Source organism: Capnocytophaga sp. HP1101 (genome assembly GCF_054772415.1).
The window spans coordinates 1-57671 of sequence record NZ_BPUU01000014.1; the positions used below are offsets into that span (position 1 = coordinate 1).

The window sequence follows — 57671 nt, forward strand, 5'->3', positions numbered from 1 at the left end:
ACCTATTTCAGGATATGACAATATTTTCTATCCTTATTTTTTTCACGTTTCACTTCTCATTTGCTCATTTGCTAATTAATCTGTATCTTTGCAGTTCTAACGAAACATTTATAACACATCAATACAATGAATAAAAACACAGTATTAGGGTGGGCAACCCTTATAATGATTGTCGTAGGCTTAGGACTTATCGCCTTAGGAGCCTTTAAATATAACGAAGTAGCAGGCTTTGGATTCGGTGCAGTAGGCATCGGCTTCTTCGCTATTGCTTGGGTGTTCAACGCCCTTAAAGGAAGAGTATAATACGCCCTAAACTTTGCAAAAGTTTCTTACTGCCTGTCGTGCTATGACCTTTGGCAAAGTTGATAGCTCTATTACTCTCTTATTGAAAAATTAACAAACGAATATGATACCAGAACAATTTCAAGTAAAACCCTTTCGCCAAGATACTTATCTCATCGATGGCGAACTGCGCCAGTGGAAAGGTGAGTTCACCGATATTTATTCCACTATTTCATCTACTGAAAAGTATGAACGTACGCTTTTGGGCAGTGTGCCTTCGTTAGGTGAAAGTGACGCCTTAGAAGCCCTCCATTCAGCTACCGATGCCTATAATAAAGGTAAAGGATTATGGCCTACAATGAAAGTAAAAGACCGTATCGCTGCGATGCTCAAGTTTGTAAAACAAATGGAAAAGCAACGCGATGAGGTGGTCAAACTGATGATGTGGGAAATCGGTAAAAACCTGGACGACTCGCATAAGGAATTTGACCGTACGGTAGAGTACATCTACGACACAATCAACGCGTATAAAGAGCTCGACAACCAGTCGTCTAAATTTGTACAGCGCGATGGGGTGTACGCCCTTATCCGTCGTGGACCTCTGGGCGTAGTGCTCTGTTTAGGTCCTTACAACTACCCACTGAACGAGACTTTCGCACTGATTATCCCTGCTCTTATTATGGGTAACACAGTGATTTTTAAGCCTGCTAAACACGGCGTATTGCTTTTTACTCCCCTTTTAGAAGCGTTCCAAAACTCTTTCCCTCGCGGAGTAATTAACATTCTTTACGGTCGCGGTCGCACCGTTGCACCACCCATTATGGAGAGTGGTAAGGTAGATGTATTGGCACTCATAGGCAACAGCAAGACAGCTATTGCACTGCAAGACCAGCACCCTAAGAAAAACCGCTTGCGCCTTGTCTTTGGGTTGGAAGCTAAAAACCCTGGGGTAATACTTCCTGACGCCAATCTTGATTTGGCAGTAAACGAATGCGTGAAAGGAGCTTTGTCTTTCAACGGACAGCGTTGTACAGCTCTAAAAATCCTCTACGTACACGCCAAGATTAAAGATGAGTTTCTCAAGCGTTTTGCCGAAAAGGTCGATGCGCTGAAGTTCGGTAATCCGTGGGACGAAAAAGTAGCTCTCACTCCCCTACCCGAGGTCGATAAACCTGCTTTCTTACAAGAACTCATAGACGATGCTCTTGCCAAAGGCGCTACTATTCAGAATAAAAAAGGTGGTCAGCGCACTGATAACTTCATTTTCCCTGCGGTACTTTATCCCATTACCAAGGAAATGCGAGTGTATAACGAAGAGCAGTTTGGTCCCCTTATTCCAGTAAAACCGTTCTCCAATATCAACGAGATTATAGATGAGATTTCCGATTCTAAATACGGACAGCAAATCAGTCTGTTTGGTGAAGACCCACACGAGCTCTCTCCTCTCATCGATATGTTGGTGAATATGCTCTGCCGGGTGAACCTCAACAGCTTATGTCAGCGAGGCCCCGATGTATTCCCTTTCACTGGTAGAAAAGACTCAGCTGTGGGTACCCTAAGCGTACACGATGCCTTACGCTCGTTCTCTATCCGCACCTTTGTATCGTTCCAAAACAACGACTACAACGACAGGATAGTAGAGAACCTCCTCCGCACTGGCGCTTCTAACTTCATCAACACCGATTTCATTTTATAATCGTTTTAAAATATCTCAACCAAAAAAGCAGGTTACTAAAAACCCAGCAACCTGCTTTTTTATATCCGCAAAACAGCTGATTTAGATAAATTAATTTAATAGGAATAGAAGATAACCGTAGAATCTTTAACACTAAAAATTTGTATAATGATATTAATATTCGTATCTTTGCCACACCAATTTAAGTAATGAAATAAATGAAGTATTCTGAATTACACAAAAAACTACGTGAAGCAGGTTGTTATATAGTAAGGCAAGGAAGTAATCACCCCATTTGGTTTAGTCCTCTCACTAATAAAGAATTCCCAACCAGTAAACACGAAAGTCAAGAAGTAAAAGCAGGTACTTTAAATAGCATTCTTAAATTAGCTGGTCTTAAAAAATAAACAGAAGATATGAAAGTAAAAGCAATTATAGAAAGAGGTAACGATGGCTCTTATGGCATATATTTAGATGATGATAATTTAAATTTTGGAATCATAGGAGAAGGTAATACAGTAGCCGAGGCTAAAGATGACTTTTTATTATGTCGTGATGAGATGAAAGAGTATTACGATGAAATAGGTAAAGAGTTCCCCGATTTAGAATTCATATATCAATATGACACCACATCTTTCTTAGAATATTACAGCAAAATTATTTCATTGGCAGGATTAGAACGTCTTACTGGAGTAAATCAAGGGCAACTAAGCCACTATCTCACAGGCAAACGTAAACCTAGCGCCAAAACTACTCAAAAAATACAACGCCATTTGCACGCTTTTGGTAAAGAATTACAGCATTTAGAGTTTGCTTAATATACTGTCTCACATTACACTCTCGTCACTCCACAGAGCACAACCAAAAAAGCAGGTTGCTAATTAGCAACCTGCTTTTTTCCCGTGACCGCAAGAGGAGTCGAACCTCCAACCTTCAGAACCGGAATCTGATATTCTATCCAGTTGAACTATGCGGCCTCTTTTAAACTATATATTACTAAGACAATAATCTCTTTACAATCTCCGAAATGAGCTTGCCATCAGCTTTACCTGCCAATTGTTTGGTGGCTACACCCATTACCTTGCCCATATCCTTAGGCGTAGTAGCGCCCACTTGGTTAATAATCCCTCTCAGAGCAGTTTCTACTTCTGCTTCACTGAGTTGAGCCGGTAAGAACTTCTCTATCACCGCCATTTGGGCTAATTCAGGCTCAGCTAAGTCATTCCTACCTTGTTGTGCGTACAAAGCCGCACTGTCCTTGCGCTGTTTTACTAATTTTTGTAACAGTTTAAGTTCATCAGCTTCCGAAAGTTCTTCGGCAACCCCTGCTTCTGTTTTGGCTAACAAAATAGCCGATTTAATAGCTCTCAACGATTCTAATGCCACTGTGTCCTTGGCTTTCATCGCTTCTTTAAGAGCCTCCATTACTTTAGTTTGTAAACTCATAATTTTTCAGTGTTTTGTGGGGCAAAAGTAATGCTATATTTATAAACTGCCAACTTTTACCTCTATTTTTTATTTCCAACGGAGGCTTTCCATTATCCTCCTCACATCTTTTTCTAAATAATTACTCGCAGGTTGTACCGAATCGTAATTAGGAACCACCCTAAAATACACCGAACCTGATATAAAATGACGCACACTATCGGTAGCGTAAAACTGTGCTTGCGAAGCCGCATTGCCATACACTTGGTAAAACATACCGTACACTTTGGTCGTATCGTTCATAAATACTGTCGAAGCAATATTATCTGCCTTAATCGTATGGTCATAAGTAAACTTCTGTGCATCACTCAGCAACTGACGAATATTGCCATTCACATTTTTATAAGTGAGATAAACCGTAGCCTTCATCGCAGGATATTCTATATTAACATCACACGAATGGGGCTTGTACTTCAATTCCGATAGCGTATTTACCTCAAAAGTAAAAGGACAATTGGGCAATTCGGTTACTTTCTGATACGATGCTTGCGGGTATTCCAATCGCAATACTCCCTTAGGCTTAGGCAATATATCAGTACCACAAGCTACTAACAATAGCACTACACTACTCAACAGACTATAAATAAGTTTTTTCATACATCACACTAATACCAAAAAACCTCAGCCACTTATGCTAAGGTTTTTCAGTGTAAAAAAGTTTTTATAATGGGTGAAAAATTATTCTACAGGTTTTTCTTCTGCTTTCACTTCTTTTTTCTCACCACCTTTTTCGTGGCAAGACTTTTTAGCATCTTTCTTACCGTCTTTTTTGCAGCAAGATTTCTTTTTGCCATCTTTGCTACATTCTTTTTTCTCGCCGTCTTTATCGCAAGATTTCTTCACTTTTACACCTCCGTTACCATCTTGGTCTACGATAAGGCTTTTAGTGATTTGATTTACATTAAGGGTCATAGCCCCTACATTAGTACTAAACGCAAACATTACAAATGCTGCAACCATCAGTTTTAAAGTGTTCTTCATATAATTCTATATTTAATTATTAATCTTCTATTTATCAATATCTTTCTCTCTTTATCCCAACATTGTATACCCCATTGTAGCAACACCTATCTCTACATTAGGCACAGTCTTCAGTAATTCATAACAGTTCGTGAGTGTCGCTCCTGTGGTTACCACATCATCTACCAAAAGCACCTTCTTGCCTTCTATTTTATCGGTATTCCGAAGAGAAAATATATGCTCACTCTCCTTCAAGCGTCGCCACATTACTTTTTTCGTTTGAGTAGTATTAGCTTCAATTTTCACCAACACATCTTCTATATAATCAATCTGTAACACCGAAGCCAGCGTCTTGCCAAACAAAGCAACTTGGTTATACCCTCGCTTGCGCTCTTTGCTTTTGTGCAAAGGCACAGGCAACACTACCTCAGCCTGCTGAAATAGGGGCGCATCCTTTATTCTCTCGCCAAGCCATTGCCCTAACCACTCCCCTATCTGTTCTTCTCCTTTGTATTTCAAAAGATGTATCAAATGTTGTGCCATATTGCCCTTCTTGAAATAAAATAATGCAGTAGCAGCAAACACTTCACACTCTTCTGTCAGTCGCTGAGTAAGCAAATTTTTCGCCTGTAAGTGAAAGTTCGTTTCTTCTAACTTTTCTCTACATTTTACACACAAAATTTGCTCATTTGTAGCCAATAGCCTCCCACAATCCCTACAATAAGAGGGTGATAACACCGAAAGTATATCCGATAAAATCATAATTCTTTTAGCTTATAGGTCGTTAATAGCTTCTTCTTAGCTTCGCACTAAAGCCACCGTAGAGCCACTCATTGTTCGTCTTTTGTTCGTCTTTTGTTCGTCTTTTGTCTATCTTTGCGTCGCTACCTTCCCCCTTTGAAGATAGCCAGCGAGGGCTCACAGCTGGGTATGTGCACAGCGCGAGAGCGGAGTAAGTGAATAGGGGGATGTATCTCCCACTTTTCCGTCACCACAGTTCCCCCTCGTAGAGGGGGCTAGGGGGAGGTTTCCGTCGCATCTCCGCCTAATACCTATGGCCTAATGCCTATTGCCTCTTCTTTTTCTTTCGCCTCGAAACCCTATTTTTGGCATTATTGGCATTATTGTATTACATTATTAATCAACCATTTATAAAGCCTTTGTATAACAATCGTCCAAGATTCGTATAAGCTTCCTATAAGCTTTGTATAAGCTAAGCCTATTTTCATTCCTCCTAAAAATTGAACCTGATAGTGGAAGAGGCTTTCGTAATTTTTTTCGGCAAAGATAGTCTTTTTTTCAAAAAATAATAGTACCTTTGTCCAATTATTTTGATTACAAACCTTAGGAAGTATCCTATCAATCTATATTACAAACTGAAAATCAATTGAATATATGGCAAATACAGACGATCAATTCAAAAAAGTTATTGCTCACGCCAAAGAATATGGCTTCATTTTCCCATCAAGTGAAATCTATGACGGTCTTGGGGCTGTGTACGATTACGGACAAAACGGTGTGGAACTCAAAAAGAACATCCGCGAATACTGGTGGCGCGCAATGGTACAGATGAACGAGAACATTGTGGGCATCGATGCGGCTATCTTTATGCACCCTACTACTTGGAAGGCATCAGGTCACGTAGACGCTTTCAACGACCCTCTGATCGACAATAAAGACTCTAAAAAACGCTATCGCGCCGATGTGCTCGTAGAGGATTACGTAGCAAAACTCGACGATAAGATTGAAAAAGAAATTGCTAAAGCTCAAAAACGCTTCGGCGAAGCCTTTGACCGCGAACAATTTGTAAGCACCAATCCACGTGTGCTCGAGTACAAAAAGCGCGGTGAAGAAATATTGCACCGCTTGGGTAAATCACTTGAAAAAGAAGACCTCGCCGATGTAAAAGCCCTTATTGAAGAACTCGAAATCGCCGATCCTGAAACTGGCTCTCGCAACTGGACGGAAGTAAAACAATTCAACCTAATGTTCGGCACCAAAATAGGCGCATCCGCCGATGCGGCTATGGATTTATACCTCCGTCCTGAAACGGCTCAAGGTATTTTCGTGAACTTCCTCAACGTACAGAAATCAGGACGTATGAAAATTCCTTTCGGGATTGCCCAAACGGGTAAAGCTTTCCGCAACGAGATTGTGGCACGCCAATTCATCTTCCGTATGCGCGAGTTCGAACAAATGGAAATGCAATTCTTCATCAAGCCAGGCACCCAACAACAGTGGTACGAGTATTGGAAAGAAACCCGCCTGAAATGGCACTTGTCTTTAGGAATGGGTGAAGACAATTACCGCTTCCATCCTCACGAAAAGCTCGCTCACTACGCCGATGCAGCTTGTGATATTGAGTTTCGTTTCCCATTCGGTTTCAAAGAATTAGAAGGTATCCACTCACGCACTAATTTTGACCTCGGCAACCACGAAAAATATTCAGGTAAAAAAATTCAATACTTCGACCCCGAAGAAAACAAGAGCTACACGCCTTACGTACTCGAAACCTCTATCGGGCTCGACCGTATGTTCCTCGCGGTGTTCTCTAACTCGTTGCAAGAAGAAGTGTTAGAAGGTGGCGACACCCGCACCGTACTGCGCTTGCCTTTTGTGCTCGCTCCTACTAAAGTAGCGATTTTACCACTCCTCAAAAAAGACGGACTTCCAGAAGTTGCCGAACAAATTGTAAACGAATTGAAGTATGATTTCAATGTGGCTTATGACGAGAAAGATGCGGTAGGTCGCCGTTATCGCCGCCAAGATGCGGTAGGTACACCTTTCTGTGTAACCGTCGATCACCAAACTTTGGAGGACAACACCGTAACTTTGCGTCACCGTGACACTATGGAGCAAGTGCGCATCGCGATTCCCGAATTGCGTGCCAATATTGCTAAAGAAGTAGATATGCGCAACTGGCTACACAAACTCTCATAAACTTTGCCAAAGTCTAAAACTTTGCCAAAGTTGAAAATCTTATAATTAAACAATAAATGACTGAAAACCCAACAATCAAATGCCCTGAGCCTATAGATGAGGAAGTGTTATGGGACAAAACCACTACCCTAATGAGTCGCACCAATAAGCACGGGCACATAATGGAAACCAATAAAGCATTTCAGGAAGTATCAGGGTATAGTGAGGCTGAGTTGTACGACCAGCCTCATAGCCTTATCCGCCACCCCGATATGCCTAAAGTGGTGTTCAAAATACTGTGGGAGAACCTCAAAGGACACAACAACTTCCACGCTATCATCAAGAATCTCGCTAAGAGTGGACGTTACTATTGGGTAATTACCAATTTTGAAATTGTGCGCAATGAACAGGACGAGATTACTGCCTTTGTATCGCACCGCAAGGCCTTGCCCAAAACACTCATTACCGAACACATCGCACCACTGTACGAACGCCTTTTGAAGATAGAAAAAGCCAATGGCTTAGAGGTAAGCGAACGCTATTTCAACGGCTTTTTGGAAGACCGCAAAACTACCTATGATGCTTTCATTCGCCAATTGCTCAAAGAAAATGCCGAAGAAATCAAAGCTTTTTACAACAACAACAAAAATACTGATAGCTTTTTGAATGATTTGATACAATGAAATACCTTTTATTACTCTGCTTTTTTATTCCCCTCTCCCCTGCCCTTGCGCAGGAAAACGATTCTATTCCGCAAACTTTATTAGATAGTGTCGCCAGCGCTTTACAAGGCACTCACCCTTCGGATATAGCACTATCGGGTAGGGAATACAAAATCAATGATAAACTTACTTATATATACCAAAAACCGCGCTTTGTGGATATCTTCAACAAAATCCCACGCAATATAGGTAAATCGGCGGTGGAGATGGTCTCTAAACCTAATTATCCTTACGGATTGGCAGCTATTGGTGCTACTGCGGCGCTCATACCAGCCGACCCTTGGTTGATACGCGAAAGTAGAAATTTAGGAGAGAATTTAGGACTAAATGAAGCGCATACCTATAAGAAATTAGGTTTTTTGAAGATTATCCCCGCTGATGTAAACTCAGCAATGTACTTTATTGGCAATGGTACGACTTTTATTATCATTAGTGGGGGAATGGCTACTTATGGTCTTATCACAGGCGATTACCGCGCCAAAAGTACCGCAATGCAAATCTTGGAGAGCATCATCGTATCAGGAGCATTTGTGCAACCCCTCAAACGACTCACAGGGCGCGAGAGCCCGTTTATTACGGCTGACGATGGGCGTTGGCACAGCCAATGGACGTTTGCTCCCAGTTTTAAAGCTTACCAAGAAGATACTCCTATGTATGATGCAATGCCCTCTGGACACCTCACCACGGCAATGTCAGCACTCACGGTGATTGCTGAAAACTACCCCGACTACAAGTGGATAAAACCTGTAGGCTACACCGCCTTAGGACTGATGTGCTACGAGATGATGCAGAGCAAAGTGCACTGGGCTTCCGATTACCCAATAGCATTATTCGTGGGTTATATCACGGGTAAAACTATTGCCAATCGCCGTATTACTAAAGTAAAAACAGCGGAAGCCAACGCGCTCGCTACTAAGAAATACCACTGGGAATTGAGTACCTCGAATACTTTGGCTGGGTACCAGTTATTGGGAGTAAATATTAAATTTAAGTAAAGAAGATTAGTCACTTACATCTTCTAAATGAACCACTTCAACGCCAGCTTTTTCAAGGAAAGCTAAGCCCTCGTTGTCGCGGTAGCCTTCCTTATAGACTACGCGCTTAACTCCTGATTGATAGATGAGTTTGCTACACTCTTTACAAGGCGACATCGTAATGTAAAGCGTGGCACCTTCGGACGACTGGGTGGATGAGGCGACTTTCATTATAGCATTGGCTTCGGCGTGAAGCACGTACCAGTGAGTGTTACCCTCCTCGTCTTCACAACAATTGTCAAAACCTGTGGGCGTACCATTATAGCCGTCGGAAATAATCATACGGTCTTTTACCATTATAGCGCCTACCTGCTTGCGTTGGGAATAGGAGAGTTTAGCCCACTCCATCGCCATACGCATATAGGCTTTGTCATACCGCAATTGCTTTGCGCGCTGCTGTTTCGTCATCTTGTATTTGTTTTTTAAGGAGATCTATATTGGCAAATTTGCGTTCCTCACGCAAGTATTGCACGAATGTAATAGTGAGCTGTTGGTTGTAAAGGTCGCCATCAAAATCAAAGAAATACACCTCAATAGAAGTCCCTTTGCCTTCAATGGTAGGGTTTTGCCCGATACTCATCATTCCGTACACTTTTCGTCCGCTGATATAACTATACACGGCATATACACCGTCCTTAGGAATGAGTTTATAATCCTCAGCTACTTTTATGTTAGCCGTAGGGTAGCCGAGTGTACGCCCCAATTTGAGTCCGTGTACCACTGTGCCCGTGAGAGTATAGGGAGAACTGAGGTAATGCTCGGCCGTTACCACATCGCCACAATTTAAGGCTTCTCGTATCTTGGTGGAGCTCACCGAGACCTCATCAACTTCTTGCACCGATATTTCTTCTACCTCAAAACCATACTTTTTACCAAACTGTCGCATATCATCAATATTAGCCGTACGATTGCGCCCAAAACGATGGTCGTAACCAATGATCACCTTTTTCACCTTGAGACGTTCCACCAAGATTGTAGTTACAAACTCCTCAGCTGTGAGGTGAGCAAAGGCTTCGTTGAAAGGCTGTACCACCAACAGGTCAACGCCCAATTGTTTCAGTACTTGTTTCTTCTCTTCCAAAGTGTGGATGAGTTTCAAATCTTTGTCCTGTTGTACCACCATTCGCGGATGCGGAAAGAAAGTAAATACTGTAGCCAAAATCCCTTCCTGTCGCGCTGTGGTTACCACCCTTTCGACAATTTTTTGGTGTCCCAGATGCACCCCATCAAAAGTACCAATGGTGAGCACTGTAGGCGTTGAGGCTGTAAAAGTAGTAATATCGGTTATTTCTGTCACTTATTGTAGAACTTATTGTAAATATCTATGTATTTTTCTTTGATAACGCGTCGTTTGAGTTTAAGAGTTGGAGTGAGGTGACCGCCGTCTATTGTCCATTCATCAGGTGTAAAGTCAAATAGTTTTACCTGTTCCCACTTTCCTAAATGACTGTTTACCTTTTCTACCTCTTTAGCAATACGGTCGTGAACGGCTTGATTCTGTATAATCTCTTCGCTGGTCTTTCCTAATTTCACTTTATGACGGCGTGCCCATTCTTTTACAAATGGAAAGTTGAGCTGAATAATAGCGGCTGGCATCTTTTCACCTTCGCCTACTACCATTACATTCTCAATAAAACGAGAGAGTTTCAATTGATTTTCTATCAGCTGAGGCGATACGTACTTACCGCCTGAAGTTTTGAAGATTTCCTTCTTGCGGTCGGTGATTTTGAGGAAGCCCTCGGCATCGAGTTCCCCTATATCACCTGTGTGGAAAAAACCATTGGTGATGCTTTCGACCGTTTGTTCAGGCGCTTTGTAGTAGCCCAACATCACGTTTTCACCTTTCACAAGTATCTCACCGTCTTCAGCGATTTTTACTTCTATATTAACAATAGGCTTCCCTACAGTTCCTATCTTCCAATATCTACCCGATTCGCGGTTTACAGCAATTACAGGTGAAGTTTCAGTAAGTCCATATCCTTCCATTACGGTAAGTCCGGCAGCTGAGAAAACTTTTGCCAAGCGTGGAGATAGTGCCGCACTACCTGAGACGATAAGTTTGATACGTCCACCTAAAGCTTCATACCATTTATTAAAGATGAGCTTACGTGCTATTTTTAACTTGAACTCATACCAAGCACCATTGGCTCCATAAGGCTTGTAAGCAAAGCCTAAATCAAGAGCCCAGAAGAAGAGCTTGCGTTTCAGTCCTTTGAGTTCAGTCCCTTTTGCAAAGATTTTATCATAAATCTTCTCCATCAAACGGGGAACAACCGTAACGATGTGTGGTTTCACCTCACGGAAGTTATCGCTAATTTTATCGAGTGATTCAGCAAAATAAATATTGAGACAGTCGTACTGATATAAATAGGTGAGCATACGCTCAAACACGTGACATACAGGCAAAAAACTAAGTGCAGTATAGCCTTCAGAAATGGGTAGACGGTCTTGACAGTTGATAATATTCGAGATGACATTCCAGTGAGAGAGCATTACCCCTTTGGGTTTACTGGTAGTGCCTGAAGTATAGATAATAGTTGCCAAATCGTCTTTCTGAATGCTGTCTTTGCGTGCCTCTACTTCGTTTTGATTGCTTTCATCAGCGCCCAAATCAAGAATCTCCTGCCAATGATGTGCGTAAGGCACTTCATCAAAAGTAAAAATTGTTTTAAGGTGAGGTAATTTATCTTGTATAGACGAGATTTTCTCCCAAAGTTCCTTATCCGAAACTATGCAGTACTTACATTCGGAATGATTGAAGATATACTCAAAATCCTCTAAGTTAATAGTGGGGTAAATAGGTACGTTTTGTGCTCCCACTTGCAAAATTCCGATATCCAGCACGTGCCATTCGGTACGGTTAGTACTGGAGATGACGGCTATTTTATCATTTTTTTCAATCCCTAATCGCAATAAGCCTCGACTTACAGCGTTTGCTTTTTTAATATACTCAGCAGTAGAAGTTTTTACCCATTCGCCGTTGTATTTAGTGACAAAAGCGCTTCCTAATGGGTGTTTAGATAATTGATAATAAGGTATATCGAATAAACGATTTACGGTATTCATTGGTTTTTAATTTTTGTTACAAGGGGCAAAAGTAATAATAATTTATCAATTAGCAAATAATTAGGGGGTAGGAATTAGGAGATAGGGGTTAGTTTTCAGAAATATTTTGTGTTTTGCAATTATTTTGTATCTTTGCGACAAATTTTAAACACTGTAGAATATAAGAAATATCAGCATCAATAATTACATATAAGATTTAAAGAGAAAATTGTTAATATTCCCTTTTTAAAAGAATCTGGTAAATTCAATAAAAAAGCAGAGGTAATTTAACAAATGGTTTCTCGCCCCATAAGGGCGTGAACTGTTTTTGTTACATACCTGTTTTTGGGCATACCAGAGCCTTTTTAAAAGTGTGAACAAAACATTCACGCTTTTTTTATGCTCTAAAGGTTACCCTTATTCATTTTGTAACATTAAAATTAAAATCAATAACTAATGAGAAAAATCATTTTATTCAGTGCTTTAGCACTACTGTTAGCGAGTTGTGGGGTAACAAGAGAGCTATCACACAATGTAAACAACCACACTACTCAAGTGGTATTGGCTAAAAATAACTTTAAAGTAGTAGAACACGTGAAAGGAGAAGCCTCTAATCAATATTTCTTATTGTTTATAGGAGGTGGAAAACGTGCTTTAGTAGAAAAAGCAAGAGCTAAAATGTTGAAAAACGCTAATTTAGAAGGCTCTTCAAAGGCAATTATCAATGAGACGGTTGAGGTACATTGGATTTTTATATGGGTAGGCATCCAATACACTGTAACAGTTTCAGCTGATGTAATTGAATTTACAGAATAGGAACTAAAAAGAAAGAGTCAATTTGCAAGTATACAAAATTGACTCTTTTTTATTATTCTACCGTAACAGATTTAGCTAAATTTCGAGGTTGATCAACATTGCAACCGCGCTTGATCGCAATGTAGTAGGACAGCAATTGCAAAGGTATGGAGGCTAAAATAGGAGTCAGTGCCTCACTGATTTCAGGTATTTCAATCACGTGATTTGCTAAGCCCGCCATTTGGGTATCACCTTCGGTAACTACGGCTATGATTTTGCCTTTGCGCGCTTTGATCTCTTGAGCGTTAGACACTACCTTATCATAATGCCCCTTAGACGGAGCGATCAATATTACTGGCATATTCTCATCGATGAGCGCAATAGGCCCGTGTTTCATCTCGGCAGCAGGATAGCCCTCGGCGTGAATGTAGGATATCTCTTTGAGTTTGAGTGCCCCTTCTAAAGCTGTTGGGAAGTTAAAGCCACGACCTAAATAGAGACAATTGGTCGCATTTTTATAATTTTTGGCAATCTCGGCAATTTTGTAATCTACTTTATCAATTGTGGTTTCGAGAAGAGCAGGCACGCGTTCTAATTCTTTACAGAGGTGGTGATAGGTATCAGCACTTAACGTTCCTTTCTTATAGCCCAAGTGCAAGGCAATGAGCGTAAGCACCGTAAGTTGCGTAGTAAAGGCTTTGGTGGAAGCCACCCCTATTTCAGGACCAGCGTGAGTATAAGTACCTGAATGAGTGATACGCGCGATAGAAGAGCCCACCACATTGCAAATACCGTAGATAAAAGCTCCTTTTTCTTTCGCTAACTTCAAGGCTGCCAAGGTATCGGCAGTTTCACCCGACTGAGAAATGGCTATGACAATATCGCCTTTCTCAATAATAGGGTTGCGGTAGCGGAACTCCGAAGCGTACTCGACTTCCACAGGAATGCGGGCGTACTCTTCCAGTAGGTACTCACCTACCAAGCCCGCGTGCCACGAAGTACCACAAGCTACGATTACAATGCGTTTGGCGTTGAGAAAAGTCTCCAAATGATTGTCGATACCCGATAGTTTAGTAGTATAGTCGGATAGAAGGCGACCGCGCATTGTATCCTGAATAGACTTAGGCTGCTCGTGAATTTCTTTGAGCATAAAATGGTCGAAGCCTCCTTTTTCAATGGCTTCGAGGTTGAGTTTGAGTTGTTGTACAAACGGACTCACTTGCTCGTTACTGTAGATTTTGAGCACTTTCAAAGGTTGGTCGAGGTGAATAGTAGCCATCTCGCCATCTTCTAAATACACCGCGTTTTGAGTGTATTCAATAAAAGGAGAGGCATCGGAAGCAATAAAAAACTCACCATCGCCTACCCCTATTACCAGCGGACTGCCAAGACGAGCAACCACTATTTCGTCTGGTTTGCCCTCTTCCATTACGGCAATAGCAAAAGCCCCTACCACCTCGTTGAGCGCATAGCGCACAGCAGTTTCCAAGTCCACTTGTTCTTTTTCTTTGAAGTATTCGATGAAATTCACCAACACCTCGGTATCAGTATCTGAATGGAATACAAAGCCCTCTTTGAGGAGATTCTGCTTGATGCTCTCGTAATTCTCGATAATCCCGTTGTGCACAATGGCTAACTTGCCAGAGTTAGAACGGTGCGGGTGCGAATTGACATCATTAGGCACGCCGTGAGTAGCCCAGCGGGTATGCCCCATACCGCAACCGTAAGCGGGAACACCGTCGCCTGCTTTAGCCTCCAAGTCGGACACTTTGCCTTTGGTTTTTTCACCGTAGAAACTCTCAGCGTTTAGTATAAAACCTGCACTGTCATATCCACGGTATTCTAAACGTTTCAACCCATCAATCACAATGGGGAAAGCGGCACGCTGGCCTACATAACCTACAATTCCACACATATTTTTAATTTTTAGTCGTTAGTCGTTACCCTTACACTCTCTGGTACTAACACCGTGTAATCACCCTGGTTGCGAATCACATCGCGCACAATAGACGATGAGATGAACGAAGTACGCGCGGCAGTGAGCAAGAAAACCGTCTCTATCTGAGAAAGTTTACGGTTCGTATGCGCAATAGCTTTCTCAAACTCAAAGTCGGCTGGGTTGCGCAGACCGCGGAGGATAAACTGCGCATCGATTTCCTTGCAGAAATCGACGGTAAGGCCTTGGTAAGTAGTAACTTTCACTTTGGGCTCGTGAGTGAAAGCCTTTTCAATAAACTCTTTGCGCTGTCCAACGGTGAACATATAGTTTTTATCGCCATTGACCCCAATAGCGACTACAATTTCATCGAATAGGTCTAAAGCACGCGTAATAATATCGTAATGACCTAAAGTAATAGGGTCAAATGACCCAGGGAATAAAGCTCTTTTCAATGCTATAAGATTAACGTTTTAGTACTCTTTCAATTTCACTTTCGAACAGTTCAGCTAAGCTGATGCCTGCTACTTTGGCTTGTTGTGGTAACAAACTCGCTTCGGTAAGTCCGGGTGTGGTGTTCATCTCCAATAAGTAAGGCGTATCGCCCACGATGATGAACTCACTGCGGCTGTAGCCTTCCATCTTGAGCAAGCGATACACACGTTCAGCTAAAGCGTTCACTTTAGATGTCATTTCAGGAGAAAGGCGTGCAGGCGTAATTTCTTGCGACTTGCCGAGGTACTTCGCTTCATAGTCGAAGAACTCATTTTCAGGGACGATTTCGGTCATTGGCAATACCTTAATTTCACCTTTGTAAGTAATCACCCCGATAGAGACTTCAGTACCTTTCAAGAAGCTTTCGATGAGGATTTCATCGTCTACTGCAAAAGTATTTTCGATCGCCTCAGAGAGTTTAGTTTCCTCATTTACTTTGTAGACCCCAATACTGCTCCCCGATTTATTCGCTTTTACAAAGCAAGGCAAGCCTACTTTGGCCACAATATCGGCGGTGCGGTAGCTTTCACCTTTATTTAGATAATAAGAAGGGGCAGAAAGGATGCCAAAAGGTTTCAATACCGATAGCATATCGCGCTTGTTGAAGGTAAGAGCAGCGGCATACATACTGCAACCTGTGAGCGGCAAGCCGGTGAGCTGGAAGTAAGCTTGGAGGTAGCCATCTTCGCCAGGAGTGCCGTGAATAGCGTTGAAGACAGCCTCAAAAGTAATTTTTTGCCCCGCAATGGTTACAGAAAAGTCGTTGCGGTCAATGAGGTGTTCGTTATTTTGTTCATCTACATACACCCATTTATCGCGGTCGATGCGCACGCAATAAGGGTTGTATTTATCTTTGTTGAGGTGTTTGGCAACTACGGCCGCACTTTTTAGGGAAACTTCGGCTTCACCCGAATAGCCTCCCATCAAGATTGCTATATTTTTTTTCATTTTTCTATTTTTGACGGAAATACACATCAATTGGCACGCCGTTAAAATCAAAGTTTTCACGGAGTTTGTTCTCAATAAAGCGTCTGTACGGGTCTTTTACGTACTGAGGCAGGTTCGCAAAGAAAGCAAACTGTGGCATAGGAGTAGGTAACTGGGTGCAAAACTTTATCTTGATGTACTTGCCTTTGATAGCAGGGGGCGGATAGTTCTCAATAATAGGCAACATCACCTCGTTAAGTTTGCGTGTAGGAATCCGCTTAGTCCGGTTGTTGTAGACTGCCACAGCTGTTTCTATCGCCTTGTAAATGCGCTGTTTGTTCAAGGCTGATACAAACAAGATTGGCACATCAGTAAAAGGTTCAATCTCTTTACGGATAGCTGCTTCGTACTCCTTGGCAGTATTGTTCTCCTTCTCTACCAAATCCCATTTGTTCACCAAAATCACAATGCCCTTGCGGTTGCGTTGTGCCAACCAAAAGATATTCGCATCTTGACTCTCAAAACCACGTGTAGCATCGAGCATCAAGATACATACATCAGAGTGTTCAATAGCTCGAATAGAACGCATTACCGAGTAAAACTCCAAATCCTCTTTTACCTTAGCTTTGCGACGGATACCAGCCGTATCTACCAAGTTGAACTCAAATCCAAAGCGGTTGTATTTGGTATCAATGGAATCTCGCGTAGTGCCCGCAATATCCGTTACGATGTAGCGGTCTTCGCCTATAAGGGCGTTGATAAACGACGATTTACCCGCATTAGGGCGACCTACTACTGCAAAGCGTGGCAATTCGTTTTCCTCTTTTTCTTCTTTTTCAGGTAATAAGGCTACCAAATCATCAAGCAACTCGCCTGTACCACTGCCATTCACACTCGATAGAGCGTACAGATGTTCAAAGCCCATAGCATAAAACTCGTGCATATCGTTACGGCGGTTGTTGCTATCCACTTTGTTTACTGCTACTAATATAGGCTTGTGGCATTTGCGCAACAATTCAGCTACCGATTCGTCCATACCAGTAAGACCGTCTTCTACGTTTACCATAAAGATAATCGCGTCAGCTTCGTCTATAGCTAAAGCTACTTGCTTGTTGATTTCCTTCTCGAAAGAATCGTCGCTACCTGCTAAGTAGCCACCTGTATCAATGACAGAAAAAGTTACCCCATTCCAATCGGTTTTGCCATAATGGCGGTCGCGTGTAACGCCACTCACGGCGTCCACGATTGCCTCACGGCGCTTGATCAAACGGTTGAAAAAAGTGGATTTGCCTACATTCGGGCGTCCCACAATGGCTACTATAGCACTCATAATATGCTTGTTTATTTTTTGCAAAGATAGAAAATAATTAGCAAATAGCAATTATCTTCTTACAATCCTTGTTCTCTTTTGTACGGATTTGGACGGTAACCTTCCATAAGTTGGTCGTTTTCCATTATAAACGGAATAGCGGTAGGTTGGTTCCATTCCACATCGTATCGGTTCATCAGATAGTCGTTTAGTTCCCTGCGATTAGCAAACTTAATCGTCTGATAAGGCTCTTGAAAAGCGAGTTTTTCAATAAATAGCAACTTCCCTTCTGCGGTGGGGACAAGCACGCCCACGTGTCCTACGAAAAGGTAATTCTCCTGTTCACTGAAGTAATTATGAAAAAGTACAGCTATCATCGAAGCTTTCGTAAAATCGTCTCTATAAAGAAATTGCACTCCTTGCGCTTCCCACGCTTGTTGTACAGTGGCTAAATGCTCTTTTATATCCTTGGTGTTTTGAGTAGGAATCGCACTGAAGAAAGCTAAAAAACTACGCGTTTGCTTAGGGCTAAATACTCGTCGTGGACTTTGTACCAACACATCTTTATCAACAAATAGCACTTCATTAACATTTTGCTCATTGAGCACAGGGTGCTGTACTGCAATCAAGTCACGCAACAAACCAAAAGAGGTAATCCGGCAGTTGTAGCCCTGAAAGAGTGGATATTGTTTCGTCCATTGCGTTTGTATAGCCACCTCGTCGTACTTAGGTAACAGGCTATCAATCGTTACAAAGCCTTTGGGCACTAAGCCTACTTTGCTACCTACGGTTTGGTTGAAGAGATTAACACTCTCCAAAAAAGCATTCACATTCGCACGTGATATACCCGCATTTACGAGCTCTTTTTGCACTTCGTTTTGGGTAGCGGTATCTACCAAATTGGAATAGGTAAGCTGGGGGCTTGTTTTTTCAGTGGTTGTTTTCTTTTGCTGACAAGCTATCGTTGCCAAAGAGAGTGTTATCAGTAAAAGTTTTTTCATTGTATTAGTCATTAGTCTCATAATAATATGATTGCTCTATCCCCTTAAATATCACTTCGCGGTCAGTTACTTTATCAGTAAGAGCAGGTTGCAACAAAAAGCGCAATTCTAAATCGTTGATAGCACTGCGTTCCATTGCTTGAAGATAAGGAGCTTTCTCTATCTGTTGCCAATTCACTACCTTACCCAATCGTTTTTTGAGAATTAAGTCTAACCATATACGAGTAGCGCGCCCATTGCCTTCCATAAAAGGGTGGACTATATTCATCTCCACGTATTTAGCTACAATTTCTTCAAAAATATCCTCAGGCATTTTATCTATTACGGGCAGTATAGCGTGCAAGAACATCGCATTAGCAAACCTAAAACCTCCCTTGCTGATGTTTAAGTTGCGTATCTCCCCTGCAAACTCATAAAGCCCCTGAAAAAGATAACGATGCATCTCGCATAATCCTTTAGTGGTTCCTACTTCTATCTGCTCTATAGCACCACTCTCAAAAAGGCGATAGGCGTTTTGCAAACTTTGTGCATCAATTTCTTGGGTATTCATCTTCAATTTTCTTTGTTTAGTGTATATACCAGCGCAGTATGTCTTTCTCCTGTGAGAGGAAATAATAAATCTTCAATAGTGTGATGGTGCTTAAAACCACACTTTTCAACCACTCGTTGTGAAGCTATATTTTCTTTGAACACGCCTGCCCATAGCTTGGTAAGGTGTAATTTCTCAAAGGCATATTCTATGAGTCGTAATGAGGCTTCAGTAGTATACCCCTTGCCCCAAAAGTCTTCTCCTAACCAATAACCTATTTCGGCTTCGTTTTCGCCTACCTCGAGATTACTTTGTCCTTGAAAAAGGAGTCCTATACTTCCTATGGGAATGTTGTTTGCTAAACAAATAGCAAACGAATGAGATCTGCGAAGTACCATCTCAATGATTTCTTGGCTTTCTGCCACGCTTTTATGAGGGTTCCAACCACACATTTTCCCTATAATGGGGTTGTGTGCTTGTGTGTATAAGGCTTCCGCATCAGTAACTTCCCAAGGACGAAGCAATAGATGTTTTGTATAGAGTGTTTCCATAAACTTAAATTTATAATATGAAGCAATAGTTAAAAACATTTACCGTTAATTAACTGCCCATTGTCACTTTTGCGTCACATCTCTCCCTTTTTAGATAGCCAGCGAGAGCAGAGTTTGTGAATTAGCCAAAATTTTCTGCCCGTGAGGCTCATACCTTCGGCAAAGCTTGTCCTCTTTTTGTCTTGCTCCCCCTCCCTTGGAGAGGGGGAACGGGGGTGAGGAACTATGCTTTAATCATTAACCATTAACCGCTAACCATTAATCATTACTTAAACAGTGTCTTTAACTCCTCTAATATCCTGATTTGTTTCTTTACCGATTCTGTTTGGTTCAAACTGCGTTTGATAGTGATTCCTTCGTCTATCACTCCAGCAAGCAACTGTTTGGCAACGGGGTTTTCCATCTCTTTGGCAATATCTTTCAACGGTTTTGCCAATAGTTCTACATACGAGGTATTGTCGATACTCATCGCCCATTCATATCCTTTTTTGAAGTTAGCTCCTGTTTCAGGAGAGTCTCTTTCAAAAAAAGGATAATACACAAAGTAAGGAAGGATTACCGGCAGGTATTGCTCCATTTTGTTGTCTACAATCACACCAGAGAGTCCCGCCAACTGGTCGGCATCAAAGTCTTTTACATTACCTTTCTCAAGCAGACTCTTAGCGCGTTCGGGCTCGGTGCGGGCAATGCCGTTGATAGCAGCATTCTTCACCGCACGCGAAGGTGTATCGAGGTTCTTCTCGAATAAAGCAGTGTACTTAGCCTTGTCTTTCGAGGTTGCTAACACCCACATCGCTGCCGATTTAGCTAAGTTCTGAGGGTCAGAATTAGCAATCTTTTCAACCATAGCCATTTCCTTGGCATTGAGTTCATAATCGGCAAGCTTTTGCAAAGCAGCGATGCGCACTTGAAAGAACGGGTCTCTAAGAGCTACAAGCAAAATCTCCTTGCCCTCAGGAGCCATTGGCGCACTTACCGCTTGCATTCTGCTCTTAAGTGATTTAGCACGTTGTATTTGGTACAAATACTCCGCCCACGTTTTTTGATATTGCTCATTCATCAGTATCACACCTTCAGGGTTGATATCTATCAGCTCTGGGGCTTTTTTCATCTGGAAAGTAAAAGTGTTCTCTTTACGAGCATCTACCCAAACACTATGACGCACTGCCTTACCTTCTCTGTAAATATCTATATCAAGCGGAAACTGAAATAAGAGGTCTTCACCTTGTGTCTGAATGATTTTTACAGTCAATATACCATTGCTAAATGTCTTTTCTACGTTCACCATTGGGTTGCCACTGCCAAAGTACCATTGGTTGAAGAACCAGTTCAAGTCTTTACCGCTTATTTTTTCTAACGAAAGACGTGATTGGTGAGCTTCCCCTGTGCCGTATGCATTCGTTTTGAGGTAATCGGTAAGCCCTGCAAAAAAAGCCTCATCACCCAAATAGTGGCGCAACATATGCAAGATAGCTCCTCCCTTATTGTACGACACCAAATCGAACATATCCTCACGAGAGTCATAGCCAAAGCGCACTAAATCTTTTGTAAAGTCATTGGGGCGGTGCTGATATTGCAAAGTGTTATTGCTCAAATGATAGTCAGCTACATCTTTACCGTACTTATGCATCAACCACAAATATTCACTATAGTTCGCAAACGACTCATTTACGGTGAGGTTTGCCCAGCTTTCGGTAGTAACCAAATCGCCAAACCAGTGGTGTGCCAATTCGTGTGCAATAATAGGCTCCCAGTAGTTCTGGTCTGCCAAAGCCTCTGCACTCTGATAAGCACTCTCGGCGTGGCTCACAGCCGTAGTGTTCTCCATCGCTCCGCTCACAAACTCGCGCACTACCATTTGGGCGTATTTAGCCCACGGATAGTCATAACCAAAACGCTCAGAGAAGAATGTTATCATCTCGGAAGTATTTCCAAATATCTGCTTAGCAACAGGCTCATATTCCTTTTCCACATAATATTCCACAGGCACCTTACCGCGCCAAGGCGTATCTTTTACTACGGTAAACTCTCCAGCCCCCATAAAGAAAAGATAAGGTGCGTGAGGCTTGTCCATCACCCAATAGTCGGTGCGCATATTGCCTTTCTTATCACTGCTTTTTAGCACCCCGTTAGAGAGGGTAACAAAGCTATCGGGCACTGTCATCTCTATTTCTTGAGTAGTCTTTTGGTTAGGCTTGTCGATGGTAGGAAACCAGCACGATGAACCTTCCGTTTCACCCTGCGTCCATACTTGGCGCATAGGCTTGTTAGCTTCTCCGTTAGGGTTGATAAAGTAAAGCCCTTTGGCATCGCTAATCGCACGACTGCCCTTATCGGTTACCTTTTCAGGCTGTGCCGTATACCGAATGAACACGGTATAGCTCTCCCCTTTTTGGTAAGTTTTGTTGAGTTTTATCCTCAACATATCGTTCTTATAGCTATAAGAAAGAGGCTGTTGCTTGCCGTTCTGTTCCAAAGCCACCTTGTGGATAAGCATAGCCTTTGCATCAAGGATAAGGCTATCGGTAGCATAGAAAAAAGGAGAAGCAGTAAGCCATTCTTCGCCGTTGAGTGTTTGGTTAGTGAAGTTAAAATCTACCTTCAATTTCGTGTGTTTCAAGGCAGTTTTCTTCTCAGGAGTAGCACGATAGAGGCTTCGCCCCGAAGTATCCGTCTGTGCAAAAATATAACCCGAAACTAACAGGGCAATCATAGTAAAAAGTGTTTTTTTCATTAGCTTATTTTATTGCCTTGAAAAATATATTTCCAAGGGATAATTTCAAATGCAAAGATATGGCTTTTTGCCATTATAGCGAAATAAAACACCAAAAAATCACAACCGTTGTACTTCTTCCAGTTCATTTACGTGTGCCTCTTTAGCTTTTCCAAATTGGTAAGTGAGGTTCAGTTTGAGCTGTCGGCTTTCGCTATTGCCGTAAGCATAAAGGTCTAAGTTAGGCAAATGGCTCTCGCTGTCCCAACGCTGGGTGTGAAAAATATCGGTAAAACTAAAGGTAGCCGTAAAACGATTGTTTAAGAAAAGGCGTTGCAAACCGAGGTCTATACCTCCTGACGATTTGGCTATCTCGTTGATGCCTGCTAATCTGCGCGAATTGTAAACCGCCGTGAGTTCGCCTTTCAGTTGCCAAGGCAAGCGAAAGTAATTTTGCATCGTTAGGCTGTACTGCCAACGATTGAGATGTAACTCACTACCTTCCAATACAGTGCCTTTGTTCTCTATATAACTGAGGTTAGGAGTAATAGTCGTCTGACAGCCATTGCCCCAGTTGAGTTCTTGATAAAGCGAAAAAAGTAAATGGTGCTGGCTACCTATGTTCTGAGGGATAGAAATAATCTTATTTTGCTGAAAAGGTTCACTAATACTGCTAAAAAAATCAGTAGAATAGCTGTAAGCCATTGTAAAAGATGTCTTTTTATACGAAGCCGAAAGAGTGAGTTTTTGTATCTTCTCAGGGGCTAAAAACGGATTCCCTTTCCAATATGATAATTCGTCTAAGAGGTATTCAAACGGATTGAGATTCTGGTATTCAGGTCGGTTGATACGCGTGCTATAGCCTGCAAATAGTTGTAGGTCATCGTTGCATTGGTATTGCAAACTCAAGGTAGGAAAGAAATTGGTATAGTGCTTTTTGTGTTCTTGTTGGCTATTCGCACTACCGGCAACGGGCAATAGTATTCCCTTAGAAAAAGTAGTCTCGTTGCGTACACCCACCTCAGCACTCAAGCGTTCGCTAATAGGGTAGTGATACTGGGCATATACGGCAAAAATACGCTCTTTGAAGTCGAAAGCATTGGAGCGGTTTACATCTATGATATTGTGAGTAGGCAAGTGCTTGAAGAAATGAAAACTATTATCCGAAAATACTTGTGAATATTTAGCACCTGCTGTAAGACTGCCTCCCCATAACGGTAGCTCCGAACGAAAAGAAGTAGCGAAGATATGTATCTTACGGTCGTTTTCGGAGAGGTACATCTCGTGAGAAAGTATAGTACCCTCAGGCGAACGATAAGTGTTGGGTTGCCAATTGCCAGAGCCCCCATCGAAAAAAGCGTAATCTATGTCCAACTGATAGCGTTCGTTATCCGAAGGAGTAAATGTGTAGTAAGCATTGGCACTGTATCGATTGGCTTTTTGCATAAAGTAATCGTTATAGCCCGATAGTGTCTTTTCCAATACATTAGCAGCATTGAAAAAGCGGGTAGTCGTACTAGTAGTTCCTTTGCCAAATAGCGTGTTAGCAGAGAGTTGCACCCCTAAAGTATGTTGTTCATCGGGCAAATAGTCATAGCCAATATGCCCTGCAATCGTTTTGCGTTTTTCGGTATCATCGGTAGGACTTTCATAGCGTAAGCCATTTTGTAGGCGCTCACTGCCGTAATCCATTGCGTAATGCCCTAACTGATGATTGTAAGCCAAACGCAAGATACCCTTCTTCACGCTGTGTTGCAATTGGAGTTCTGTGTTCTGTCGCAGATTCCACCAATACGACACCCCGTTATTTAAAGAGAAGAACGTACCTTCCACCGTCTTTTTGTCTAATACTATATTCACCGCTCCTGCTCCTCCTTGTGCCTCATATTCGGCAGGCGGATTAAGCAATAATTCTGTTTTCTTGATTTGCGCCATTGGAATAGATTTTAGGTAGTTCGCCAAATCGTCGGGTTGCATATAAGTAGGCTTTCCATTGATGAGTACCAACACATTGCTTTTCCCGCCAATACTCAGGTGATTTTGATTGTCTACCACCACATTGGGTGTACTTTTCAGTGCATCAAGTGCCGTACCCGAAGAGTGCGTTAGGCTGTTTTTAGGTGAAAACACTATCTTGCCTTGCTCCATATACACAGCAGCTTTCTTCTGAGTAGCTGTAAGTACTACTTCTTCCAAATCTACCGCAGTGCTCAGGGCAATAGCGAGCATATCAATATTCTTGTCTAACAGAAAAGGCTCTCCCGTATACGACAAATAATCACCCGTACTTTCAATATAAATGCGCAACTTACGAGGGGAAGAAGTAAAACTAAAGAGTCCGTTAGCTCCCGTAAGAGGTTCGCTTACAATAAGGTTCGTATCAGCATCTAATACTTTTATAGCTACTTTGGGAATTCCCTCAAGCGAAGCGTTATGAACGAAGCCTTTTACAGTGTATTGAGCTTGAGCTGATAGGGTAAGCTCACAAAAAAGAGCAAGAAAGAAAATAAAACTTTTCATTAAAATATTGTTTATGGTGAATGATGGTGCAAATGTAAAAAAAAAACACACTTCACAAAAAGAATTAACTTATTTTATTGTTTTACGTTAACAAAGTTTCATATTCGTCCTTCGTCCCTCATCATTTGTCATTTCTCCTCTTTTCTCTCGCTACACTCTCCCTTTTTCCGTCACTACATTCCCCCTCTCCTTGGGAGAGGGCAGGGGTGAGGATTCCTCTTTCTTTCGCCTCGAAATCCCTTTTTTACTGTTTTTAGCCTTGTTGTATTATATTATAAACCAACTATTTACATACCCTTTCTATACCAATCGTCCAAGATTCGTATAAGCTTCCTATAAGCTCTCTATAAGCTAACCCCACCCATCTAATAGCCTTTTTTCATCAAAATTCCTCTTAACCTTCTTCCGAATATCTCCGATATCTTCCGAACCCTCCTAGCACTCTCAACACATCGCTTTTGCGGTACACACTTTGCCAAAGTTTAAAACTTTGGCAAAGTTAAATAAACAGACAATCCTCATTCCCTAATTTTCTAATTCTCTAATTTTCTAATTCTCTAATTTTCTCATTTCTAACATTATTTGGTATTAAAGAATTATTTACTATCTTTGCCCCAATCTATACAAAAGAAAAAATGATGAAAAGAACGATACAATATTTGCTCATAGGTGGAGGAGTAGTTTTGCTCTCTGGTTTTTTGGTCAATGCAATGTCAGTTAAAAAAGAAGAAAACAATATCTACGAACAAGCAGAAGCCGAAGTAGCCCAGAACCCTCTTTCAGCTCAAGAAACTCATCATAAAAGCGATTTCTCTAATGATTACAGAGTTTTTGCCATCGATTTACCCGAAAAATTAGACTTTGCTGGCGAAAGAGTTCCTTTGGAAGACCCCGATGTACACGAGCGCTTAGACCGAGAGCTTATCGTAAATACCTATTGGCAATCCAATACTTTGTTGGTACTCAAGCGTGCTAATAAGTATTTCCCTATCATCGAACCTATCCTCAAACGCAATAATATCCCCGATGATTTCAAATATTTAGCCATCATAGAAAGCGGACTCACCAATGCGGTATCACCCTCTGGCGCAAGTGGCTTTTGGCAACTTATGAAACCCGCCGCTCAAGAATACGGCTTAGAAGTAACCGACCAAGTAGATGAGCGTTATCACATAGAAAAAGCTACCCAAGCTGCCTGCGATTATTTAAACAAAGCCAAGCGCAGTACAGGTTCGTGGACAATGGCTGCCGCTGCTTATAATGCCGGTATCTCAGGAATGAATAAGCAAACTTCTTTTCAAGAAACTAATAATTATTATGATTTATGGCTAAGCTCCGAAACTTCACGCTATGTATTTCGTATTTTAGCCCTAAAAGAGATAATGAAGCACCCTAAGAAGTACGGCTTCATCTTCGAGAAGAAACATCTGTATAACGAACTGCCCACTTACAATGTAATGGTAGATTCTACTATTGAGAATCTCACCCAATTCGCCAAGAGTCAGAATATTACTTATAAAGACCTAAAACTATACAACCCTTGGCTACGCGATAAAAAGCTGGATAATAAAGACGGTAAAGCGTATTATATTAGGATTCCCAAGAAATAATTTTCAGAAGTAGATATTAAAAAGTAGAAATTTTCAAGTGTTTGATATCTTTGGGAGCAAACTGTTGTAACACATCTATATTGCCATTGGCAAGCCAAAGGTGTTGTGCCTCTGCTCTACTATCATCATTCAATAAATGATGTTGAGAAAGTATATTGCGGGTTTGTTTAGCTACCGCATACCCCGAATCTATTACCCTTATATGCGAAGGAATGATAGCTCGTATTTGTACCAACAAATAAGGGTAATGAGTGCAACCTAACACCAAATAATCAATTCCTTCAGCAACCATAGGTAAGAGGTATTTGTGCAATAATTGAGTCATCTCAGGGCTATTTATACGTCCCGCTTCTATGAGGTCTACCAGCCCCTCCCCCACTTGCTCTATAATTTCCACTTGTTCTTCTTGTTTGAGGTGTTCGCTGGTCTTATCAAAAAGATCGCTAGCAAGTGTGCTACGGGTGGCTAATACGCCTATCTTCTTAGTGACGCTCTGTAAGCTTGCTGGTTTTATAGCAGGTTCTATCCCTATAAAAGGTACTTCTTTATATGTCTTTCTCAAATACGATATAGCATTAGTAGTAGCCGTGTTGCACGCCACTACTATAATTTTTACACTATTCTCTAACAGAAAACGCGTATTAGCATCGCATAATGCAATGATTTCTTCTTTAGTCTTCTCACCGTAAGGAGCGTTCTTGTTATCGGCTATAAACAAGGTATTCTCATTAGGCATAAGTGTATTTACTTCTTTCCAGATAGTCGTCCCCCCTACTCCTGAGTCAAATAAACCAATAGGTGCTGTACGTGATGTTAAACGAGTCATTTTTAATAAGTTTTTTTTCAATTGCAAAAATAAAAAAAAGTGTTCACTTAGCGAACACTTTTAAAACAAAAAAATATTTATTAACTTTAAAATCCTAAGTCTTTTTTAACAGTACTGTAAAGATCTTCGCCTGAGGCTACAATCACACTTGAGCCTGCACTTGAATCTAATACGTATTGAAGACCCTTTTGTTTAGCAATTTTCTCAATAGAACTTTTCACTTTTTTAAGCAGTGGTTCTACTAATTCTTGTTGCTTTTTCTGTAAATTCTCAGCAGCAGTTTGTTGTGTTTTACGGATATTTTCTTCCATAGTTTTAATTTCCTCAGACTTTTTAAGGAATTCTGCTTCACGAGCTTTAAGTTGAGCTTCAGTAAGAGCTGCAGCTTCGTTCTGATACTTTTGAGCTTTAGCTTGTAATTCTTTAATAGCTGCTTGAATATCGTTCATATATCCTTGCTCCATTTTCTTTAACTGTGACTCTATTGATTTTCTTTCAGGCATTTCTTCTAAAAGTTTTTGCACATCAATATGAGCGATTTTCACTTGTGCAGTAAGCATTGTAGTAGCTCCTAAGAATAGAGCCAATGCAATCATCAACGTTCTAATGTTTCTCATCATCTGTTTGTAATATTAGTTATTTAAAAATTTTTACTGATTTGTTGTAGGCGTTTGTGTTCTTGCCTCTTGTTGTTTTTTAAGGCGGTCAGCTTGTTCTTTCTCGCGTTGCACCCTTTGTTCTTCGAGTTTCTTTTGGCGTTCGGCTATTTCCTTCTCACGATGTTCTTTCTGTTCTTGTAACTTCTGCTGGCGTTCAGCTTGCTCTTTATCCCGTTGCGCCTTTATAGAATCGCGCTGTTGTTGCATTTTCTGCTGACGCTCAGCTTGCTCTTTCTCGCGTTGTGCTTTAAGAGCATCGCGCTCTTGTTGGAATTTCTGTACACGTTCAGCTTGTTCTTTTTCGCGTTGCGCTTTAAGAGCTTCGCGTTCTTGTTGAAACTTCTGTGTGCGTTCGGCTTGTTCTTTTTCCCGTTGTGCTTTGAGCTGTTCACGCTGTTGTTTCATTTCCTCAGTCTTGCGCAAACGCTCTTGTTCGTATTGTACTCGGCGTTGCTCACGTGCTTTTTCAGCTTCTTTACGCTTCCTAACACGTTCTTCTACAAATTCAAAATCGTAGCTCTCTTTTAAAAGCTCAGCCATATCTTTGTTTCTATCTTCGGCATTGTCTTTTTTCTTCAATGCACGGAGTACCACTTTACTCAAGTTGTGTTGCTCGTTAGAAAAAAGCATCGTAGCATCACTCTTTTCAAAAATAAAGTCATATTTGCGCATCTTGCCTATCTCTTGCACTATATTAAAGACTTGGTCTTGGATAGGCTTGGCAAGCATAAACTTTTGGGTGATATACTCTCCTTCTTTAGCATCAAACTTCTGCTGTTTATAGGCATTCAAGTTGTATTCTAATAGAGCTATTTCTTCTTCTTTATCTTTGATAAGCTCAGGAGTAAGCAAAGCTTTTTCGGCTTCTAACTTCTCTTTTTCAGCTTTTATCTTCTCTTGGCGTTTAGCTATTTCAGCTTCCCATTGCTCTACTTGTAAGGCAAACTGCTGGCTTGCTACTTTATAATCTTCGAGGTGTGATAGTATGTAATCCATATCCACATAGCCAATACGAGATGGCTTTTGTGCATAAGCAAAACAAGCACTACACAATAGTACTATAAATAACGCTTGTAGTTTGTTCATAACATTCATCAAATGTATACTACTTTTCAGCCTTCTTTTTTCGTAAGAGAAAATATCGTGCCAAAAATTAGAATTGTTGTCCAAAAATAAAGTGTGTTTGCCAACCACTGCGGTTATTGCTATTAGCAGGATTATCAAAACCATACCCAAAATCAATACCCAGCATACCAAACTGTGGCATAAAGAGCCGCAATCCTAAACCTGCTGAACGCTTAATCTGGAAAGGATTGAAATTCTCTAACCCATTGTGTACATTACCTCCTTCAGCAAATACTAAACCATAAATAGATGCCATTGGTTTAAGAGTAATAGGATAACGCAATTCCAAAGAGAACTTGTTAAACACAGTCTCACCATCATCAGCAGAGAGGGCATAGTTCTCATATCCACGCATTTGTATGTTTTCGCGTCCGTCCATTGAGTAATAGCCTAAACCATCACCTCCCATAAAGAAGCGTTCAAAAGGCACTATACCGCGTTTGCTGTTATAAGCACCAAGATAACCAAAGTCAGCTCCAAACTTTAATACAAACTTGCTATAGATATTAGTATACCAAGCCGATGTAAATTTCAGTTTATAGAACTCTAACCAGTGAAAACGCTCTTGGTCTATTTGTGCTATTCTGTCAGAATCACCATTAGCTGATGCTGTTTCACGCTCCTCAAGCAGTTTGCCATAATCTACTTTATTAAACAATGAGTAAGGAGGGGTGAGCTTAGCACTAATAGTAAAACTACTTCCTGACATTGGGTAAATTGGGTTAGGTCCACTTGAATTACGAGATAGTGATATGGTATAAGCTAATGAATTAGAGTTACCGTCTTTAAAGGTAAAAAGTCCTAAGTTAGGATAGTTCTTCAAGTCGTAATGCTGATAGCTCAAAGTATGAGCTATTTGGAAATAGTCATCAGGAACTCTCAAGCGCTTGGCTAAACCTACGTTTATCCCTGTGATATACACACGCCGACTTCTATCTACATCATAACTCCTATAGCTATACCCAAATTGTTCAGTTCTACTGAATGATACCGAAAATTGTACAGGCTGTTTACCTCCCATCCAAGGTTCAGTAAATGAGAATCCATAAGTGCGATAGTATCTACTCACTTGGAAACTGAGCGATAACGCTTGACCGTCACCCATAGGTACTGGGCGATAGGCTTTAGGATTAAACAAGTTGCGGATAGAAAAGTTATTGAATGAAAGAGCAAGTGTACCGATGAATGACCCTCCACCATAACCACCTTGCAATTGCACTTGGCTTGAACCTGTTTCGGTGAGTTTATATTCTATATCTACGGTTCCTGCATTAGGGTCGGCATTTTTAAACTCAGGGTTGATGTTTTGAGCATCGAAGAGCTGCAACTGTCCTAACTCACGCACGGTACGCACGACGGCATCTTTACTATATAAGTATCCTGGGCGCGTACGCAACTCGCGATAAATCACATAGTCGTTCGTTTTTTCGTTACCTGTTACTGATATTTTGTTAAAGTAAGCAGGTTTACCTTCTATCACACGTATTTCGAAATTAATAGTATCATTTACTACCGAGGTTTCTACAGGGTGTATTTGTGAAAAGAGATAACCACTGTTTTGATATAAGTTGGTAATGTCTTCGGCATCGGGTTTGGTACTGTCTTGTATGCGTTTCTTGAGTAACACTCCATTGTACACATCGCCTTTTTTGATACCGAGTACTTGATTGAGTACACGGTCGTTATAGACTGAGTTTCCTAAGAAGCGGATATCACCAAAATAATAGCGTTTTCCTTCTTCTACTGCTATGTTAAGGCTCACATTGCCGTCTTTATTTTTAATAAGGGTATCGTTTACCACACGAGCATCGCGGTACCCTTTTTCTTTATAGAAATCTACAAGATTAGTTAAATCTTCGTCGTAATCTTTCTTAACATATTTGGAGCGTTTCCAGAAACGACCAAAACGCACTTGTTTTGTTTTTTTGAGTTTCTTGCGCAGTTTGGCTGAGGTGAATTGCTGATTACCTTCAAAAGTAATTTTATCGACTTTTACCTTATTACCTCTATCGATGTGAATGAGCATATCTACCCCATTGGCATCGGTAGTATCTATTTTGGTATCAATAGTTACTTTGGTGTTGAGATAACCATCTTTTCGGTATTTATTAGTGATATAATTTTTAGTATTAGCAATAAGGCTTTCGTTTACCTTTACTCCTTTTTTAATTTCGGCATCTTTAAGGAGGGTTTCTGCTTTTTTCTGTCCGATACCTGTTACTTTAACATCGACTAAAGAAGGTGTTTCTTTGATTGCTAACTCTAAAAATACGGTATCGCCTTCCACGCGTTTGATATAGATATTGATATCGCTAAACAACTTATAGCCCCATAGCTTATGAATGATGGAGCTGAATTTTTCACTGGGTATTTCGATTACATCACCTACTTTCAAACCTGAAGTAGTGAGGATTGTTTGTTCGTTATAGCGTTTTGCTCCAGTAACTTCAATACCGCCAATTGTATATTTTCTTCCTTGTCCTAATGATATTCTTTCTTCTTCTTGTGCACTTACTAAGCTCACAAAAGCCAAAAAGGCGAGCAATAAAATTTTTTTCAGCATAGTTTTACGTAAGTTGTTCGCTTGTTTTTCCAAATCGTCTTTCTCTGTTTTGATAGTTTAATAGGGCTTCTTCCAAGTGTTGTTTGGTAAAGTCAGGCCACAATACTTCAGCAAAATAGAGTTCGGCATAGGCTATTTGCCATAATAAAAAATTGCTGATGCGCTCCTCACCGCTGGTGCGGATAAGTAAGTCTACATCGGGTAAGTCGTAGGTGTATAGGTGTTTTTGTAGTGTTGCTTCGGTAATTGTATCAACAATAAGTGTGCCTTTTTTTACTTCGGCTACAATTTCTTTTACAGCAGTTAAGATTTCTTCGCGTGCGCCATAGTTAAGAGCTAAGGTAAGAGTAAGACCTGTATTGTTTTTAAGTTTATCGATAGCCTTGAGTAAGGCTTCACGTGCTTTAGGAGGAAAACGGTCTAAATTACCAATGGTTTTGAGTCTTACATTATTCTCGTGCAAATTATCGACTTCCTTTTTTAGGAACTTTACCAATAGCTCCATTAGGGCTTTTACTTCTAAGGCGGGACGCTTCCAATTTTCGGTAGAAAAGGCAAAAAGGGTGAGGTATGGAATACGGTGTTCCACACAATATTCCACAACTTGTCGCACAGTTTGCACTCCTTTTTCGTGACCGAAAGCCCTGAGCAATCCTTGTTTTTTTGCCCAACGCCCATTACCGTCCATTATAATAGCCAGATGCTTTGGATAGTTCGTAATCTCCATTCGTTTTTAACTCTATTATCTACAATAGCAAGGCCATTCGCCGAAGGTGTAGGTAAGGGTAACACCTGAAAAAGAATACCAGTCGTAACTTCTACCGATGTTACCGAAGGTAAACGATTTTCTTTCAGGAGCGCTACCATCGACGTTGTTAGTAAGGGCAAAACGGAAAGCTACTTCTCCTCCTAAAACAAGTCTTCGGGTGATTTTGGCTTTAAAACCAAAAGCTACGGGAACAGACACATCGAAGTCGCGACGAGTGGTGTCGGTAGCTTCAACGGGTTTGGGAGAGGAAGGGTCGAAGTACAAATCGTCGTGCCAAAGTCCTGCTATCCCTACAAATACATAAGGGGTCATAGGCATATCGAGCAAGTTGCCGATTTTGTAGCTAAAAAAGTTGAACTCGGTACCTACTGCCATTTCAGTAATATCACTTGAGTAAGCGAACCCGCGGTTGCGTTTACCAGGGATATCGGACTGGACGTCATTAGCTCTAAGTTCGGACTTAGTGACCTGCACACGAACTGCCATACGTTCGTGGAAATTCCATTTATATATCCCACCAAAAGCGATTTTGTTAGGATATAGATAATAGGTTCTACCAACATCTGAAATAGGGTTGCTTCCTCCTAAGAAAACACCGATTTCGTGTTGCTGTGCCGATGCCATATGCATCGCCAATAGTATTAATGTAATGTGTATAAATCTGTACATACGCTATTCTATGCAAGGCGCAAATATACGTGTTTTATATGAAATAACATTTATTATTTGCTATTTTTTTTATTTCAGATTTTTTAATTAGTTGCTGAAACTCTTTATATATTACTGATTATTAATACGATAGAGGTATATTTATTTTTATAAAGAATTGCAAGTTATCAAGGGTAATTTGAGAAAAATGAGTAAATAAGATGAGATTGTGGAGGGAATGAGGGGCTCACTAAGTTTTGTAATGCCAATCAAGGGTTGAATTAACTATTTGATTATAAACATCCCCCCTGCCCCCCCCTCAAGGGGGAGATGTGATGCAAAAGCGACAATAGGTGTTAATCAATGATAATTATTTTTCAACTCTTGATTCATACTTGTAATAAAAGTAAATAAAAAGTTTATTTTTTTGCTTATTAGTTTATTTTTTATACTTTTGTTTTCAGAAATTAAAAAAATGAGGGCTCGAAACCCCAGTAAAAATGGGGGTAGCTTATACAAAGCTTATACGAACCTTATACGAATCTTGGACGATTGCTATACAAAAGATACTTTTTAATGGGCGATTATTTATATACTAAAAGTTAAAATGACGAAGCAACGATATACCGAAAAACACTTCATTCTTTGGAAAGATGACACTTGGGTTACTTGTCCTGAGTGCCAAAAGGTAGCTGTGGTTACTCACAACGGTGGTAGCCAAGTACATTGTGCACATTGCGGTTTTGAGAAAAGAGACGAGGATTTAGAGTTGTTTGCGTGTGTTGTGAAACTGAACTGCCCGAATTGTGGGACGCCTATTGAGGAAAAACAAGGCGGACTGAAAGAAAAGAAAGACCTCTGCCAAGTGAAGTGTCCTGAATGTGGTGAAGAATACCTTATAAAACCTCAGTATCAAACCTACCGCAAGCCTAATCCTATAGCTCCTAACGGGCTGAAATGTGATAGTACTTTTGGGTTACCGTACTTTTTTCAAGAGAATGTACGAGGCAATTTGTTTTGGGCGAGAAATATGAGTCATTTGCAAGTAATGGAAGACTATATTGCCTCTGACCTAAGGGAACGCAACGGGATGACGATGGTAGCCAAACTGCCTACTTTTGTAAAAAGTAAGAAGAACCGTGAGCTGATACTAAAAATTTTGCGCAAATGGCAGGAAAAAGTAGCACAACCTGATTTTATATTGCCTCCTTCGGTAGCTACAGAGCAAGTTTATTTGTTTTTCGCGAGCGATAAAGTAATTATTACCGATTATTTAAAAGATATTCCTTATAAAGTAATGGGTTCGGTAAATTATACGCAAGTATATTCGAACAAATACGGTTATCAATGGGTGTGTTTTTCTAAACACAACCGTTTAAAGAGGACTTTTGCTAAAGAGTGGTTGTCACAAATCCCCTTTGAGGTGAAAACTATATGCATATACCAATACGACACTTCTTTTAGTGATACCAAAAATATACTCAGCTACTTTCTGAAACAATACTTAGATAAAAATGTAGATAACAGTTTGTACATCAGTATTGGAGATAGGTTATTTTCTGCTGAGAGTTTTTATAAAGGAGCACTCGTAGAAGCATTGCCACATTAAGAAATTGACAAATTGGCAGGTTTGTAGATTGGTATTATTTTTGTAGTTTTGCACCCTAATTTAAAGAAAGAACAAATCACTATGGCAAACATTGAAAAAATAAAATGCCTAATTATAGGCTCAGGACCTGCAGGCTATACTGCCGCTATTTACGCCTCTCGCGCGAACCTTAACCCTGTGCTTTACCAAGGGGAACAACCCGGTGGACAGCTTACTACTACCAATGAGGTGGAGAACTTCCCTGGTTATCCCGAAGGCGTTATGGGTACCGAAATGATGATGCAACTCGAACAACAAGCCAAACGCTTTGGGGCAGATATTCGCAACGGCTGGGTGACCAAAGTAGATTTTTCGGCTCACCCACACAAAGTATGGGTTGATGATAAAGAGCTCCACGCCGATGCTGTAATTATCGCTACAGGGGCTTCGGCTAAATACTTAGGCTTGCCCTCTGAACAACACTATTTGCAAACAGGAGGAGGCGTATCGGCTTGTGCTGTGTGCGACGGATTCTTCTACCGCAATCAACACGTGGCTATTGTAGGAGCAGGTGACTCGGCTTGTGAGGAGGCACTTTACTTGGCAAACCTCTGCTCGAAAGTAACAATGCTTGTACGCCGCGATGAGTTCCGTGCTTCACAAATTATGAAAGAACGCGTGCTCAACTCACCAAAAATAGAAGTGCTCTTCAATACTGAAACTGAGGAAATCCTAGGCGACGGACAAGTAGTTACGGGTATGAAAGTACGCAACAACAAAACCGGAGAAATTAGCGAAATAGCAATTACAGGCTTCTTTGTAGCCATCGGTCACAAACCTAATACTGATGTGTTCAAACCTTATATCGATACCGATGAGGTGGGCTATATTAAGAACGTAGCGGGCACTTCGCTGACGAATGTAGCTGGGGTGTTTGTAGCAGGTGATGCTGCCGACACGCGCTACCGACAAGCCATTACCGCAGCAGGTTCGGGCTGTATGGCAGCGTTGGACGCAGAGAAATACCTGATGAACCTCGAGTAGAAGTTAGGAATTAGAAAATAGGAAATAGAAAAGGGCTGTCCTTATTATAGGACTGCCCTTTATTTATAGACAAATGGGCAAATTGGCTCATTTGTTAATTATTCAATTTATGATTGATAATTCTATCCATATAGTCCTGCATAAAGGCTTTCAGGTCTTTGATGCCTTTTTGTATTTCGGCATTGTCTTCTTTGCCCAAGAGATTGTTTTTGAGAGCACCGTCTTCTTTCTTATACACTCCGTTTACCTTGCCGGTTTCGTCGATGATATAAATGTAATTACCTTGCATCATTTGGTACATAAGGGCATCGGAGATAAAAGCACGAGGTGCTTCATCAGGAAGATTAGCAAACACACTGCGCCCCCAAGAGCGGAAAGGTTTCTTATAGCCCATCAAGTCTACTAACGAAGGATAGATATCTATTTGCTGAGCAATGTCTGAATCTACACCCTTTGGCACTAAATTAGGATTAGGACTATAGAACATAATTGCCGCTCCTCTGCCTGTAATAGGCTCTTTGTAGAGGTCGTAATAAATTTGGTTAGGGTGGTCATTGACAAAAGCAAAGATAGTATTGTTATACCAAGGTTGTTTTTTAGCACACTCAAAGAATTTCTTGAGGGCATAATCGGTATAGCCAATACACTGATGAATTTCTAAGTTACCTTTAGGAAATTTGCCTTCATATTGCTTAGGAATTTGAAAAGGATGGTGTGAGGAGAGTGTAAAAATAGTACCTAAGAAAGGTTGTTGTTTTTCAGAATAAGTTCTGCACATATATTGGAAAAAAGGTTCGTCCCAAATTCCCCAGTGCCCATCGTCATCAGCATCGTTATTATACTCATTCTTACCATAGTAATGGTCAAAACCTAAGATATTAGAAAAACCTAAGAATCCCATAGAACCATTAGGTGCTGAATGGAAGAAAGAGGTATCGTAGCCCATTTCTTTGGCAATAGACACCAAAGATTGTGTGGATTGTTTCGCATAAGGTGATGAGGTGTAAGCGACTTGAAAAGAGGGGATTCCTGCCAGCATTGACGACATTCCGTGTATAGACTGACGACCTGTGCAGTAAGCATTGTCAAGCACAAAAGAATGGACGGAAAGCGAGTCTAAGAAGGGCGTATACGATTTAAAGTTAGGAATATGTGTTTTAGTATTCATACAGCCCCAGTACTCTTTACCAAAGCTTTCTAAAATAAAGAGGACAACATTAGGTTTTGTAGTTACTTCGCGGTTGTACTGCTTAATAGGTTTTAAGCTCTGATTGATGTAGGCTTCATCTACAAAGTGGTATTCTTTAAATCCTTTGTTCTTACCCATACTGCGAATGAGACAGAAAGGGGTATTGAGAATTGCATCAGCCTGTGCAGTAATATTTACGTGTCGGCTTGCATCAAGCATATTGATAGGGCGGGTATCAGAGGTAAAACCACCGCCACGTATAGCCATCATTATCAGAGTACCAAAACCTAAGAAAAATACAGTAGACCAACCAAAGTAAGATTTCTTTTGAGTAATAGGCGTTTCGATAATCTTCACGCGTTTATAGAGGAAAACCCAAAGAGCAATTACTAAAAAGAAGCCTAAAAACATATACCAATAGCCTCCTAAAAAGCTAGTGAATATCTTCATTTTGTTAGTTTCGTGTTCTATCACAGCAAACGATGCTGAAGTAAGACGAGACTTACTAAAAGGATAGTAAGCCATATCAATAAAGTTGGTGGCGTAAGCAATGGTATTAGGTATAAAATACGACCAAAAAACTACTTTCTGAAACTTCTTATGGGTATTTACCCACAAAGGTAGTAAGCTCAACAGTATAAACAACAAATTAGTGTACATTATAGCACAGTTATCGAACGCCAAACCATAATAGAAAAGGTCTGATAAGTTATAATCGCCCATCACACCGTGATTCAAATAGATAAATAAACCACGTGCTATGGCATAGAAGAAATATACCAAGAAGATACGGTATAAGAAAACTATATATTCTCTAATTCTCATTGTATTTAATTTTAAGTGAATTGTAATAACAGAATTATAAAAGCTAATACGCACGAAGCGATGATTACACCACGTGCGCGTTCGTTCTCATAGCGGTTGATAAAAAAGAAGAAAATAGCGAGGTCTAACAGGGCTCCTAACATAATAAGCTTACCAAGATAGCCTTTATAATAAGCATCCTGCAAGGTAGTGCTTATACTAAACTTAGAAAAGATAAGCACGTAGGCTATTACCCCTATTATATTTACAATAATACCGGCTATAAAACCAATAATTTGATTCTTGCGATCCTGATTTATATTTAAAAATCCCATTGTTTTAACTCTTGAAGATTTTGGTGAGCAGTAAGGTCAAATTGAATAGGCACTACCGATATATAACCGTTTTCAAGTGCCCATTGGTCGGTGTCAGTACCTTGATCTTCATTTACAAAAGTACCTGTCATCCAGTAATACACTCTCCCTTGAGGGTTCACGCGCTTGTCAAAACTCTCTATCCAGCGCGAGCGCGCTTGGCGACATACTTTTACTCCCTTGAGTTCTTCTTTCGGAAGATTAGGGATATTCACATTCAGTACAGTCCCTTTCGGCAATCCATTAGCGAGTACCTTTTCGGCAATGCTTTTAATATAAGCCCTTGCCTGTGAGAAATCAGCATTCCAAGAAGAGTCTAATAGTGAGAAACCAATAGCAGGGATACCTTCAGTACCTGCCTCAATAGCCGCACTCATCGTTCCTGAATATATCACGTTGATTGAGGCATTAGAACCGTGATTGATACCGCTCACGCACAAATCGGGCATACGACCGTTAAGCACTTCGTGTTTGGCGATTTTCACACAGTCGGCAGGGGTTCCGCTACAAGCGTACTCTTTAGGAGCTCCATTAGCCGTTGGCACGGGGTCGCAGTACATAGTAGCATCAAGTGTAACAGCGTGCCCTTTGCCACTTTGTGGCGAATCAGGAGCTACTACCACTACTTCGCCTAATTCTTTCATTATGTCTATCAAATAACGGATACCAGGAGCAGTAATACCGTCGTCGTTTGTTACTAATATTAAAGGTTTTTGCATACTAAAAAGTAAAGACGCGTTTTGTAGTCGCGTCTTTACGATGTGCAAAAGTACACAAATTTTAAATAAAAGCAATATTACATATGAAAAATATATCTTTTTACATCAGTTGTATTTCATCTACAAACAGTAAAGCAGGTGTGCCTTTACCTTCGTGCCATTCAGGAATTACGGTACCTTTAAGCACTACTTTTACATAGCGAGTTTTGGTTTTAGCAAAGTTGAGACTGATAGGCACACGCTTGATAGGATCACTCTTTTCAGCTATCTTTAAAGGCTGCTGTGCGATGAGCTGAAAGTCTTTACCATTAGTGGAACTGTAAATAGCCACTTCTGAGGCTGGGAATATCCAGTTAGGTGTATCGGACAAACTGCCTGCTTTGAGGTTGCTTATTTCTTCTTCTTTGCCTAAATCAATCACTGCTTCTACTCCCACGCGTCCCGGGAAGCCTACCCAATGTCCGTCGATATAAGAATCTTCACCTATTTGAGCATCTACTAAAGCGTTAGCACCTCCAAAAGTATATTTAGGATTGGTCTCGGTGAGTAGCTGTATCTTTTTGTAGGTTGCCTTGTTAAACAACGACTGATAGCTAAATACACCACTTATAGTGTCTTTTTGCACAGCTACTGCTTTGAGGAGTACCTCGTTGCTAAGCTTAATAGGCTTTGTATAAAGCGTTTTACTCGCATCGGGAGTAGAGCCATCAGTAGTGTAATACACCTTGCCATCACCTGCCGTGAGGAGTTCTACTTGAATACCGTCTTTCTCTGGTGCGGGTTGGATTACAGGGGTTACGCCTAACACGTGTTTAGCATAGTGATAGCCTTCTTTTTGGTAAAAATTCAACAGGTTGCCCAATCGCTTTAAGAAATTAGCGTAATTTTTCTTCTCTGGAGCTGTCCACTGCACCTCGGATAAAGCAGCCAAACGCGGCAAGAGCATATACTCGGCGTGGGCAGGACTTTCGATGTATTCCGTCCACAAATTAGCTTGAGCCCCCAAGATATATTTACCCTGTTCTTCAGTGAGCTTAGGGTCAATAGGCTCATAGTCATACACCTTCTTTACGGGAAGGTATTCGCCTATAGAAAGCGGTTCCTTGGTAGGGTCTTCCCCTTGATTATAGTCGAAATACAGACTGTAATGCGGGGTCATAATTGCGCGGTTGTGGCGTTGGGCAGCAGCGATACCTCCTTCGGTGCCTCGCCACGACATTACAATCGCGTCTTGTGAGATGTTGTTACCCTCTAAAATTTCGTCCCAGCCTATCACTTCTCTGCCTTTCTTTTTGAGAAACTGCTCTATGCGCGATACCACATACCCTTGCAATTGCTGCTCGGCAGTGTGCTCACCGTCGCCTTTTAAGCCCAATGCTTTGATTTTAGCCTGACATTTAGGGCATTCTTTCCAACGCGTTTTAGGACACTCGTCCCCCCCGATGTGAATGTATTTAGAGGGGAAGAGCTCGGTAAGTTCGTCAAATACGTCCTCTAAAAACTTGTACGAGTCCTCATTACCTGCACAAAGTACATCGTCAAACACACCCCATTTGGTACCTACCGCATAGTCTTTACCAGTACAGCCCAACTCAGGATAAGCGGTGAGGACAGCAAGTGTGTGCCCTGGTATATCTATTTCTGGAATAATCGTAATATAGCGGTCTTGCGCGTATTTTACAATCTCTTTTATCTGTTCTTGAGTATAGAAACCTCCATAAGGTTTACCGTCGAATTGGTGCGGTTTATCTTTGAGCAAATGCCCAATAAGCGTTTCTTTACGTGTTGAACCTACTTCGGTAAGGCGAGGGTATTTTTTGATTTCTATACGCCACCCTTGGTCGTCAGTGAGGTGCCAATGAAACTTGTTGAGGTTATGCAAGGCGAGTATATCAATATAGCGCTTGATAAAATCTATTGAAAAGAAATGTCGGCTCACATCAAAATGCATTCCGCGATAGCCAAAGCGAGGCGCATCATCAATCACCACAGTAGGAAATACCAAATTTTTAGGCTCAGTTACATCCATCGACTTGCGCAACGTTTGTATGCCGTAGAACACACCCGCAGCACTTGCTCCGTTAATGGTGATTTGTTCATCGGTTACGGTAAGTTGGTAAGCCTCTGGGTTTGCGTTTTGCAAATCAGTTTTTAGCACAATGCGTTTACCCTGAGTTGCATCAGCTTGTATTTTGAGTGCCATCTCTGTTAGCTCTTTCACATAAGCCACGAGGAAAGTAGCGTTTTTCTCTTGCAAACTATCCGTTTTAGGATAGGTAATCACCGTTTTGTCATCTAATACAAAAGGTTTTTGATGGGTGTAATTAATAGATTGTGGTAGCGGAATTACCTCGTAATTCACTACAGGTTGTGTCTCTTTACCGCAACCCATAAGACATAGTGTAAACACACTAAATATCAGTTTTTTCATTGGTAAGTTACATTTAATAATGAATTGTTGGTATATATTCTACGCGATAGAAAGGCGTCTGTAAAGTGAGATATCGCTTTATTTCGGCATTTTCTTTGCGATTTGTGATAAGTATTTCTTTTCGGGTACTCAAAGCAAAAAGGGTAAGGTCGTTACCGATAAACTGTGCATTGCTCCTATTGGCTGAATTAGTTCCCTTAGGAAGTGCTATACTTTGTGGAACGGTCACTGTTTTATTTTGTTCGTTTACTTTATACAAAATAGCTCTCGACCCCGTATCAGCATCTGAACGCGCATTGTCAATCACCAACACCTCATTGGGAGCTTGCGGATTGGCACTGTGCATTCCGTGAGCAAAATATTTAGCCTCAGGCTTGAGCGTACCATTTCTACCTACTCGATATAGCAACTCCCCTGTTTTGCCGTGAATCTTCCAAAGCTCTCCATAACGGTTGAAAGTCATATAGTAGTTGCCTTCACTATCGTAGTTAAACGAATTAGCGTGTAACCAATCTTCTTTTACTCCTTGACTCATTATGTTAGGGTCATCAGTCGGACTTACGTAATCAAAGCAACTCCATTGCTTAGTAACATTACCGTTTAAGTCTATAATCACAAAACCGTCTCCTTTTACCGTTTCAGTAGCAGTTCCTCCTTTAGCACTAAGGTCAAAAGTTTTGTCGATATAGGTCACTAACCCTATACTGCCGTCAGGCATCGGGCGGCATTCGTGGTGCGCCATTCTGCCTGCAAACGCAGGGATAGTACTCAGTTCTTTTTGAAAAATGACATTGCCATAGAGGTCTATTACTTTCACGGCTTTAGAGTTAAGCATAAAGTTAGACGCCTCTGTTTGGGTGATACTATACACAGGGTTTGTAAGCATATAGAAGCGTTGTGTGCGAGCGTCGTAATTCACTACCACAGGCACTTCAGGTACTTGCTCATACCACACTACTACCCCTTGAGTGTCCATTAAATAGATATATTTAGCAGGGCGATTATTTGTCAAAAAATAACCTCCTAAATCCTCAGTAAGCTCATCTTTTGTAATGGTAGCATTAGGCAAAAATGCTTGTACTTCTTTCGTCTTAAAGTGCTTCACCTCAGTTTCTAAACCATTGCCATAAAGCAGTTTGCAAGCATACTCGGTATTAGGTTTGAGAAACAACAGCGTTTTATGCTCTGTTCCTTTCCCTTCATAACTGTTAGTCTGCTGTACTTTCGCCGGATTACTCGCTTCCCAATAAGCTATGCGGAAAGGCGTTTCACCGCTGAAAGTAGCCGTTACTTCTGCACGAAGATGGTTCGTCTTGCTCAAAGCTACCTCAAAAGCAGTAAGAGTGCCTTGATACGGAGGGTTAATTGGGTCGTCTTTCTTACAAGAAACTAACAATCCTCCTATGGTTAGAAACAAAATAATAATTGACTTTCTCATATCTATTCGTTTTTTGAAAAGGTTTATTTTATCGCTGGCAGTGTTTGTAACGCATTACTATTTCTTCAATAACCAATTTTTAGAAAATATTTCTTCTTATATCAGTAATCGTTACAAACTTCCACCAGCACTATTTGTTATTTCATTATATCGGTTCTTCTGAATATTCAAAAGGCTCGTATTTCACGTAATCCCATATACCGTAATTCTCCACGGTAGGCGTGCGTTCCCCTAAAAAGTCTAAGTTTTCTACACTACAATAGATGTGAAACTTCACTTCTTGACCGTAGTTCAGTTTTGCTGTATGGCGTGGTTTTCCGTCTATACTCCAAGTGATGATATAGTTTTTACCGTTAACAGCCTCATCTATCTTCAATTCTATCTCAAATGTATGCCAATCCCCTGCCGTTATCAGTTCTGTATTGTGGTGTACTTCAATGCTATCCTGACTTGTGATATACGGTATCAGCTGGTCGTTAGAAGTAGCTCCCGCTAACTTGCGGTCTCTCACTGTGCCCGAGCCCACCTCAAAATCTACCTCGTGATGGTCATCGCTGTAAAGCCAAGACCCCACACTAGCTCGTTCGCCTATGATCATATTAGGAATATACACCTTCCAAGTGTACGTGCCAGCTCCATATCGCTTCACAGTCTTTTGTTTTTTGCGCTGTTTAGAGTCTTTATCTGTCCATATTCTCAAACCCTTACCGTCATCACAACCACTGTTGCTCACTATCTCACAGTTGTTAGGAGGTCCCGATGGCAATTGATTATCGGCTATCCAGCCCTCTAAGCTGGTAAAATTAGTCTTATAACTGTAATCTTTGGCGGTAGGCGCAGGGAAATTAGGATCGTCTATCACGTGTAAAACCACCTTCTTCTCAAAGAATAACCCTCCCGAATCAGTTGCTGTAATGCTTAAAGGGATATGCTTTTCATCGGCAAAAAATACTTTTTGGGTAGGCTTCAGTTTCAAAATATTGCCCACTACCTCAAAACGTGCATCGCTAAGTCGGTAAGTGTGTGTATCGTTCACATCTTTATCAATAACCGTCAAAACACCCACTTGCGCACCTGCCACATTCTCCATTAGGTTAATACTGCTCAATGTGATATTCGTTGGGGCAGTATTATCTTGTTTAGGAGCTGGGTAGTTAGGGTCGTCCTGTACCGTAATGATAAACTTCTTGCTAAAGCTCAGTTTCTTTGTGTTAGTAGTGGTAATATCCAGTATAATCTGTGTGGTTTCAGCAAAGAACACTTTCTGATTGGCTTTCAGCTTGAGCACACCATTCACTACCTCAAAACGCTCATCATTCACCGTGTAAGTGTGTTTCTCTTTAGAATCTTTGTCGATAGTAGTAAGCGTTCCCACTGTAGCTCCCACCACATTTTCCATCAAATTCGCCGCACTGATTTTTATATCAGTAGGTGTGTCAGCATTCACAACCGTTTCTTTGGGTTTAGCCGAATAAGTGTAAGGCGTATAGCTGATATAATCCCACCAACCGTAAGTCCTTGTATTAGGAATAAAATTGCCCGCACTCTCCACGTTTTCTACACTGCAAAACAAGTGAAACAAGTAGTCTTCACCATAAGGAAGCGTTTTGCTAAAGTAGGCAGTATTATCCACGTAAAAAGTAGCTTGGTACTTTTGGTCTACCATCTTCAAATCTATTTTGAAGGTATGCCACGCATTGCCGGTAATTTTCACCTTCTGTTCTTGCAAAGGCTCGCCTTGTATAACAAAGGTAGCTATCACCTCGTCATCTGTGAGTCCCATCGCTTGGCGGTCGGATTCAGTGCCCGAAGCTATCTTAATGTCAAGCTCGTGACTGTCGTTATTGTACAGCAAAACGTTCACACTGCCTCTCGACGCCTTTTCAAATACAGGAACAAACATCTGCCATTGGTAGATTCCTGAACCAAATTGTTTAGTCGTCTTCAGCTTTTTGCGCTCGTGAGAGTTAGCATTCGTGTATATTTGTAGTGCTTTCCCGTCAGTAGTTCCGTCTTTTTCAACAATCGAAGAGTGGTCACTCTTGTCCTCTCCTTGGTTTGCTAACACCCAGTCATTGGGGCGAGTAGCAAAATCCCAGCGAATCGTGTTCGCCTCATCTATATCGTCAGTAGTAGGTTTCGGAGTTGGTTCTTCAGGGTTTTCAGGAGTAGATTCTTCCGAATCTTTCTTACAACCCAAGTAGATGCACAGCGACATCATTAGTAAAAAAACAGCGTTTTTTCTCATCGTATTCATATCTAATCTTTCTTGTTTCTCTTGTGCTAATTGTTTTAATAAGGAAAAGTGCTACTCTTTATCAGGGTCTACTGGTTCAACCGCATTCGTGAAAGGCTCATACATCACATAATCCCACAGCGCATAATGGTCTCTAGTAGGGATACGGTCGCCTATAAAATCAATATTCTCCACACTGCAAAAGATGCGGAAAGGATACTGTTGCCCATAGTTGAGCTCCGTATGAAGGTGTTGCTCCCCGTCAATAAGCCACGTAGCAACATAGTGATTATTCTCAGGGTTGATAGATAATATAATCTGAAAAGTATGCCATTGGTCACTGTCTATAAGCTCCTCAGCATTTCGCGCCCAAGGGTTATTCTGACTGGTCATAAACACCACCACCTGACCCTCTTTTGCGCCCAATTTCTTCCTGCGTTTGGCATCACCCGAACCCACTTCAAAATCTATTTCGTGCCCTTCACTGTTATACAAAAAAGAGCCAATACTCGCCCACGCCCCCGTTTCCATCGGCGGAATGTAAGCACGCCAAGTGTAAATACCCGCCCCGTAACGGTGCTGTGTTTTTTGTTTTTTGCGTTGTTCGGTATGGGCTTTTGTCCATATTTTCAATGCCCAGCCATCTTCAGCATAAGAGTCTTCCACCGCTTTGGCATAAGTCTCTTTGTCTTTCCCTTGCGGGTAATCCTCATCCTGATTACCTAATAGCCAACCGTTAAGCGTTTTAAAATCCCATCGCATTACTTTGGCTTTATCAATAGTCACCTCAGGAACATCACTCGATTGTTTACTACAGCCCATACAAAGGCTCAATCCCACTGCTACTAAAAATAAGTTTACTCGTTTCATATGCTTTTATTTATTCGTTTTTGCTTTATTTAAAATTCACTTTTGCTTTATCTATCCTTTCTCACTCATTTGTCTTTGTGTCCCTACAGTTCCCCCTCAACGAGGGGGCTAGGGGGAGGTTTCTTTCGTCATTCGTCTCTCGTTATTATTTGCCCCTGTGGTTCGCACCGTTATTGCGTCGCCACACTCCCCCTTTGAAGGGGGTTAGGGGGATGTTTTTAGTATTTTACCTTCGCTCTATAGCCACTCATCGTTCGCTTTTGCTTCGTCTTAGCTTCGAATAAACCTTGATTATCAGCCCTATTTTTCACCTTTTACCTTTTATCTTTTATCTCTTACCTCAATAGTGCCCGTGCGGCTCGCACCGTCTTTGCGTCACTACAATTCCCCTTTGGAGGGTTGTCCGCAATAGCGGAGTAAGTGAATAGAGAGAGGTTTTCTTCGTTATTCGTCCCTCGTCTCTCGTGATTCATCATTCCTTCCTTCATCTGTCCGTCCCTACAGTTCCCCCTCAACGAGGGGGCTAGGGGAGGTTTCTTTCGTCATTCGTCTCTGGTTATTATTTGCCTGTGCGGCTCGCACTTCTCTTTCTTTCGTCTCGAAACCCTATTTTTGGCATTATTGGCATTGTTGTATTATGGTATTAATCAATTACTTACACACCCTTTGTATAACAATCGTCCAAGATTCGTATAAGGTTCGTATAAGCTTTCTATAAGCTAAGCGTACTCTCCTCACAGCCTTTTCTCATCAAAAAACCTCTTACGCATCTTTTGAATATCTTCGTTATCTTCCGAAAGCCCCAAATACTCCCTAAGCTTTAACGAGAGCTCAGAAAACCCCAAAAGAAGTTCTAAATACTCTTCTCACAATACCCACCTTCACTTTTTACTTCTAAATCCTAATTTCTAACCTCTAATTCCTAACTATACAAACTGGCTTGAGGGTTGTAGTGAATACCGTATTAAACTAACAACAAAGCAATTCTATTAATATTCTATTAAAGTACGTACTACAACCCTTTTACCAGCATTTATAAAAGCAATATGTAAATCTCCTATATTAACGAGGTTTATATGAATAAGAATAAGGTTGATAAGTTACATAATCCCATAAACCTTCAACCTCTTTTGTAGTAGGGCGTTCTCCTAAAAAGTCTAAATTCTCTACACTACAAAAGATATGGAATAACTTTTCCTGTCCATAGTTTAGGTTTGTCTTATAACGGTCTGTTCCGTCTATAGCCCAAGTAATGATATAGTTCTGACCATTAACAGCTTCATCTATTTCCAATCTTATCTGAAAAGTATGCCACGAACCTTTCTTTTCCTTATCAACTGTAATAATCTCAGTGTCGTGATGTCGCTCTGGATTATTCTGGCTCGTAATATAAGCTATCAGCTGATTATCTTTCGTTGCGTGAGCTTCTTCTCTTTTTTTAATAGTCCCTGAACCAACCTCAAAATCTACTTCGTGTTGGTCATCGTTATAAAGCCAAGAACCTACGCTCACTCTTTCACCAATATTCATTGTAGGAATGAAAACATGCCAAGTGTAAATCCCTGCACCAAACATTTGTTTTGTCTTTAATTTTTTCCGCTCTTTTGTCCCTGCTTTTGTCCATATCTTCAAAGCCTTACCATCGTCACAACCATCTTTATAAACTGACGAACAATGGTCTACATTCTTATTAGGTTCTTGGTTGGCTAAAACCCAATCGGTAAGAGGATAAGAACCAAAATGCCATTTATAAGTTCCAACGGGATTATTAGGTTTAGGCTCAGGTGTAGGAACAACAGCTCCACCAGTGGGCGTATACTTAACATTATCCCATACACCCGTTGTAGGAGTGGTAGCAGGTCTATCACCTACTTTTGGTAAGTTCTCTACACTACAAAAGATATTGAAAAGGTTGTCTTGACCATAATCAAGTGTTCCTTCTAATTTATCCTTTCCTTCTCTTCCATCTACTGTAAGGATAGCGTAATAATTACCATTCACTAACTTCAACTCTATCTTAAACCTATGCCAATCTTGTTGGGTAATAGCTATCTTTTTAGTAGCCATTCCGCAACCACCTAATTCTGCTATTACTTGATGATCAGTAAGTCTCATTTGAGAGCGTTCCGCATCCTTTCCTGAATAGACTTTGATAGACAATTCGTGATCGTCATCTTTGTAAAGAAAGCAATTCACACTTGTTTGGGCTCCTTTCTCCAATTTAGGAACATACAATCTCCATTCATATACTCCCGCTCCATATTGTCTTACAGTTTTGAGTTTGTTGCGTTGCAAAGTATTCACCTCTGTGTGAATAATAAGTCCACCGTTTGTACAGCCAGGGCTATGTTGTATCTTATAGCAATTAGGCTTACTGTTCTGATTGGCTTCTATCCAATCGTTAGAAGGAGCATCAAACTCCCAAAACATTACCCCTTTTTGAGCTTGTTGTGCAGCATTAAGCGATTGCTCATCGCTTGGTGTAGTTGTTGCGTTGCGGGTAGTTTCCTCAGAATCTATCTTACAACCAACATAGATGAACAAGGTCATCAATGAAAAAATAAATGTTTTTTTCATACTAAAATCATTAAGTTGTATGCTTTATTCTTAGTTTCCTATTTTAAAAAAAGAGGCTGTCCCGTTCTGTGAGGTGAGACAGCCTCAGAAAAATCAATTTGCCATTTATAGATAAACATCGATTACTACTAATAGGCAGTATATTCAATAAAGTTAAATTTTGTATCTAAGCGTTTCGCAAGAGGAATGGTAAGTTTAGCCCATTTCATCCAAGATTTGTTAGCAGAAGCTTCTGCTATCAGTTTAAACTTAAATTCATTTTCACCATAACCAGCTTCTAAAGTCTTCAATATTTTACCATCAATAGAAAAAACAATAGTATACTTATTCTCTATCTTCTTGAGGTCAATAGTTAATTTGTAGTCTTTATTAGGGTCTAATAGTCCTACATATTCATCCGCAGCAGGCTGAGCTCCTTGAATATAAAGCAATAGCTGGTTAGACTTAGCTCCTAATCTATCTCGATCCTCTTTTGAACCTACACGAGCCATCATCAAAAAGAGGCGTTCAGTTGCATTCCCTTTATCATCTTCTGCATAATAATAAAGATTAGCTCCTGATTGGAATTGAGTACCCGCAGGAATGGTCGATACATCAGGGAAACGTACAGACCAAGTATATTTACCATAGCCCATATCATCTTTATATTGTACTTTAGAAGTAATGTTATCTCCATCAACTCCTAATACTAATTTATTATCTTCTATTTTGTTATAATCGGCACCTCCCCATCTACCTGTCCAATCAGCTGGGAAACTACTAAATGACCATACCTTTGTTTCTCCTGCATCAGGTTCTGGAGCTGGGTCAGGTGGATTGACTTGGTTTTGAGGTTCTGTAGGATCTATGGAATATGGGTAAGGTGTATAGGTTACATAATCCCACAAACCATAATTATCTTTGTAAGGCCAACTATCGCCCACAAACTTTAAGTTCTCAGTACTACAAAAAATGTGAAAAGGATGCTCTTGCCCATAAGTAAGCTGTTGGGTAGCACATTTTACATCGTCAATAAGCCAAGTAGCAAAATACTTCCCTCCTGCTAATTTTAGGTCAATTTGAAACGTATGCCACGCATTCTTTTTAATTTTTACTTTCTGGTGTAACTCAGGATTATCCTGGCTGGTGATATAAGCAATCACTTCGTCATCAGCAGTCCCTAAGGCATCGCGGTCTTTAGAGGTACCTGAGCCCACTTCAAAGTCAAGCTCGTGTTTATCGCTATTCCAGAGCCAAGAGCCTATACTCACACGTTCAGTAGTTCCTAAATCAGAGATATAGGCACGCCAAGTGTAGAGCCCTGCTCCGTATTGTTTTTTAGTTTTAAGCTTTTTGCGCTCTTTGGTACCTGCTTTAGTGAATATTTTCACTACTTTTTTATCTTCAGCTCCAGTATTGCTTTCCACTGAAGTTTGTGAGATATTGGCTTGGTCTCCTTGACTGGCGTTTAACCAATCATCAGTATTATCAAAGTTCCACTTCACTTGTTTAGCAGTAACCAAACTGCCTTCTTGTGGAGTTCCTATCTCACTGCGTGGGTTATCACTAAAACGTCCATCTACATCGCTTTTGTCACAACTTATCATACTAAGCATCGCGACAGCCATCAGTATTGGTTTTGTATATGTTTTCATATGAGTTTACATTTAAGATTATTGTTCTTTAAAAGAACGGTTGTTCTGTAGGTCAGGGAATTTGTTACTATATACCCCTGGTATAGGATAATATCTGCGTTTGTCATAAGGTTTAAACGGATTGCTAAACTTAGGATACACTTTCCACTCAGGACTCAAATCATAAGGATTTTTTACTACATTAGGGTCTCTTCTGGCATTTAGATTAGCTTCTTTTGTTTCCAATTTCTGTTTAACAAGATCCATATAAGCATCTAAGCGGTCTTTCCACAATCCCATACGAATAAGGTCTACACGGCGTACTCCCTCCATATTGAGTTCAAACAAACGCTCATCACACAATTTGCTACGCATCTCTTCTTTGGAAGAGAAGTTTGCCAAGGTATAATTGTGGTTGCTATTTTCAAAAGCTCGTTCACGAATCTTATTAATCAAATCTACTGATTCTTGAGTAGGCCCATTGAGCTCATTAAGAATTTCAGCTTTACAAAGCAATACATCGGCATAACGCAATAAGATGAGGTTATTAGGTGTATTATAATTATAGGTTCCTGGTTTGGTATATTTGTATTTTTTAGTATATACCGCATCGTTCTCAACTATTTGAGGATTACTTTTTTCATTTCTAAGCGTTCCTACTTCATTAAGTTTAGGAGAAATGTACTTTATAGGTTTTCCGTACACATTGTTGTACGAAGTTACAATCAATTCTTTAAGGCGTTGGTCGTCACTATCAAACTTCCAATACAATTCCAAAGGCATATTGATGTTGTTCCAACCCATATCGTACTCCCAAGGAGTGAAATACAAAGCTAAATCTGAAGAACCTGAGGGCACTTTATCACTTGCGCGGATAGCAAAGATAATCTCGTTGTTATTTAAGGTTTCTGGTTTAGATGGGTCGAACACATCAAACACTTTGGCTTGTAAGGCGTATTTACCTGAGGCTATCACTTGGTCAGCATATAACAAGGCTGCTTGCCAAGCAGCAGTAGCATCTTTATTTTCTTCACGCAAACGTCCTGCTTTACGCATATTAAGGCGCATTAAGTAACCATAAGCAGCGCCTTTGGTAGGGCGTCCTGAGGCGCCTTCTTCTGTTGCGCTCCATTCATCGGGGAGGTTATTAGTAGCGATGAGCAAATCTTGTTCTATTTGGTCATCTAATTCCTCAACAGTAGCCAAAGTAGGGTTGGTATCAGCCTCATAAAAACCATTGGTTATTAAAGGTACTCGATAAAAAGCATTTGTAAGCTGATAGAAAGCAAAAGCACGCATAAAGTGAGCTTCGGCTAAAAGCTCTGGTTTCTTATCGGCAGTTTTAAAACGTGATTCAGGAATCATTGATATGTTATCAATAGCAGTATTGGCACAACCTATCATTTGCCAGTTACCATTGTAGCATCTAGCAAGTTCTACGTTACCAGAGAGACCATTTTCATTGTATATCTCGAAAGCAATACCATCTTTAAAACAGTCATCAGTAGACATATCGTTAATATAGAAATTGCTTGTGTGTGTAGCCCCAAGAAGGTAACGATAAATTCCGTTTACACCTTCTTGTGCATTTTCTTCGGTAGTATAGGCGTTATCGGCATTATAAACAGAAGTTAAATCTTCTTTCAGTTCACAAGCGGTAAACGAGAGTCCTAAGAGCCCTACCAATACATATAGTTTATAATTCGTTTTCATTATTCTTTTGCATTAAAAAGTTAATTTCACTCCAAAGTTAATGGTTCTGTAAGCAGGATAAGAGTTCAAATCTAACCCTTGTGCAATGGCACTACTACCATTGGTACTAATATCGGGGTCAAAACCTTGATATTTGGTAAAGGTAAGCAAATTCTGACCTCCTACAAACATACGCATTGTTCTAAGGGTCTTCATATTCCATTGACTACCAGTGAAGGTATATCCCAACTCAACATTACGTAATTTTAAGAAGTCAGCATTTTCTACGAAACGAGAGTTTACATAAGAACCATATTGCAATTTAGCTGTTTTTTGATAACCATTGCGAGGCACACTGTTAGAAGCGTGTGCTTTTGTCCAACGGTCAGCTGAATCTGAAAGGCGGTTATTATCTTCCAAATAAATACGAGTTAAGTTAAGCATTTTAGATCCTAATGAGGCTTCAAAGAAGAAAGAGAAATCAAAACCTTTATAGGTAAAACTATTGTTAAGACCTATGATAGTTTTAGGTATACCTGTACCCAAAACTGTACGGTCGTTTGTATCTATTTTTCCATCACCATTGAGGTCTTTAAACTTAGGGTCACCAGGTGCTGAGTTGGGCTGTGGCGCATAAGTTTCACCTTCTTGAAGGATTCCATCAAACTCATAACCATAGATAGCACTCAAAGGTTCTCCTTCTTTAAGCATTATATATTCTTTTTCGTCATAAGAACCGTGAGGGCGTATGTACTGAAAACGTGGTTTTCCTTCGTTGAGTTTCAAGACTTCGCTACGGTTATGAGAAAAGTTAAATGCAGTAGTCCACACAAAGTCATTCTTATTAATATTAGTAGACTTTATAGCTATTTCAAAGCCTCGGTTTTCAATTTCACCATCGTTTATCATCATTGCGGTATACTCAAAACGGCGACCGTCATTCACATAATTAGGGAATCCTCCTGAAGGGTGAATAGGGTCTGGATTTAATAAGTCGTGAGTGCGTTTGATATAATAATCAAAGCTGGCTTCTACTCTACCAACCACTAAATCGATACCGGCATTCCATTGTGCGGTAGTTTCCCAACGGAGTTTAGGATTGTAGGGATTAGAAGGATACATACCTTTAGAGTTCTGATCATTACCGATATACACATCGCGCACAGAGTATTGGTATTGTGACAAACCAAAGCGGATACCATCGTTACCACTAAGACCATAGCTGGTGCGCAATTTGATGCGTGAGAAAAGAGGTTTAGCAAATTCCATAAACTTCTCTTCACCTAAGTGCCAAGCTATTGAGCCTGCAGGAAATACACCCCAACGATAATCAGCTCCAAAAACAGATGAACCATCGGCGCGAACTGAAGCGTTGATAATATAACGGTTATTGAAGATATATTCGGCACGACCAAAGAAAGAGGCTTTCTTAATGGAAGATTCACCTGAACCTATCCAATCTAAGTGTTGGGCAGCTCCAATGTTTTTAAAAGAGAACACATCGGAAGCAAAACCGTAGGCTTGGACTTCATCACCTTTACCTCTTTGATAAATGTAAGAAGTACCTGCGGTTACTTTTACATCGTGTTTACCTTCCATTTTGGGGTGATAAGTAGCCACACCTTCTATTTGATGCTTCACGTTTTCTTCGTGACTGAGGAATGCTTGTCCTTTGTAAGACTGACCTATAGAAGTGGAACGATCATAATACTTTTCAGTTTTCAAATGGTCGTAAGCATAAGTATAGCGACCGTTGATAGTAAGTGAAGGTAACAAATCTATATCGGCATAAGCAGTTGCATACATTGTATTAAAATGGCGATAGAGTTGAGCTCCGTTCATTTCCTCAAACACGGCAGGACGACGGTCTTTAGTTCCAAACACATCAAATCCCTCTTTATTCTTCCAAGGCTCCAAATTAAAGATGCGGTACATAATATTTTTATCAGAAGAGACAGTACCCATATCTAAGAATTTCTTTTTAGACTGAGAGAAACTGAGGTTAGCTCCTGCTCTTACCTTTGGACTAATTTTGTATTGCAAATTAGTACGACCTCCATAACGAGTATAATCGGTATTGAGCAGAATACCAGGTTCGGTAAGATAGTTAGCTGACATAAAGGCAGATAGACGCTCAGTACCACCTGACACGGAAAGCTGATGCAACACAGTGAAGGCATCGTGAGTGGTTTCTTTAAGCCAATCGGTACCTTTACCGCGATAGGTGGCTTGTTGAGCTGTCCATTTACTATAAGCAGCGTCTTGAGTTTCTTCATACAAACGGCGGGTAAGTGCGATGGTTTCACCCGCATCAAGTAAATCCCAAGGGTTGTACATATTCTTATAAGACGTTTGGTTAGAATACTCTACATTAAAAGAGCCCTCTTTACCTTTTTTAGTAGTGATAAGAATAACGCCATTAGCTCCACGAGCTCCATAAATGGCAGTAGTAGAAGCATCTTTCAAGATTTCGATAGATTCGATGTCGTCTATACTAATTTGCGACATATTATCTGTTTGGAATCCATCAATTACATATAGCGGTTCGTTATCGGCACTTACTGAAGAAGCCCCACGCACACGGATAGATACATTACCACCAGGTTCAAGTGAGTTTTGGCGCACTTGTACTCCTGAGGCACGACCTTTTAACATCTGTGACATATCGGCTACTACCCCTGCTTTTACATCGTTAGTTTTGATAGAGGTGATAGCACCTGCTAAGTCACGTACTTTGGTAACGCCATAACCTACGACCACTACTTCATCTAACTTTCTTTGCTCTTCGGCAAGAGCAATATTCAAAGTTGAAGGTGTACTGGCGGTTACTCTTACATTTTGGGTTACATAACCCATAAATGACACTTCTAAGGTTTGTCCTACCGATACCTCTATGGTATACTTACCGTTCATATCGGTACTGACACCCTTACTGGTTCCTTTAATTACTACTGAAGCACTCATTAGAGGCTCTTTGGAAGTAGCATCGCTGACAGTTCCGTGAATAGTGCGTTGTTGCGCATAGCTCCAACTCACTAATAAGAACAACAGAACTGATAAAAATAGATTTCTTTTCATACAATGGTTGTTTGTTCGTTTGTTTTCGTATGGTTTTGATGGCTCAAAAGTACAAATAAACTTAAAAAAGAAGGTTTAAATTTGTCTATAAAAGGTTCAAAATTGTCTAATGATTATTAAAACATTCATAATCAATAGCTAAAAAGAAGCTCTAAGAAAGCAATAAAAAGGAAAGTAAGCTATAATAGGATAGAAAAAAGATAAAAACAAAAGAATAAAAGATAAAAAAAGCCCCAAAAAAGGGGGCGTCGTGTTTTAAAAAATATAACTATGTCGAGAAAAAATCTCGTTATTTTTATCCGCACTTACAATCAGGTCCTCCCCCACAACTTTTCTTTTTCTTTTTAAAAAAGAGCGTTTTCACGAGGTAGCCTACTGCTATAACAACTAATATATAAGTGATGATTTCTTGTGCGTTCATAGTATACAAATCCTATTGTTTGAGTAATTCAAAGGCTACATTTATTTGTGCTTCTATAGCTATTCTGCCTATTGCTAAGGTATCGTTAGCTTCTGCTCCGCTACTACCTAAGCTCATTTTACTGGCTCTAAAAGTAGGCTGTACGTCGTTAAAGTTTGATGACATTTCTTTAATAGCAATGGCTTTGCCTATATTTTGGTCTAAACTCACGGCATAGAGTAGTGCTTTTTTACGGGCATCTTCAATGGCAGCTACACGTGCATCTTGCAAGTGTTTTTCTTTATCCTTGACATCGAAGCTGACACTGTTTATACGGTTCACGCCTGCCTCAAAGATGGCGTTCATTAAACTATCGTATTTGCTAATATCTTCTAATTTGATAGTAATATTCTGTAAAACACGATATTTATTAATCTTATTAAACTCATCTTTATAAAGAGACACATAGCTGGTTTGGAAGTTTTCTTTGGGTAGTTCTTTGCTCAAGGTTTCCAACACTTTAGCTACTTCTTCACTGTTCTTTTGTCGCAGATTTTTAAGGTCAAGACCTTCTCTTTCTACGCTAATAGAAATATTTACCACATCGGGGGTAACATATACAATGCCTTCACCTACTACTTGTACTGAAGGTGTTTGAGTTTGTGCTATTGCCATCGTTGAGACCAACGAGAATAATACTATGTACTGTTTCATATGTTTGTTTTAATAATCTTATAGGCAATTTGTATGCCAAAAGTTCGAGTTATAGGAGTCAGAAAATGGGAGTTGTGCGAAAAATAGATTGTAAAATGACAAAATGACAGGTTTTAATTGAGTATAACGTGCTTCTATTTGATTGAAAGACAAGGGCTATTCGAAGGAAGACCGAAGCTAAGACGAACCTAAGGCGAAGCTAAGACGAAGAACAGAGGTAAAAATGCAGTAAAACAAAAAAACGCAACAAGTAATTTTGTCAGGTTTATTTTAATTGAAATTTTTACGTATTTGCTCATTTGGTAATTATCTCGTACCTTTGCCCCCTTGATTGATAAAAATGAAAACCAAAGAAATATTGATAAAAGGGGCTAAGCTCCACAATCTTAAAAATATAACAGTAGGGATTCCTCGCAACAAATTGGTGGTGGTTACTGGGCTCTCAGGTTCAGGGAAATCATCGCTGGCGTTTGATACGCTTTACGCTGAAGGTCAGCGTCGTTACGTGGAAAGTCTGTCGTCCTACGCACGTCAGTTTTTGGGACGATTAGACAAGCCGAAAGTGGATAATATCATCGGGATTGCTCCTGCGATTGCCATTCAGCAGAAGGTGAATACCTCCAACCCGCGTTCTACGGTAGGGACTTCTACCGAAGTGTACGACTACTTGAAATTGCTCTTTGCGCGCATCGGGAAGACCTATTCACCTATTTCGGGACAAGAGGTGAAAAAACACACCGTTACCGATGTGGTAGATGCCGTAATGCAATACCCCGAAGGTACCAAATTACTGCTGTTAGCGCCTGTAACCCTCCCTAAAGACCGCACTCTCGAGCAAGTGCTCAAACTCCTCTTACAACAAGGTTATGCGCGTATCTTGCACAAAGATGAAATCATTCGTCTTGAAGAAGACAATTTGCCTAAGAAACTCGGCAAGTTCCAGTTGGTTGTAGACCGAGTGATTGTGCGCCACGACGAGGATTTCCGTCACCGTCTTGCCGATGCAGTAGATACCGCTTTCTTTGAAGGCAAAGGCGAGTGCTACATTCAGGAAATGGACGGGGTAACACAAACGCACTTTAGCAATCGGTTTGAGTTAGACGGCATTACCTTTTTAGAGCCTAACGTGCACTTGTTCAGCTTTAACAACCCTTACGGAGCTTGCCCCAACTGCGATGGCTATGGCGATACTATCGGTCTCGATGAAGACCTTATCGTGCCTAACACAGGACTTTCAGTTTACGAGAAAGCTATTTTTCCTTGGCGCGGTGAGACGATGGGCTGGTATCGCGACCAATTGGTGAACAACGCTTATAAGTTTGATTTCCCCATACACAAACCTTGGTTTGAACTCACCGACAAGCAGAAACAGCTCGTGTGGGACGGCAATGAATATTTTACAGGGCTCACCGATTTTTTCAAAGAATTAGAGGAAAAGAGCTACAAGATACAAAACCGCGTGATGCTCGCGCGCTATCGCGGAAAAACGCGCTGTCACGAATGCCACGGCAAGCGTTTGCGCAAAGAAGCTGAGTACGTGAAAATAGCGGGGAAAAGCATTTCGGATTTGGTAGATATTTCTATTGACGAGCTACAACTCTTCTTCAAAGAACTCAAGCTCAACGACTACGAGCAGGAAGTTGCCAAACGATTGCTACTCGAAATCAACAACCGCCTGCAATTCCTCGCCGATGTAGGTTTAGGGTATTTGACCTTGAACCGCAAATCGAACACCCTTTCAGGCGGTGAGAGTCAGCGTATTAACTTAGCAACCTCGTTAGGCAGTAGTTTGGTAGGTTCAATGTA

47 protein-coding genes and 1 tRNA gene (1 of these 48 running past the window's edge) are annotated in these 57671 nt (G+C 40.7%); 12 read left to right on the forward strand and 36 right to left on the reverse strand.

Annotated elements, in window-relative coordinates; translation table 11 throughout:
* The first annotated feature begins 126 nt into the window (after positions 1–126).
* From RCZ04_RS08905 to RCZ04_RS08920, 4 genes are all read left to right on the forward strand, one after another.
* A complete protein-coding gene (locus tag RCZ04_RS08905; protein WP_009414129.1) occupies positions 127–303 on the forward strand; it encodes a CAL67264 family membrane protein in 177 nt (58 codons plus the stop codon).
* A gap of 103 nt (positions 304–406) precedes the next feature.
* Positions 407–1978, forward strand: coding sequence for an NADP-dependent glyceraldehyde-3-phosphate dehydrogenase (locus RCZ04_RS08910; RefSeq protein ID WP_460485690.1), 1572 nt, complete (start codon positions 407–409; stop codon positions 1976–1978).
* Positions 1979–2175: 197 nt separating this feature from the next.
* Entirely contained in the window at positions 2176–2364 is a 189-nt protein-coding gene (locus RCZ04_RS08915) for a type II toxin-antitoxin system HicA family toxin (RefSeq protein WP_460485691.1), read from the forward strand.
* 9 nt (positions 2365–2373) lie between these two features.
* Positions 2374–2775, forward strand: coding sequence for a helix-turn-helix domain-containing protein (locus RCZ04_RS08920; RefSeq protein ID WP_460485692.1), 402 nt, complete (start codon positions 2374–2376; stop codon positions 2773–2775).
* 85 nt (positions 2776–2860) lie between these two features.
* Here RCZ04_RS08920 and RCZ04_RS08925 read toward each other — a convergent pair.
* The 5 genes from RCZ04_RS08925 to RCZ04_RS08945 form a co-directional block, all read right to left on the reverse strand.
* Positions 2861–2934, reverse strand: a tRNA-Arg gene (locus RCZ04_RS08925).
* Positions 2935–2953: 19 nt separating this feature from the next.
* A complete protein-coding gene (locus RCZ04_RS08930) occupies positions 2954–3403 on the reverse strand; it encodes a GatB/YqeY domain-containing protein (protein WP_460485693.1) in 450 nt (149 codons plus the stop codon).
* Between the two features lie 69 nt (positions 3404–3472).
* Positions 3473–4039, reverse strand: coding sequence for a gliding motility lipoprotein GldD (gldD, locus tag RCZ04_RS08935; protein WP_002675426.1), 567 nt, complete (start codon positions 4037–4039; stop codon positions 3473–3475).
* A gap of 81 nt (positions 4040–4120) precedes the next feature.
* A complete protein-coding gene (locus RCZ04_RS08940; RefSeq protein ID WP_460485694.1) occupies positions 4121–4423 on the reverse strand; it encodes a hypothetical protein in 303 nt (100 codons plus the stop codon).
* A 51-nt stretch (positions 4424–4474) separates the two neighbouring features.
* Entirely contained in the window at positions 4475–5164 is a 690-nt protein-coding gene (locus RCZ04_RS08945) for a ComF family protein (protein ID WP_460485695.1), read from the reverse strand.
* A 633-nt stretch (positions 5165–5797) separates the two neighbouring features.
* Between RCZ04_RS08945 and RCZ04_RS08950 the strand changes: the two genes are divergently transcribed.
* The 3 genes from RCZ04_RS08950 to RCZ04_RS08960 are packed head-to-tail and all read left to right on the forward strand — an operon-like array spanning position 5798 to position 9038.
* On the forward strand, positions 5798–7342 hold the full coding sequence (locus tag RCZ04_RS08950) for a glycine--tRNA ligase (protein WP_460485696.1): 1545 nt from the start codon (positions 5798–5800) through the stop codon (positions 7340–7342).
* A 56-nt stretch (positions 7343–7398) separates the two neighbouring features.
* Positions 7399–8004 (forward strand): PAS domain-containing protein, encoded by a 606-nt coding sequence (locus RCZ04_RS08955; protein ID WP_460485697.1) that lies wholly within the window; start codon positions 7399–7401, stop codon positions 8002–8004.
* Positions 8001–9038, forward strand: coding sequence for a phosphatase PAP2 family protein (locus tag RCZ04_RS08960; protein WP_460485698.1), 1038 nt, complete (start codon positions 8001–8003; stop codon positions 9036–9038). The genes RCZ04_RS08955 and RCZ04_RS08960 overlap by 4 nt, the downstream gene beginning before the upstream one ends.
* 6 nt (positions 9039–9044) lie before the next feature.
* On the opposite strand, the gene RCZ04_RS08965 is transcribed toward RCZ04_RS08960, so the two are convergent.
* The 3 genes from RCZ04_RS08965 to RCZ04_RS08975 are packed head-to-tail and all read right to left on the reverse strand — an operon-like array spanning position 9045 to position 12143.
* The gene (locus RCZ04_RS08965; RefSeq protein WP_460485699.1) at positions 9045–9485 is read right to left on the reverse strand and encodes a deoxycytidylate deaminase; all 441 of its coding nucleotides are present in this window, start codon (positions 9483–9485) and stop codon (positions 9045–9047) included.
* Positions 9448–10374, reverse strand: coding sequence for a bifunctional riboflavin kinase/FMN adenylyltransferase (locus RCZ04_RS08970; RefSeq protein ID WP_460485700.1), 927 nt, complete (start codon positions 10372–10374; stop codon positions 9448–9450). Before RCZ04_RS08970 ends, RCZ04_RS08965 begins: the two co-directional genes overlap by 38 nt.
* Positions 10371–12143: an AMP-dependent synthetase/ligase gene (locus RCZ04_RS08975; protein WP_460485701.1), complete on the reverse strand. Its 1773-nt coding sequence runs from the start codon at positions 12141–12143 to the stop codon at positions 10371–10373. Before RCZ04_RS08975 ends, RCZ04_RS08970 begins: the two co-directional genes overlap by 4 nt.
* Before the next feature lie 435 nt (positions 12144–12578).
* Here RCZ04_RS08975 and RCZ04_RS08980 point away from each other — a divergent pair, with 435 nt between their 5' ends.
* Entirely contained in the window at positions 12579–12938 is a 360-nt protein-coding gene (locus tag RCZ04_RS08980) for a DUF6567 family protein (protein WP_460485702.1), read from the forward strand.
* A 52-nt stretch (positions 12939–12990) separates the two neighbouring features.
* Here RCZ04_RS08980 and glmS read toward each other — a convergent pair whose 3' ends face one another.
* The 9 genes from glmS to RCZ04_RS09025 all read right to left on the reverse strand — a co-directional run bounded on the left by glmS (position 12991) and on the right by RCZ04_RS09025 (position 24898).
* Entirely contained in the window at positions 12991–14832 is a 1842-nt protein-coding gene (glmS, locus tag RCZ04_RS08985) for a glutamine--fructose-6-phosphate aminotransferase (RefSeq protein WP_460485703.1), read from the reverse strand.
* Positions 14833–14843: 11 nt separating this feature from the next.
* A complete protein-coding gene (gene coaD, locus RCZ04_RS08990) occupies positions 14844–15308 on the reverse strand; it encodes a pantetheine-phosphate adenylyltransferase (RefSeq protein WP_460485704.1) in 465 nt (154 codons plus the stop codon).
* Positions 15309–15318: 10 nt separating this feature from the next.
* On the reverse strand, positions 15319–16296 hold the full coding sequence (locus RCZ04_RS08995) for a D-alanine--D-alanine ligase family protein (protein ID WP_460485705.1): 978 nt from the start codon (positions 16294–16296) through the stop codon (positions 15319–15321).
* A 4-nt stretch (positions 16297–16300) separates the two neighbouring features.
* Positions 16301–17605, reverse strand: coding sequence for a ribosome biogenesis GTPase Der (der, locus tag RCZ04_RS09000; protein WP_460485706.1), 1305 nt, complete (start codon positions 17603–17605; stop codon positions 16301–16303).
* 59 nt (positions 17606–17664) lie between these two features.
* On the reverse strand, positions 17665–18585 hold the full coding sequence (locus RCZ04_RS09005; protein WP_460485707.1) for a DUF4300 family protein: 921 nt from the start codon (positions 18583–18585) through the stop codon (positions 17665–17667).
* A 4-nt stretch (positions 18586–18589) separates the two neighbouring features.
* Positions 18590–19135, reverse strand: a complete 546-nt coding sequence (gene fic / locus RCZ04_RS09010) for a Fic/DOC family protein (RefSeq protein WP_460485708.1) — start codon at positions 19133–19135, stop codon at positions 18590–18592.
* Between the two features lie 2 nt (positions 19136–19137).
* Entirely contained in the window at positions 19138–19665 is a 528-nt protein-coding gene (locus tag RCZ04_RS09015; protein WP_460485709.1) for a GNAT family N-acetyltransferase, read from the reverse strand.
* Positions 19666–19930: 265 nt separating this feature from the next.
* Complete coding sequence (locus RCZ04_RS09020) at positions 19931–22399, reverse strand: M1 family aminopeptidase (RefSeq protein WP_460485710.1); 2469 nt, start codon at positions 22397–22399, stop codon at positions 19931–19933.
* Between the two features lie 99 nt (positions 22400–22498).
* Positions 22499–24898 (reverse strand): TonB-dependent receptor domain-containing protein, encoded by a 2400-nt coding sequence (locus tag RCZ04_RS09025; protein ID WP_460485711.1) that lies wholly within the window; start codon positions 24896–24898, stop codon positions 22499–22501.
* Between the two features lie 635 nt (positions 24899–25533).
* Here RCZ04_RS09025 and RCZ04_RS09030 point away from each other — a divergent pair.
* The gene (locus tag RCZ04_RS09030; RefSeq protein ID WP_460485712.1) at positions 25534–26508 is read left to right on the forward strand and encodes a lytic transglycosylase domain-containing protein; all 975 of its coding nucleotides are present in this window, start codon (positions 25534–25536) and stop codon (positions 26506–26508) included.
* Positions 26509–26524: 16 nt separating this feature from the next.
* Here the strand turns inward: RCZ04_RS09030 and murI are convergent, their stop codons facing one another.
* The 6 genes from murI to porG form a co-directional block, all read right to left on the reverse strand.
* On the reverse strand, positions 26525–27334 hold the full coding sequence (murI, locus tag RCZ04_RS09035; RefSeq protein WP_460485713.1) for a glutamate racemase: 810 nt from the start codon (positions 27332–27334) through the stop codon (positions 26525–26527).
* An 86-nt stretch (positions 27335–27420) separates the two neighbouring features.
* Complete coding sequence (locus RCZ04_RS09040) at positions 27421–27954, reverse strand: OmpH/Skp family outer membrane protein (protein WP_460485714.1); 534 nt, start codon at positions 27952–27954, stop codon at positions 27421–27423.
* 30 nt (positions 27955–27984) lie between these two features.
* The gene (locus tag RCZ04_RS09045; protein ID WP_460485715.1) at positions 27985–29079 is read right to left on the reverse strand and encodes an OmpH/Skp family outer membrane protein; all 1095 of its coding nucleotides are present in this window, start codon (positions 29077–29079) and stop codon (positions 27985–27987) included.
* A gap of 67 nt (positions 29080–29146) precedes the next feature.
* Positions 29147–31681 carry a BamA/OMP85 family outer membrane protein gene (locus RCZ04_RS09050; RefSeq protein WP_460485716.1) on the reverse strand — a complete coding sequence of 845 codons (2535 nt, stop codon included), beginning with the start codon at positions 31679–31681 and terminating at the stop codon, positions 29147–29149.
* A 4-nt stretch (positions 31682–31685) separates the two neighbouring features.
* Positions 31686–32408 (reverse strand): undecaprenyl diphosphate synthase family protein, encoded by a 723-nt coding sequence (locus RCZ04_RS09055; RefSeq protein ID WP_460485717.1) that lies wholly within the window; start codon positions 32406–32408, stop codon positions 31686–31688.
* Between the two features lie 15 nt (positions 32409–32423).
* Positions 32424–33119: a type IX secretion system protein PorG gene (gene porG / locus RCZ04_RS09060; protein ID WP_460485718.1), complete on the reverse strand. Its 696-nt coding sequence runs from the start codon at positions 33117–33119 to the stop codon at positions 32424–32426.
* Positions 33120–33705: 586 nt separating this feature from the next.
* On the opposite strand from porG, the gene RCZ04_RS09065 reads away from it, so the two are divergent.
* Both RCZ04_RS09065 and trxB read left to right on the forward strand, forming a co-directional pair.
* On the forward strand, positions 33706–34707 hold the full coding sequence (locus RCZ04_RS09065; RefSeq protein WP_460485719.1) for a hypothetical protein: 1002 nt from the start codon (positions 33706–33708) through the stop codon (positions 34705–34707).
* An 81-nt stretch (positions 34708–34788) separates the two neighbouring features.
* Complete coding sequence (gene trxB / locus RCZ04_RS09070; RefSeq protein ID WP_460485720.1) at positions 34789–35730, forward strand: thioredoxin-disulfide reductase; 942 nt, start codon at positions 34789–34791, stop codon at positions 35728–35730.
* 94 nt (positions 35731–35824) lie between these two features.
* On the opposite strand, the gene RCZ04_RS09075 is transcribed toward trxB, so the two are convergent.
* The 13 genes from RCZ04_RS09075 to RCZ04_RS09135 all read right to left on the reverse strand — a co-directional run bounded on the left by RCZ04_RS09075 (position 35825) and on the right by RCZ04_RS09135 (position 55865).
* Positions 35825–37744, reverse strand: coding sequence for an LTA synthase family protein (locus RCZ04_RS09075; RefSeq protein WP_460485721.1), 1920 nt, complete (start codon positions 37742–37744; stop codon positions 35825–35827).
* 11 nt (positions 37745–37755) lie between these two features.
* Positions 37756–38058, reverse strand: coding sequence for a hypothetical protein (locus tag RCZ04_RS09080; protein ID WP_460485722.1), 303 nt, complete (start codon positions 38056–38058; stop codon positions 37756–37758).
* Positions 38046–38816 carry a 5'/3'-nucleotidase SurE gene (surE, locus tag RCZ04_RS09085; RefSeq protein WP_460485723.1) on the reverse strand — a complete coding sequence of 257 codons (771 nt, stop codon included), beginning with the start codon at positions 38814–38816 and terminating at the stop codon, positions 38046–38048. Before surE ends, RCZ04_RS09080 begins: the two co-directional genes overlap by 13 nt.
* A 100-nt stretch (positions 38817–38916) precedes the next feature.
* Positions 38917–41247, reverse strand: a complete 2331-nt coding sequence (locus RCZ04_RS09090; protein ID WP_460485724.1) for a glycoside hydrolase family 20 protein — start codon at positions 41245–41247, stop codon at positions 38917–38919.
* 13 nt (positions 41248–41260) lie between these two features.
* Entirely contained in the window at positions 41261–42685 is a 1425-nt protein-coding gene (locus RCZ04_RS09095) for an aryl-sulfate sulfotransferase (RefSeq protein ID WP_460485725.1), read from the reverse strand.
* Positions 42686–42830: 145 nt separating this feature from the next.
* Entirely contained in the window at positions 42831–44942 is a 2112-nt protein-coding gene (locus RCZ04_RS09100; RefSeq protein ID WP_460485726.1) for a LamG domain-containing protein, read from the reverse strand.
* 51 nt (positions 44943–44993) lie between these two features.
* Positions 44994–45791, reverse strand: coding sequence for a LamG domain-containing protein (locus RCZ04_RS09105; RefSeq protein ID WP_460485727.1), 798 nt, complete (start codon positions 45789–45791; stop codon positions 44994–44996).
* Positions 45792–46853: 1062 nt separating this feature from the next.
* A complete protein-coding gene (locus RCZ04_RS09110) occupies positions 46854–48368 on the reverse strand; it encodes a hypothetical protein (RefSeq protein ID WP_460485728.1) in 1515 nt (504 codons plus the stop codon).
* 128 nt (positions 48369–48496) lie between these two features.
* The gene (locus RCZ04_RS09115) at positions 48497–50002 is read right to left on the reverse strand and encodes a toxin-antitoxin system protein (RefSeq protein ID WP_460485729.1); all 1506 of its coding nucleotides are present in this window, start codon (positions 50000–50002) and stop codon (positions 48497–48499) included.
* An 18-nt stretch (positions 50003–50020) separates the two neighbouring features.
* A complete protein-coding gene (locus tag RCZ04_RS09120) occupies positions 50021–51694 on the reverse strand; it encodes a RagB/SusD family nutrient uptake outer membrane protein (RefSeq protein ID WP_460485730.1) in 1674 nt (557 codons plus the stop codon).
* A gap of 12 nt (positions 51695–51706) precedes the next feature.
* Complete coding sequence (locus RCZ04_RS09125) at positions 51707–54751, reverse strand: SusC/RagA family TonB-linked outer membrane protein (RefSeq protein WP_460485731.1); 3045 nt, start codon at positions 54749–54751, stop codon at positions 51707–51709.
* Between the two features lie 295 nt (positions 54752–55046).
* Complete coding sequence (locus RCZ04_RS09130; protein WP_460485732.1) at positions 55047–55172, reverse strand: FeoB-associated Cys-rich membrane protein; 126 nt, start codon at positions 55170–55172, stop codon at positions 55047–55049.
* A gap of 12 nt (positions 55173–55184) precedes the next feature.
* Positions 55185–55865, reverse strand: coding sequence for an SIMPL domain-containing protein (locus RCZ04_RS09135; protein WP_460485733.1), 681 nt, complete (start codon positions 55863–55865; stop codon positions 55185–55187).
* A 340-nt stretch (positions 55866–56205) separates the two neighbouring features.
* Here RCZ04_RS09135 and uvrA point away from each other — a divergent pair, with 340 nt between their 5' ends.
* A protein-coding gene (gene uvrA / locus RCZ04_RS09140; protein ID WP_460485734.1) for an excinuclease ABC subunit UvrA crosses the window boundary here: on the forward strand, positions 56206–57671 show its 5' portion. Its footprint extends 1291 nt past the window's final position; 1466 of the gene's 2757 nt are visible here — the first part of the coding sequence; the start codon lies at positions 56206–56208; the stop codon falls past the right edge of the window.

Bases quoted from the DNA above. Each gene is read 5' to 3' on its own strand.
- RCZ04_RS08905 (WP_009414129.1), top strand. From the start codon at position 127: ATGAATAAAAACACAGTATTAGGGTGGGCAACCCTTATAATGATTGTC.
- RCZ04_RS08910 (WP_460485690.1), top strand. From the start codon at position 407: ATGATACCAGAACAATTTCAAGTAAAACCCTTTCGCCAAGATACTTAT.
- RCZ04_RS08915 (WP_460485691.1), top strand. From the start codon at position 2,176: ATGAAGTATTCTGAATTACACAAAAAACTACGTGAAGCAGGTTGTTAT.
- RCZ04_RS08920 (WP_460485692.1), top strand. From the start codon at position 2,374: ATGAAAGTAAAAGCAATTATAGAAAGAGGTAACGATGGCTCTTATGGC.
- RCZ04_RS08930 (WP_460485693.1), bottom strand. From the start codon at position 3,403: ATGAGTTTACAAACTAAAGTAATGGAGGCTCTTAAAGAAGCGATGAAA.
- gldD (WP_002675426.1), bottom strand. From the start codon at position 4,039: ATGAAAAAACTTATTTATAGTCTGTTGAGTAGTGTAGTGCTATTGTTA.
- RCZ04_RS08940 (WP_460485694.1), bottom strand. From the start codon at position 4,423: ATGAAGAACACTTTAAAACTGATGGTTGCAGCATTTGTAATGTTTGCG.
- RCZ04_RS08945 (WP_460485695.1), bottom strand. From the start codon at position 5,164: ATGATTTTATCGGATATACTTTCGGTGTTATCACCCTCTTATTGTAGG.
- RCZ04_RS08950 (WP_460485696.1), top strand. From the start codon at position 5,798: ATGGCAAATACAGACGATCAATTCAAAAAAGTTATTGCTCACGCCAAA.
- RCZ04_RS08955 (WP_460485697.1), top strand. From the start codon at position 7,399: ATGACTGAAAACCCAACAATCAAATGCCCTGAGCCTATAGATGAGGAA.
- RCZ04_RS08960 (WP_460485698.1), top strand. From the start codon at position 8,001: ATGAAATACCTTTTATTACTCTGCTTTTTTATTCCCCTCTCCCCTGCC.
- RCZ04_RS08965 (WP_460485699.1), bottom strand. From the start codon at position 9,485: ATGACGAAACAGCAGCGCGCAAAGCAATTGCGGTATGACAAAGCCTAT.
- RCZ04_RS08975 (WP_460485701.1), bottom strand. From the start codon at position 12,143: ATGAATACCGTAAATCGTTTATTCGATATACCTTATTATCAATTATCT.
- RCZ04_RS08980 (WP_460485702.1), top strand. From the start codon at position 12,579: ATGAGAAAAATCATTTTATTCAGTGCTTTAGCACTACTGTTAGCGAGT.
- glmS (WP_460485703.1), bottom strand. From the start codon at position 14,832: ATGTGTGGAATTGTAGGTTATGTAGGCCAGCGTGCCGCTTTCCCCATT.
- RCZ04_RS08995 (WP_460485705.1), bottom strand. From the start codon at position 16,296: ATGAAAAAAAATATAGCAATCTTGATGGGAGGCTATTCGGGTGAAGCC.
- der (WP_460485706.1), bottom strand. From the start codon at position 17,605: ATGAGTGCTATAGTAGCCATTGTGGGACGCCCGAATGTAGGCAAATCC.
- RCZ04_RS09005 (WP_460485707.1), bottom strand. From the start codon at position 18,585: ATGAAAAAACTTTTACTGATAACACTCTCTTTGGCAACGATAGCTTGT.
- fic (WP_460485708.1), bottom strand. From the start codon at position 19,135: ATGAATACCCAAGAAATTGATGCACAAAGTTTGCAAAACGCCTATCGC.
- RCZ04_RS09015 (WP_460485709.1), bottom strand. From the start codon at position 19,665: ATGGAAACACTCTATACAAAACATCTATTGCTTCGTCCTTGGGAAGTT.
- RCZ04_RS09020 (WP_460485710.1), bottom strand. From the start codon at position 22,399: ATGAAAAAAACACTTTTTACTATGATTGCCCTGTTAGTTTCGGGTTAT.
- RCZ04_RS09025 (WP_460485711.1), bottom strand. From the start codon at position 24,898: ATGAAAAGTTTTATTTTCTTTCTTGCTCTTTTTTGTGAGCTTACCCTA.
- RCZ04_RS09030 (WP_460485712.1), top strand. From the start codon at position 25,534: ATGATGAAAAGAACGATACAATATTTGCTCATAGGTGGAGGAGTAGTT.
- murI (WP_460485713.1), bottom strand. From the start codon at position 27,334: ATGACTCGTTTAACATCACGTACAGCACCTATTGGTTTATTTGACTCA.
- RCZ04_RS09040 (WP_460485714.1), bottom strand. From the start codon at position 27,954: ATGATGAGAAACATTAGAACGTTGATGATTGCATTGGCTCTATTCTTA.
- RCZ04_RS09045 (WP_460485715.1), bottom strand. From the start codon at position 29,079: ATGAACAAACTACAAGCGTTATTTATAGTACTATTGTGTAGTGCTTGT.
- RCZ04_RS09050 (WP_460485716.1), bottom strand. From the start codon at position 31,681: ATGCTGAAAAAAATTTTATTGCTCGCCTTTTTGGCTTTTGTGAGCTTA.
- RCZ04_RS09055 (WP_460485717.1), bottom strand. From the start codon at position 32,408: ATGGAGATTACGAACTATCCAAAGCATCTGGCTATTATAATGGACGGT.
- porG (WP_460485718.1), bottom strand. From the start codon at position 33,119: ATGTACAGATTTATACACATTACATTAATACTATTGGCGATGCATATG.
- RCZ04_RS09065 (WP_460485719.1), top strand. From the start codon at position 33,706: ATGACGAAGCAACGATATACCGAAAAACACTTCATTCTTTGGAAAGAT.
- trxB (WP_460485720.1), top strand. From the start codon at position 34,789: ATGGCAAACATTGAAAAAATAAAATGCCTAATTATAGGCTCAGGACCT.
- RCZ04_RS09075 (WP_460485721.1), bottom strand. From the start codon at position 37,744: ATGAGAATTAGAGAATATATAGTTTTCTTATACCGTATCTTCTTGGTA.
- RCZ04_RS09080 (WP_460485722.1), bottom strand. From the start codon at position 38,058: ATGGGATTTTTAAATATAAATCAGGATCGCAAGAATCAAATTATTGGT.
- surE (WP_460485723.1), bottom strand. From the start codon at position 38,816: ATGCAAAAACCTTTAATATTAGTAACAAACGACGACGGTATTACTGCT.
- RCZ04_RS09090 (WP_460485724.1), bottom strand. From the start codon at position 41,247: ATGAAAAAACTGATATTTAGTGTGTTTACACTATGTCTTATGGGTTGC.
- RCZ04_RS09095 (WP_460485725.1), bottom strand. From the start codon at position 42,685: ATGAGAAAGTCAATTATTATTTTGTTTCTAACCATAGGAGGATTGTTA.
- RCZ04_RS09100 (WP_460485726.1), bottom strand. From the start codon at position 44,942: ATGAATACGATGAGAAAAAACGCTGTTTTTTTACTAATGATGTCGCTG.
- RCZ04_RS09105 (WP_460485727.1), bottom strand. From the start codon at position 45,791: ATGAAACGAGTAAACTTATTTTTAGTAGCAGTGGGATTGAGCCTTTGT.
- RCZ04_RS09110 (WP_460485728.1), bottom strand. From the start codon at position 48,368: ATGAAAAAAACATTTATTTTTTCATTGATGACCTTGTTCATCTATGTT.
- RCZ04_RS09115 (WP_460485729.1), bottom strand. From the start codon at position 50,002: ATGAAAACATATACAAAACCAATACTGATGGCTGTCGCGATGCTTAGT.
- RCZ04_RS09120 (WP_460485730.1), bottom strand. From the start codon at position 51,694: ATGAAAACGAATTATAAACTATATGTATTGGTAGGGCTCTTAGGACTC.
- RCZ04_RS09125 (WP_460485731.1), bottom strand. From the start codon at position 54,751: ATGAAAAGAAATCTATTTTTATCAGTTCTGTTGTTCTTATTAGTGAGT.
- RCZ04_RS09130 (WP_460485732.1), bottom strand. From the start codon at position 55,172: ATGAACGCACAAGAAATCATCACTTATATATTAGTTGTTATAGCAGTA.
- RCZ04_RS09135 (WP_460485733.1), bottom strand. From the start codon at position 55,865: ATGAAACAGTACATAGTATTATTCTCGTTGGTCTCAACGATGGCAATA.